This window comes from Sphingobacterium sp. UBA7038 (assembly GCF_002494055.1).
Taxonomy (GTDB): Bacteria; Bacteroidota; Bacteroidia; order Sphingobacteriales; family Sphingobacteriaceae; genus Sphingobacterium; species Sphingobacterium multivorum.
The window spans coordinates 115,343-173,013 of sequence record NZ_DLAV01000015.1; the positions used below are offsets into that span (position 1 = coordinate 115,343).

The 57,671-nt window shown below is 40.0% G+C and carries 50 protein-coding genes (2 of these 50 running past the window's edge); 34 read left to right on the plus strand and 16 right to left on the minus strand.

The window, feature by feature from the left end; genetic code table 11:
- Positions 1-679, plus strand: partial view of a sugar-binding domain-containing protein gene (locus tag B3H30_RS09510; RefSeq protein ID WP_286766632.1) — the 3' end only. Its footprint begins 1,820 nt before the window's first position; 679 of the gene's 2,499 nt are visible here — the last part of the coding sequence; its start codon lies beyond the left edge, outside the window; it ends in the stop codon at positions 677-679.
- A 239-nt stretch (positions 680-918) separates the two neighbouring features.
- On the opposite strand, the gene B3H30_RS09515 is transcribed toward B3H30_RS09510, so the two are convergent.
- On the minus strand, positions 919-1,617 hold the full coding sequence (locus tag B3H30_RS09515; RefSeq protein ID WP_286734725.1) for a type 1 glutamine amidotransferase domain-containing protein: 699 nt from the start codon (positions 1,615-1,617) through the stop codon (positions 919-921).
- A gap of 132 nt (positions 1,618-1,749) precedes the next feature.
- Positions 1,750-2,325 carry a Crp/Fnr family transcriptional regulator gene (locus B3H30_RS09520; RefSeq protein WP_075993518.1) on the minus strand — a complete coding sequence of 192 codons (576 nt, stop codon included), beginning with the start codon at positions 2,323-2,325 and terminating at the stop codon, positions 1,750-1,752.
- A gap of 642 nt (positions 2,326-2,967) precedes the next feature.
- On the opposite strand from B3H30_RS09520, the gene B3H30_RS09525 reads away from it, so the two are divergent.
- The 3 genes from B3H30_RS09525 (at position 2,968) to B3H30_RS09535 (ending at position 7,420) form a co-directional block, all read left to right on the plus strand.
- On the plus strand, positions 2,968-4,320 hold the full coding sequence (locus tag B3H30_RS09525) for a MutS-related protein (RefSeq protein ID WP_159333122.1): 1,353 nt from the start codon (positions 2,968-2,970) through the stop codon (positions 4,318-4,320).
- A 256-nt stretch (positions 4,321-4,576) separates the two neighbouring features.
- A complete protein-coding gene (locus B3H30_RS09530; protein ID WP_139145042.1) occupies positions 4,577-4,927 on the plus strand; it encodes a hypothetical protein in 351 nt (116 codons plus the stop codon).
- Positions 4,928-4,981: 54 nt separating this feature from the next.
- Positions 4,982-7,420 carry a hypothetical protein gene (locus tag B3H30_RS09535; RefSeq protein WP_139145041.1) on the plus strand — a complete coding sequence of 813 codons (2,439 nt, stop codon included), beginning with the start codon at positions 4,982-4,984 and terminating at the stop codon, positions 7,418-7,420.
- A gap of 221 nt (positions 7,421-7,641) precedes the next feature.
- Here the strand turns inward: B3H30_RS09535 and B3H30_RS09540 are convergent, their stop codons facing one another.
- Positions 7,642-8,190 (minus strand): hypothetical protein, encoded by a 549-nt coding sequence (locus B3H30_RS09540; RefSeq protein WP_159333120.1) that lies wholly within the window; start codon positions 8,188-8,190, stop codon positions 7,642-7,644.
- Between the two features lie 709 nt (positions 8,191-8,899).
- Here B3H30_RS09540 and B3H30_RS09545 point away from each other — a divergent pair.
- The 5 genes from B3H30_RS09545 to B3H30_RS09565 all read left to right on the plus strand — a co-directional run bounded on the left by B3H30_RS09545 (position 8,900) and on the right by B3H30_RS09565 (position 12,901).
- The gene (locus tag B3H30_RS09545) at positions 8,900-9,667 is read left to right on the plus strand and encodes a pentapeptide repeat-containing protein (protein WP_046675345.1); all 768 of its coding nucleotides are present in this window, start codon (positions 8,900-8,902) and stop codon (positions 9,665-9,667) included.
- A 377-nt stretch (positions 9,668-10,044) separates the two neighbouring features.
- On the plus strand, positions 10,045-10,383 hold the full coding sequence (locus tag B3H30_RS09550; protein ID WP_112376037.1) for a PadR family transcriptional regulator: 339 nt from the start codon (positions 10,045-10,047) through the stop codon (positions 10,381-10,383).
- Positions 10,380-11,054: a hypothetical protein gene (locus B3H30_RS09555; RefSeq protein WP_112376038.1), complete on the plus strand. Its 675-nt coding sequence runs from the start codon at positions 10,380-10,382 to the stop codon at positions 11,052-11,054. The genes B3H30_RS09550 and B3H30_RS09555 overlap by 4 nt, the downstream gene beginning before the upstream one ends.
- A gap of 18 nt (positions 11,055-11,072) precedes the next feature.
- On the plus strand, positions 11,073-12,065 hold the full coding sequence (locus tag B3H30_RS09560) for a hypothetical protein (protein WP_115050448.1): 993 nt from the start codon (positions 11,073-11,075) through the stop codon (positions 12,063-12,065).
- 170 nt (positions 12,066-12,235) lie between these two features.
- Positions 12,236-12,901 (plus strand): hypothetical protein, encoded by a 666-nt coding sequence (locus B3H30_RS09565; RefSeq protein ID WP_112376040.1) that lies wholly within the window; start codon positions 12,236-12,238, stop codon positions 12,899-12,901.
- 81 nt (positions 12,902-12,982) lie between these two features.
- Here B3H30_RS09565 and B3H30_RS09570 read toward each other — a convergent pair whose 3' ends face one another.
- Positions 12,983-13,942: an alpha/beta hydrolase family protein gene (locus B3H30_RS09570; RefSeq protein WP_115050450.1), complete on the minus strand. Its 960-nt coding sequence runs from the start codon at positions 13,940-13,942 to the stop codon at positions 12,983-12,985.
- A 677-nt stretch (positions 13,943-14,619) separates the two neighbouring features.
- On the opposite strand from B3H30_RS09570, the gene B3H30_RS09575 reads away from it, so the two are divergent.
- On the plus strand, positions 14,620-16,020 hold the full coding sequence (locus B3H30_RS09575; RefSeq protein ID WP_236590863.1) for an inorganic phosphate transporter: 1,401 nt from the start codon (positions 14,620-14,622) through the stop codon (positions 16,018-16,020).
- Positions 16,021-16,100: 80 nt separating this feature from the next.
- Positions 16,101-16,934, plus strand: coding sequence for a universal stress protein (locus tag B3H30_RS09580; RefSeq protein ID WP_046675350.1), 834 nt, complete (start codon positions 16,101-16,103; stop codon positions 16,932-16,934).
- A gap of 181 nt (positions 16,935-17,115) precedes the next feature.
- On the opposite strand, the gene B3H30_RS09585 is transcribed toward B3H30_RS09580, so the two are convergent.
- The gene (locus B3H30_RS09585) at positions 17,116-17,487 is read right to left on the minus strand and encodes a nuclear transport factor 2 family protein (RefSeq protein ID WP_046675354.1); all 372 of its coding nucleotides are present in this window, start codon (positions 17,485-17,487) and stop codon (positions 17,116-17,118) included.
- A gap of 263 nt (positions 17,488-17,750) precedes the next feature.
- On the opposite strand from B3H30_RS09585, the gene B3H30_RS09590 reads away from it, so the two are divergent.
- Positions 17,751-19,337: a glycoside hydrolase family 16 protein gene (locus tag B3H30_RS09590; protein ID WP_201649498.1), complete on the plus strand. Its 1,587-nt coding sequence runs from the start codon at positions 17,751-17,753 to the stop codon at positions 19,335-19,337.
- 58 nt (positions 19,338-19,395) lie between these two features.
- Here B3H30_RS09590 and B3H30_RS09595 read toward each other — a convergent pair whose 3' ends face one another.
- Together B3H30_RS09595 and B3H30_RS09600 are read right to left on the minus strand one after the other, a co-directional pair.
- Positions 19,396-20,181, minus strand: coding sequence for a helix-turn-helix domain-containing protein (locus B3H30_RS09595; protein ID WP_286834028.1), 786 nt, complete (start codon positions 20,179-20,181; stop codon positions 19,396-19,398).
- A gap of 128 nt (positions 20,182-20,309) precedes the next feature.
- Entirely contained in the window at positions 20,310-21,566 is a 1,257-nt protein-coding gene (locus B3H30_RS09600) for a hypothetical protein (RefSeq protein WP_115050458.1), read from the minus strand.
- A 144-nt stretch (positions 21,567-21,710) separates the two neighbouring features.
- Here B3H30_RS09600 and B3H30_RS09605 point away from each other — a divergent pair, with 144 nt between their 5' ends.
- The 3 genes from B3H30_RS09605 to B3H30_RS09615 all read left to right on the plus strand — a co-directional run bounded on the left by B3H30_RS09605 (position 21,711) and on the right by B3H30_RS09615 (position 23,589).
- Complete coding sequence (locus B3H30_RS09605; RefSeq protein WP_115050460.1) at positions 21,711-22,244, plus strand: Crp/Fnr family transcriptional regulator; 534 nt, start codon at positions 21,711-21,713, stop codon at positions 22,242-22,244.
- Between the two features lie 85 nt (positions 22,245-22,329).
- The gene (locus tag B3H30_RS09610; RefSeq protein WP_070567990.1) at positions 22,330-22,779 is read left to right on the plus strand and encodes a DoxX family protein; all 450 of its coding nucleotides are present in this window, start codon (positions 22,330-22,332) and stop codon (positions 22,777-22,779) included.
- Positions 22,780-22,878: 99 nt separating this feature from the next.
- Positions 22,879-23,589 (plus strand): HAD family hydrolase, encoded by a 711-nt coding sequence (locus B3H30_RS09615; RefSeq protein WP_115050463.1) that lies wholly within the window; start codon positions 22,879-22,881, stop codon positions 23,587-23,589.
- Between the two features lie 78 nt (positions 23,590-23,667).
- Here the strand turns inward: B3H30_RS09615 and B3H30_RS09620 are convergent, their stop codons facing one another.
- From B3H30_RS09620 to B3H30_RS09630, 3 genes are all read right to left on the minus strand, one after another.
- Positions 23,668-26,196, minus strand: a complete 2,529-nt coding sequence (locus tag B3H30_RS09620) for an outer membrane beta-barrel family protein (protein ID WP_115050465.1) — start codon at positions 26,194-26,196, stop codon at positions 23,668-23,670.
- A 154-nt stretch (positions 26,197-26,350) separates the two neighbouring features.
- On the minus strand, positions 26,351-27,040 hold the full coding sequence (locus B3H30_RS09625) for a LytR/AlgR family response regulator transcription factor (RefSeq protein WP_046675364.1): 690 nt from the start codon (positions 27,038-27,040) through the stop codon (positions 26,351-26,353).
- Complete coding sequence (locus tag B3H30_RS09630) at positions 27,030-28,070, minus strand: sensor histidine kinase (protein ID WP_112376049.1); 1,041 nt, start codon at positions 28,068-28,070, stop codon at positions 27,030-27,032. Before B3H30_RS09630 ends, B3H30_RS09625 begins: the two co-directional genes overlap by 11 nt.
- 308 nt (positions 28,071-28,378) lie before the next feature.
- Here B3H30_RS09630 and B3H30_RS09635 point away from each other — a divergent pair, with 308 nt between their 5' ends.
- The 3 genes from B3H30_RS09635 to B3H30_RS09645 all read left to right on the plus strand — a co-directional run bounded on the left by B3H30_RS09635 (position 28,379) and on the right by B3H30_RS09645 (position 30,865).
- Positions 28,379-29,335: an aldo/keto reductase gene (locus B3H30_RS09635; RefSeq protein WP_115050466.1), complete on the plus strand. Its 957-nt coding sequence runs from the start codon at positions 28,379-28,381 to the stop codon at positions 29,333-29,335.
- Positions 29,336-29,354: 19 nt separating this feature from the next.
- Entirely contained in the window at positions 29,355-29,837 is a 483-nt protein-coding gene (locus tag B3H30_RS09640) for a YdeI/OmpD-associated family protein (protein WP_115050467.1), read from the plus strand.
- 92 nt (positions 29,838-29,929) lie between these two features.
- Positions 29,930-30,865, plus strand: a complete 936-nt coding sequence (locus B3H30_RS09645; protein WP_115050469.1) for a Gfo/Idh/MocA family protein — start codon at positions 29,930-29,932, stop codon at positions 30,863-30,865.
- Between the two features lie 335 nt (positions 30,866-31,200).
- On the opposite strand, the gene B3H30_RS09650 is transcribed toward B3H30_RS09645, so the two are convergent.
- Both B3H30_RS09650 and B3H30_RS09655 read right to left on the minus strand, forming a co-directional pair.
- Positions 31,201-32,178 (minus strand): cyclase family protein, encoded by a 978-nt coding sequence (locus tag B3H30_RS09650; RefSeq protein ID WP_115050471.1) that lies wholly within the window; start codon positions 32,176-32,178, stop codon positions 31,201-31,203.
- A gap of 9 nt (positions 32,179-32,187) precedes the next feature.
- Positions 32,188-33,171 carry an aldo/keto reductase gene (locus tag B3H30_RS09655; RefSeq protein WP_115050473.1) on the minus strand — a complete coding sequence of 328 codons (984 nt, stop codon included), beginning with the start codon at positions 33,169-33,171 and terminating at the stop codon, positions 32,188-32,190.
- Between the two features lie 331 nt (positions 33,172-33,502).
- Between B3H30_RS09655 and B3H30_RS09660 the strand changes: the two genes are divergently transcribed.
- Positions 33,503-35,185 carry an FAD-binding dehydrogenase gene (locus B3H30_RS09660; protein WP_115050475.1) on the plus strand — a complete coding sequence of 561 codons (1,683 nt, stop codon included), beginning with the start codon at positions 33,503-33,505 and terminating at the stop codon, positions 35,183-35,185.
- A gap of 91 nt (positions 35,186-35,276) precedes the next feature.
- Here B3H30_RS09660 and B3H30_RS09665 read toward each other — a convergent pair whose 3' ends face one another.
- Positions 35,277-36,146, minus strand: coding sequence for a DMT family transporter (locus B3H30_RS09665; protein WP_115050477.1), 870 nt, complete (start codon positions 36,144-36,146; stop codon positions 35,277-35,279).
- A gap of 348 nt (positions 36,147-36,494) precedes the next feature.
- On the opposite strand from B3H30_RS09665, the gene B3H30_RS09670 reads away from it, so the two are divergent.
- Positions 36,495-37,778 (plus strand): Gfo/Idh/MocA family protein, encoded by a 1,284-nt coding sequence (locus tag B3H30_RS09670; RefSeq protein ID WP_115050479.1) that lies wholly within the window; start codon positions 36,495-36,497, stop codon positions 37,776-37,778.
- Position 37,779: 1 nt separating this feature from the next.
- Positions 37,780-39,555, plus strand: coding sequence for an alpha-L-fucosidase (locus B3H30_RS09675; RefSeq protein ID WP_201649496.1), 1,776 nt, complete (start codon positions 37,780-37,782; stop codon positions 39,553-39,555).
- Between the two features lie 11 nt (positions 39,556-39,566).
- Here B3H30_RS09675 and B3H30_RS09680 read toward each other — a convergent pair whose 3' ends face one another.
- Positions 39,567-39,908, minus strand: a complete 342-nt coding sequence (locus B3H30_RS09680) for a winged helix-turn-helix transcriptional regulator (protein ID WP_115050482.1) — start codon at positions 39,906-39,908, stop codon at positions 39,567-39,569.
- Between the two features lie 78 nt (positions 39,909-39,986).
- Between B3H30_RS09680 and B3H30_RS09685 the strand changes: the two genes are divergently transcribed.
- The gene (locus B3H30_RS09685) at positions 39,987-40,736 is read left to right on the plus strand and encodes an SDR family oxidoreductase (RefSeq protein ID WP_115050484.1); all 750 of its coding nucleotides are present in this window, start codon (positions 39,987-39,989) and stop codon (positions 40,734-40,736) included.
- A gap of 167 nt (positions 40,737-40,903) precedes the next feature.
- Here the strand turns inward: B3H30_RS09685 and B3H30_RS09690 are convergent, their stop codons facing one another.
- Entirely contained in the window at positions 40,904-41,743 is an 840-nt protein-coding gene (locus tag B3H30_RS09690) for a cold-shock protein (protein ID WP_145327869.1), read from the minus strand.
- Between the two features lie 21 nt (positions 41,744-41,764).
- Here B3H30_RS09690 and B3H30_RS09695 point away from each other — a divergent pair, with 21 nt between their 5' ends.
- The 4 genes from B3H30_RS09695 to B3H30_RS09710 all read left to right on the plus strand — a co-directional run bounded on the left by B3H30_RS09695 (position 41,765) and on the right by B3H30_RS09710 (position 45,492).
- Entirely contained in the window at positions 41,765-42,121 is a 357-nt protein-coding gene (locus B3H30_RS09695; protein ID WP_115050486.1) for a hypothetical protein, read from the plus strand.
- A gap of 458 nt (positions 42,122-42,579) precedes the next feature.
- Positions 42,580-43,821: a quaternary amine ABC transporter ATP-binding protein gene (locus B3H30_RS09700; RefSeq protein ID WP_075993480.1), complete on the plus strand. Its 1,242-nt coding sequence runs from the start codon at positions 42,580-42,582 to the stop codon at positions 43,819-43,821.
- 2 nt (positions 43,822-43,823) lie between these two features.
- Positions 43,824-44,651, plus strand: coding sequence for an ABC transporter permease (locus B3H30_RS09705; protein ID WP_075993479.1), 828 nt, complete (start codon positions 43,824-43,826; stop codon positions 44,649-44,651).
- Between the two features lies 1 nt (position 44,652).
- Complete coding sequence (locus B3H30_RS09710; protein ID WP_115050488.1) at positions 44,653-45,492, plus strand: glycine betaine ABC transporter substrate-binding protein; 840 nt, start codon at positions 44,653-44,655, stop codon at positions 45,490-45,492.
- A 68-nt stretch (positions 45,493-45,560) separates the two neighbouring features.
- On the opposite strand, the gene B3H30_RS09715 is transcribed toward B3H30_RS09710, so the two are convergent.
- On the minus strand, positions 45,561-45,821 hold the full coding sequence (locus B3H30_RS09715) for a hypothetical protein (RefSeq protein WP_046675378.1): 261 nt from the start codon (positions 45,819-45,821) through the stop codon (positions 45,561-45,563).
- Between the two features lie 185 nt (positions 45,822-46,006).
- Between B3H30_RS09715 and B3H30_RS09720 the strand changes: the two genes are divergently transcribed.
- The 8 genes from B3H30_RS09720 to B3H30_RS09755 all read left to right on the plus strand — a co-directional run.
- Positions 46,007-46,993 (plus strand): helix-turn-helix transcriptional regulator, encoded by a 987-nt coding sequence (locus B3H30_RS09720; RefSeq protein WP_115050491.1) that lies wholly within the window; start codon positions 46,007-46,009, stop codon positions 46,991-46,993.
- 160 nt (positions 46,994-47,153) lie between these two features.
- Positions 47,154-47,978 carry a siderophore-interacting protein gene (locus B3H30_RS09725; RefSeq protein WP_070567954.1) on the plus strand — a complete coding sequence of 275 codons (825 nt, stop codon included), beginning with the start codon at positions 47,154-47,156 and terminating at the stop codon, positions 47,976-47,978.
- Between the two features lie 15 nt (positions 47,979-47,993).
- A complete protein-coding gene (locus B3H30_RS09730; protein WP_115050493.1) occupies positions 47,994-49,343 on the plus strand; it encodes an MATE family efflux transporter in 1,350 nt (449 codons plus the stop codon).
- Between the two features lie 118 nt (positions 49,344-49,461).
- The gene (locus B3H30_RS09735) at positions 49,462-52,683 is read left to right on the plus strand and encodes a SusC/RagA family TonB-linked outer membrane protein (RefSeq protein WP_115050494.1); all 3,222 of its coding nucleotides are present in this window, start codon (positions 49,462-49,464) and stop codon (positions 52,681-52,683) included.
- Between the two features lie 12 nt (positions 52,684-52,695).
- On the plus strand, positions 52,696-54,189 hold the full coding sequence (locus tag B3H30_RS09740) for a SusD/RagB family nutrient-binding outer membrane lipoprotein (RefSeq protein ID WP_115050901.1): 1,494 nt from the start codon (positions 52,696-52,698) through the stop codon (positions 54,187-54,189).
- Positions 54,189-56,651, plus strand: a complete 2,463-nt coding sequence (locus B3H30_RS09745; RefSeq protein ID WP_201649494.1) for a phosphocholine-specific phospholipase C — start codon at positions 54,189-54,191, stop codon at positions 56,649-56,651. Before B3H30_RS09740 ends, B3H30_RS09745 begins: the two co-directional genes overlap by 1 nt.
- A gap of 146 nt (positions 56,652-56,797) precedes the next feature.
- Positions 56,798-57,562, plus strand: a complete 765-nt coding sequence (locus tag B3H30_RS09750; protein WP_236590862.1) for a response regulator transcription factor — start codon at positions 56,798-56,800, stop codon at positions 57,560-57,562.
- A 10-nt stretch (positions 57,563-57,572) separates the two neighbouring features.
- A protein-coding gene (locus B3H30_RS09755) for a HAMP domain-containing sensor histidine kinase (protein ID WP_115050496.1) crosses the window boundary here: on the plus strand, positions 57,573-57,671 show its 5' portion. 1,260 nt of this gene lie beyond the right edge of the window; 99 of the gene's 1,359 nt are visible here — the first part of the coding sequence; the start codon lies at positions 57,573-57,575; the stop codon falls past the right edge of the window.

The following is a 57,671-nucleotide window of genomic DNA, read 5'->3' on the forward strand; positions in this document are numbered from 1 at the left end:
GGCTTATTTGGGAACCTATCCATTGAAGGGCGGAGCAACGACTACCGATGTCTGGTCTGCATTGGAATCCGAACAGGGGCAACGGAAAAATGAAGCGCCCTCCATGGATGCCTGGCCAATTTGGAACTATCAGGAGGGGCAGCAAATCAGGGTGGTCTGTTACACCAATAGCCCTCAGGCGCGATTGGAGCTTAATGGTAAGGTTGTTGGCGAAGAGAAAAATTACGATGAGAAGACAGGTATCATCTTTTGGGATATTCCCTATGCAGCTGGTAAACTAGAGGTTGTTGGTCTGGACACGAATAAAAAAGAAGTAGTTCGGCACACTATCGAATCCAGTGAACGTCCGGCGGCGATTCAGGCGACGGTGATAGGAGGGAAAGCGATTGAGAGCGGTGGCATTTTGCAGGTTGCCTTGCAAGTGGTGGATAACAAGGGACTTCCTGTGGTCCTTTCGGAAGATGAAATCACCTGTGATATTGCTGGACATGCGCGATTACTGGGTATGGAAGCGGGGAACAATGCAGATATGGGCGACTATACCGATAATAAACAGCGCGTTTATCATGGAAAAATGATCGTGTATGTTCAGGCTTTGGGCAAATCGGGCGATACAATTAATATACGATTTACCTCGTCTTGGTTGACAATGGCAAACGTAACCTATAGCATAAAATAATTAACTCACTTGTCTTTATTGAACTTCTGAACTAAAAAAGCACCGGAAAACTCCGGTGCTTTTTTTATGCCAAAATCTTATAGGATGTCCATTCCACTATTGGAAAAATTACGGTTTTATATATTGCTCACAAAAAATATAAATCGGCCAAAGCCAGTTTGTACTTTGCTGCTACCTATATAAAAATCAACAAGGTTATTTCCNNGGAAATAACCTTGTTGATTTTAGCTAATTGTTTATTATATCTTGCTCAATAGAGCAAACAAAGCTTTAGCAGTTTCTTCCGAAGACCCAGGGTTTTGCCCGGTAATGAGATGACCATCTTTGACTACATAACTATGCCAATCTTCCCCTTTGCTGTACTGACCACCCAATTTTACGAGTTCATCTTCCACTAAAAAGGGAACAACATCCGTTAGTTGAACCGCTTCTTCCTCGCTATTTGAAAATCCGGTAACTTTTTTGCCTTTGATCAGTGGCTGACCATTACTATCCTTGACATAGCGAAATACAGCTGGGGCATGGCATACGGCAGCGACAGGTTTGTTGTGGGCCCAAAATGATTCGATCAATGCAATGGATGTCTTATCATTGGTTAAATCCCACAAAGGGCCATGGCCCCCAGGATAGAAAACAGCATCATAATCCTGCTCATTGATATGATCCAAAGGAATGCTATTTGCCAATTTTGTTTGAAGCTCCTTATCGGCATCAAAACGTTTGGTTGCTTCGGTTTGAAAATCCGGGAGTGCACTTTTAGGGTCTATCGGTGGCTGACCACCTTTAGGCGATGCGATTGTGACGTCCACTCCTGCATCTTGTAAAACATAGTAAGGTGCTGCAAATTCCTCAATCCAAAAACCTGTTTTTTCTCCCGTATCTCCCAATTGGTCATGTGATGTCAATACAACCAATACTTTTAATTTGTCTTTTTTCATATTAAATAACCAAGTCTGTTAAAAAATTATATGTTTAAAACGATAGTACAAAGTAGGGGATAAGTTGCCAGAGCCCTATGTGATATACATCACAATTTAGCGAATGGTTTTGCTTTTGTGATATAGATCACATTATTTGGCTTGGTATAGCCTGCTCAGTGTTTCGCGGGAAACACCCAGATATGCTGCAATCAAATGTTTGGGAATGAGATTATAGAGTTCAGGATATTGCTGCATGAGTTCCTCGTAGCGGCTTCGAGCATCGTTGTTCAGCAGTGACATTATTCTTTTTTGCAGCCCAATATATCCTTTATTGGAACGCCATCTAAAAAAGGTTTCAACTTCGTGAATTTCCTTACATACTTTTTCACGGTCTTCGTTCGATAAGCAAAGAGTGTCTGCATCGCTGACACAATCTAAATTGACCGTAGCTGGGCCTTGGTTATGCAATGCATTATAATCGGAAGCCCACCAGGTTTTTGTGGCGAACTGTAAGATATGCATCTTTTGTTCATCGTTGGTGAAATAGGTCTTTAAACAGCCATTTAGCACAAAATACTCTTGTTCCACAAGGTCTCCTTGACGGATAATCATTTGTTTCTTTTTAAAGGAGATCGGTTTAAAAAAAGAAAAGAAGTAGTCGAATTGTTCGTCGTTTAACTGGACGGTTTTGTCGATATGTTGTCTCAGAATTTCACGCTCGGTCATAGCTAACAGTTACTTGATCGATTTAAAATTAAACAAAATCTCACAATGATAGCGAAGGGCTGCATCAAGTTCTCCTCAGATTCAAAATTAAGAAGGGAATAACACTACTTTTACAGGGGGTAACAAGGGGTNNACCCCTTGTTACCCCCTGTAATATATTAAGATAATATTAATTTGATTTTAACTTGTTCCTAGACAAAAACGCAACTTGAAATCCTTTAGCCGCGCTGCTAAATTTCCATGTTTAACCGGTTTAGTGATTTATAAAAAATGATTTTTTTAAATTTTATTTTGTTTATACAAAGTTATTTTCTATTTTAGTGTTGCCCATTCAAGGGCACTTTTCATAAAATAGGTTAATAATATGGCTAAAACACCCGGAGTACCCCATGCTTTCGGGTGTTTTTTTGTTTTTTACCCTTGCGTTATTCCTTGGATATGTCCTATAAATTTAAATGCTTAAGAACCTATGTCTTGCCTGATTGGCTCATTAGTTAAATATTTCCGTTTTAATATTCTAGAATAATCGCTAGTAATCTCATGATTATGAAAACTTATTTCGCTGTATAACGATTCTGCTACAGTGTTGCTAATTATAATGACTTTGAGTAAGTTTAAGGAAAGAGCCACAATAAATAAATTATGTCGATCGTTGACAAGCAAACCTTAGCGGATTTAAATGTTACCAACAGTAGGTATAAGGATATGGTCGATTTTTTCGATTGTACAGTTACGCTAGGTGGGCGGGATATGTTGTATAGTTATTTTCTTAAACCTCTTTCCTCTAAATTGGAAATAGAAAGCAGACAGCATCTAATTCTTTTTATGCAAAAAGTTGAGATTTCGGATCTATTGGATAAGTATATGATGCAGGATCTGGAGCAATATTTGTCTCTGCCGCAAGAACCCTATTCATCTTCCAGGGCTACTTATTATCTCGAAATGGTGTCAACGAATTTTTTGTCTTTGGATTTTAAAAAACGCGAGATACTTATTAAGCGATCTATTCACGAGATCGCTAAGATTACAGATGGTCTTGCTATTTTTTTAGCATCTGCAAAATCAGAAGGTCATAGTTTAGCTATTCTCAAAGAATATCGTAAGCACGTAGATTGTGTTTTGGAAGATATCGATCGGGATGAGTTTAAGCAGTTGCTGAATAACAAATTTTCTAAGGAGCTGATGATCAAATACGATTATCTTTTTAGAAATATAAAACGAAATGCAATACGTGAGATTTTCGATGTTTTGTATCATTTGGATGCTTTGTTCAGTGTAGCAAAAAGTATCAAAGGAAAGAATCTTGTTTTTCCTCAAATTGAGGAAAAGACAGGGGGAGAGGATATGATCACCATACGTGGAGCTTATAATTTATTTATTGAAGATGCCATTAAAAATGATGTAGAAATAAAAAAAGAAAACAACCTTTGGTATCTGACCGGAGCAAATATGACGGGCAAATCTACCTTGTTGAAGACAATTGGAAGCTGCGTTTATCTGGCACATCTTGGTTTTCCGGTTTCAGCAGATGCGATGAAAACAGTACTTTTTGACGGAATATCGGCGACCATAAATTTAGGTGATAATATAAATGCAGGTGCAAGTCACTTTTTTAACGAAGTATTACGGGTTAAACATTTGGCGGAATTATTGGCATCCGGTAAACAAATGTTTATTCTCATGGATGAGCTATTCAAGGGGACAAACCATAGTGATGCCAGTGAAGCAACCCTGGAGTTAGTCAACTGTTTGAAAGGATACAAGAACAGTGTATTCTTATTGTCCTCACATATTACGGAAATTTGCCCCATACTGTATAAAGATGGTATTGCACTGAAATATTTGGGGGTTCAGTTGGATGAACAGAAGGGTATTATCTTTACATACCGACTTTTGGATGGTGTTGCCGAAGAAAAGTTAGGCATGTGGTTATTGCGCAAAGAACGGGTATTTGAGATTTTAAGGGAATTTGATTTGGGAATACAAAAAGAATGAGATTATTGTTATATTGATTATCTTGTTTCAGTTTTATAGTCTATGGTAAACTTTTGGTCAAATCGAATCAATTGTTTAAGCATTTTTTTAGGTGGTAAAATTGCAGATATCTTTGGATCCAGTAGACTTGACGAAGTAATGGGGAACGAACCAAATAAACAATGGGGCTCGGTAATACTGTTGAAAGCAAATAAAATCAAAGTTTTAAGCAAGTATCTGAAAGTCGCGTCAGTAAATGTATTGGCAAACTAAAAAGATGAATTACTTTAAAAAACAACTCTATATCCTGTGTCTACTAGGCGTGTTGGGCCAGGCAAAGCAGAGCTATAGTCAGCAGCTGCCGCTATTTAACAAAGAAAGCAACAGCCTGTCTGGAGACTGGCTAATAGGAACTCCCCATGCGAAAGCAGGGCTCTTCAAGACGAAAGAAGGTCATTTGGTATTTTCCAATGGCTTGGTCAGCCGTACATTTACGACTTTTCCAAATGTAGCCAGTATTGGTTTGGACGAATTGACTGGAAATACAGCATTTCTAAGGTCGATCCGATCTGAAGCCAGTGTAACAATCGATGGGTTTACCTTTGATGTCGGTGGATTGGAAGGATAAAAAGTACATAATTACTTACTAAAAGAATGGATACCGAGTTTAAAGGCTAATCCCATGGCTTTTAAGTTCCATGATTATAAAATTGAAGATACAAAACCCCGTTTTGGCTGGAAAAAGAGGCCAAACTGGATGCCTAAAGAGATGCCTTGGCCAGTGCCGGGCAAAGAGCTGACATTTAACTATACATTGGATCAACAGGCGATCGATGCTCTTGCCGCAAAGAGCAAAAGTGACCAAAACAGATCATTGCTGTTGGAAGATAAATTTCAGCGTTTAGCGTCCGACTGGAAGTTGATAGTGTCAAAATCACATGCACGTAATTCCTTTGTCAATGAAGAAAAAGTGGGCGAGATTATGGCACTGGAGAATGCGGCAGTATTTGCTGAAAGAGCGGTTCCTCAAGACGCAAAGGTACTCGTCGCCAAGATGAATAAAGGTACTGATCAATCCAACGATTGGGGATTGGGTTTTGGGCTAACACTAACGAATAGTAGCCCCAGACTTTATTGGCGAGCAAGCGAAGGCAAAGTAGTCTTTTTTGATGGCAAACGCGATAACGGAACCTTCGAAGTTGGTAAAGCAGATCAGCTATGGTTTAGATATGAAATAGCGGATAAAGAATTATTGGCACAAGCCTCTTTGGATGGACAACAATGGCATACTGTCGGTCATCTTTCGCTAAAGTCAGGTGACAAGATACAGTTGGTTCGTGTCGGAAAAATGGATCCAAACGGCGAGAACAAAGATGGAAAGGCTTCTACAAAGGAAGGTCGCTCCAAAATAGAAGGTTTTTGGGCATACGGTGATTTTTCATCCCAATTTGCAGGCGATCTGTCCAGTAAACTTGCTTATATGAAAAACGTTACGGTACAGGTTCATTATGATCTTTATGATGACATGCCGATCTTTAGTAAGTGGATTACTGTGAAGAATCAGTCGGACCGGGAAATTGTGGTTAATAGCTTTAAGAGTGAGCAATTGGCTGTATTTGAGCCCGAAAGTTCGGTAGATCATAGAAGCCGTTGGTTATACCCTAATATCACCGTGGAAACAGATTATACATTTGGCGGTATGAGCGAGGAAGTCGTTTATTCCTCGAGTCTGGAGTGGAAAAAAGACCCGCTATATACCACACAGGTCCACTACGACCGGGAGACACCCTGTCTGTTGGAAGTTGCACCTAAAATGGGACCCGAACAACAGGTTGCTGCCGGTGGAGAATTTGCAAGCTATCGGGTTTGGGAGCTGTTGAACGATAGCTGGGAACGCGAACGTAAGAGCCTTGGATATCGAAAAATGCTGCGCTCCATGGCGCCATGGGCAACTGAAAATCCAATATTGATGCATGTACGGAGTTCGGACAACGAGTCGGTAAAAAAGGCAATTGATCAAGCAGCGGAGGTTGGTTTTGAAATGGTGATTATGACCTTTTGGTCTGGATTCAATGCCGAAGATGATTCTCCCGAAAATCTCAAGCGTATGAAAGAGCTTGCTGACTATGCGCATAGCAAAGGAATTGAACTTGGAGGCTATTCGCTCCTGGCCAGTCGGCATATTGATGCTAAAAATGACGTTGTGCTACCTGAAGGCATGCATCCTCGCTTTGGAAGTTCACCCTGTATTGAGAGTGAATGGGGCCAGGCTTACTTCAAAAAGCTGTATAACCTGTACGAAAGTTCGGGACTGGGTGTATTTGAGCACGATGGCTCTTATCCTGGAGATTGGTGCTATTCCACCGATCACCCCGGGCATCATAATGAAAAAGACTCGCAATGGAATCAGTTTAAACGGATTACTGATTTTTACAAATGGTGCCGTGAAAAGGGAATCTACCTGAATATTCCGGATATGTATTTCTTGAACGGCGGCAACAAAGTAGGAATGGGCTACCGCGAAGCGAATTGGTCATTACCGAGGGCACAACAGGAAATTGTGGAAAGACAGAATATCTTCGATGGTACCTGGGCGAAGGCACCATCGATGGGGTGGATGTTTGTTCCATTGGTAGAATATCAAGGTGGCGGCAAAGAGGCAACGATAGAGCCTTTGAAGGATCACCTGCCTCATTATGAACAACGCTTGGCCAATCTATTTGGCGCAGGTGTACAGGCTTGTTATCGTGGACCACAGCTTTATGACTCCCCAGAGACGAAAAATGTAGTAACCAAATGGGTGAATTTTTACAAGAAACACCGTGAAGTTTTGGACAGTGATATCATCCATGTGAGACGTCCTGACGGGATGGATTATGATGCTATTTTTCACGTAAATCCAGCGGGAAAAGAAAAGGGATTACTAATGATCTATAATCCATTGGACGAAGCGATAACACGAAAAATTAAGGTCAACTTATACTATACCGGACTGAAAGGAAATGTGCAAGTGGTTGAGCAAGATCAGAACAGTAGGACAATGCCATTAAATGCAGCCTCGGAAGGGATCTTTGAGGTCAATATACCAGCAAAAAGTCAAACTTGGTTTGTGATTAAGTAAAGAGTCTTCTCATCATTGTGATGAGAAGACTCTTTTTTTACCCGATGGGATAGGGCATTCTATACGTTATTCAATATGGAGCAATTTTTTGCTCTGTTTCGAACGACCATTTTCATTAAAATCCTCCACCTAAAAATAGTAATCCTAATCGCTGTTGAAACTGCGGGCATCAAAGTTGTCGTCGTAGACGATGATCGCATTTTATCATAATTCATTGCCGGCTATTTGCCGTCCTCTTTCTTGGGGGGGCATTTTACAGACACGCCCGTTTCGAGTGTCAGTTCACCGGTCGTAGGGTTATAAATATCCTTGGATAGAATAGGAATTTCACCGGCAACTTTACTTTGTTCGGGGTTGTGTGTACGGTTATGGTAAGTCGGCACTTTTTCAAACTTGACCAATTTACCATTAATGCGTAGATTTTTTTGAACAATGGTTACTTTAGGTAATTTGTCGTATCGGATGACATTTAATCCTTCAAGATCCCTCGGCCTTTGTGCAAAATCGATGAAATACTTGTATTGCTCTAAGAACGATGTGATATGCCCTTTCATCTGAATCTTTTTACCCGGGAAGGCCAGTGAGCCTACATTGACCACTTTTTTTGTGCTTAAATCTTCGACATACATAGTGACCCAGGAATGTTCATAATCGCCCCAGCTGAAATAGGTTTCTTTAGGCTTAATAGGAATTGGTATAGTGTAAAGGGGATAAGATGAGGCTATCGGGAAAGACATATTCCGTAGCCATCTTCTTCTTGAGCTCTTCATCTATACTGCTGTTTTCATATTTTTTTTAAGCTCCTCTTTGCTTTGGGAAAAGGTTATGTCGCTGAATAAGGTAAGCGGTACAAGCACTACCAAGATATTTTTTATCAATTTCATAAACAGTTTTAATTGCGTCCACCAATATACTTTTTTTTCTTATAGCAGTAAAGGGCTAATTAACCAGCCGATTAAAATAATACAATAAACGAATCGTAAATCATTTTTGGCGAATTGTAAACGGAGGCTTGAATCGCTGACCGAGGACTTTATATTTGGATCCAAGAAATGCCGAAACATATCTTGGCGCTTTTTTGAAGTAAGAAATGAGCAGATCTTAATTTGTTAATTTATTGCGCTGCAGATTTATGTGCGACATTTTAATTTTAATTGTCATAGTAGATAGTGCCTTACACGTAAGGTAAATGTTTTTCATAGGTAGTAAGCCGTAAAGGACTCCCCGTCCTTGCGGCTTTTTTTGTGCTTATTGTTCAGTTGAAGAATGGCTGGCTAATATATTCCTATCGTTAGTTTGCAACGACATGTTTTATGTCTTGGCTGTTTTAGGCTGGGAAAAAAAAATAAAAAAGTCAAAATTCCTTCAGGACGTTTTGTTTTTCCCGTTGTCATCAATGTATAAATGGAGATTTTGGCCGTTAAATATCCATTTGAAATGCAACTACTATGAAATTTTAGCCTATTAATCATTTTTAGCATGGCACTGACTAATAAAATATTCCAGCAAAGTGAGATTGAAAGTTTTGAATTCAATCACAAAGTCTTAAAAAACTGTTCTTTTATCGATTGCAAGATAAAAGGGAAAAGCTTCATGAACTCCATGTTTCGTGATTGTAAGTTCATTCGCTGTACCTTTGTAGACTGTAACTTTCAGTCTGTTGTTTTTCAGGAATCTGGGCTTTGGATGGAAAGTACATTCGAAGCGAATGATTTTTCGAAAGCCATCATTGGAAATCTAAAAATTGAAAAGTCGTCCTTCCTTTACAATACATTTGACAAAACAACTTTCGACGGGACGAATTTGATTCATGTGGTATTTAAAGGAAAGATCAGTTCTTCATGGTTTTATGGAATTCCTTTTACAGAAGACTTATATTCCACCAATCTTTTTATTCTCAAAAAAGCCAAACCATTAAAGACTCCCTTGGTAAATTTTGGTCATGCAGAATTAAAGGACGTTATATTTTCTCGAGGGCTAGATCTCTCCAGTACAGTTTTTCCAAACCAAGAGCATCTTAAAATTATCAATAATCCCAGACGTTTTTTTGATAGTTTCCTCAAAAGGTCAAGAGAAGTGTTTACGGATAATGAATCGTTGGTTTTCTGTCGGGACTTGGTGGATAATGTCTTGTATAAGCCCGAAAATAGGGGGATGCCAATCATATTGGTTGATCTAAATCAGTTTTACCCCTCATTGAATGAAAATAGAGATCGTCTTATTGTTGATCTATTAAAAGCAGGATAATCATATCATTCTATATATAATTGTTAGTGCAAAGCCGTTTGGAGTTCCCAGCTCTAGCGGCTTTTTCGCTCCCGACCTGCTTATGCCTTTATCCGCTCCTGTCATTACCTTTGTTCGCTCTTGTTCCTAGTGAACACCTAGCTGAAACCTTGTGTTTACCTAGTGAACTAGGTTAAGACTGGGCGATTCATAGGGATTTGCTAGGTGAATTCCAAAAGCAAGGCAAAAGCAGGGTAGAAGCAGTGCAGTCAAAAGACCGTGCAAAGGCCAAATCTGATGATGGAAGTTAAAGTGCATCCTGCTGTATCATAGTTTTTTTATGTTTTTTTATATATAAGAAAATTAGGTATATTTAATTACTTTTTTAAGATGAACGAATGAAAGATACGAAGCTATTAAAAGGCACTTTACAAACGATTATTCTGAAGCTATTGTCTGGAACGGAAAGAATGTATGGCTATGAAATGACCCAACAGGTAAAACTCATAACAGATGGGGAGTTTATCCTCACTGAGGGAGCGCTCTATCCTGCACTACATAAGTTAGAAGCGGAAGGGCTTCTGGATACAGCAATAGAAGTTGTCGATGGAAGAGCAAGAAAGTATTACTCCCTGACAGTGAAGGGAAAAAAAGCGCAGATAATTAAAATGAAAGATGCGTTGACCTTTGTGGAGAAGTTGCAGGTTATTTTGAACACGAAACCAATTGTATCATGACAGAAAAGAAATTGACCAAAGCGGAGTTAGGTATTCTGATGGATTTTATCCGTTCTAAAGGATATCATTATGTTGATGTTCAACTTGAAATTTTGGATCACTTCGCCTGTAAGGTAGAGGAACTGATGTCTTCAGATGCCGGCATGTATTTCAATCGAGCCATTGATCTCGCTTATGCCAGTTTTGGAGAGTCAGGGTTTGGAAGCATTGCAGCTAGTTATGAATTGAATCTGCAAAGAAAACAAATCAATAAATTTCCTGCTGATTTTTTACAGTTCGTCAAGCATTGGCATAGTGCAATTTATATCGTGTACTTCACATTGTTCTATTATTTTGTGCCGCTCGATGCAGATGGTTTTTGGACGGGATTAAAATTAGGGATGATTGGTACATTAGTTTTTTATATTCCAGTATACCTATTACGGCATCGGCCTCGAGGGAACAAATACTGCGTTTATCGCAATTATCTTGGTTTAACAATACCGATTATGATTTTGATCATCGGGTTGGTTTCTTCGGAATGGATCGTTAATTATGTTCCTTTAGCTTTGTATCGTGTTGTTATTCTTATTTTTATGTATATTGGATTAGGAATTTTGTCTATCTTTGAGAAGAATCTAAAGGCCATTGTCCGACGGGTAGATGAGATCGAAGTGCTGCACCAGAGCTGACGATTAATTTTTTAAATTATGAAATATCTTTTCCTGTTGTTATTAAGCATTTGTTTTTTGTCCAGTTGTGACAAAGAAGATAGTGATTTTGACGCTAGGGAGATCGGTGATGGAACAATGGCTAAAAGGTATCAATTTGTAGGGCGTTCCGTCGGGTTTTCGGTTAGCCAGATCTACCTGGATGGCACTATAGATAAAAACTTCTATTTGGGGACAGTTTGGGGATTAAAAGATACTACGCCGCAACTAAAACTAACTTCCCTTCGCAATTATAAACCTTTCAAGAGCACAATTTCTTCTACACAGCCAACTTTAGCTCCAATCCGTATCATTCCTGGATTTGATGCTGTGCGAGCTTTCGCTAAGAAAAGCAAGGGGGAACCGGCTGTTTTGAAGCAGTCGTCTGTAGGGGCATTTTTCGATTATAGAGCGATACGCTACCATCTTAATAATAGCCCTGACGTAGATAGTGTACTCAAATTGGTCCGTCACCATGATTCTACCACGATAAAAAGAGCTAATAGCCTGTTATTGCGTCGAGAACATATTACATTTAGTCTCCATGCGGATCTGAAAGACTATGAACAGGCTTTTAGTAAGGATGCACTAGGGAAGTTAAAAAAATCAGGATATAATCCCTACTATGTTTCGTCAGTCAACTATGGTACCCACTCGATTATGATGGGAGAAAGTGATTTTCCACGTGGTGATCTTAAAAACGTATTGGAAAAATTGCTGTACAATCAATTTCTGACAAAAACCGACGAAACGGTGTTAAATCGTTCCGATGTGCTGGTTTATTTGCGTGGTGGACGTCAAACTAGTTTTATTAGACGCGCAACAGGTTTGGACGCTATTAAAAAACTTGTCATTGATTATAAAAATGAACTTGAACTGCAACAGAATAGCTTTGACTACCCCATTAGCTATAGTCTAGGAAACCTTAATTCCTATGGGGACCTGAAATTCTGGTACTCTTATGATTTTCTCGTCCGTGAGGAAAAAGAATGATTTTTATTTAAACATTTGGATAATTAAAAGGATATTTTTTACATTTGGGCTATTGTCGCAAACGGCATCATAGCGCAGTTTCCTGTCTATCTATTTTAAACATGGCATAACCATTAATTAGCCTTTTTGCTTCAATACCATTATTAGCTAAAAACAATTAAAGAAGAACTATGGAAGAAACAATTAAGACATTGATCTACATTCACGCATTTTTTGGTGGGATAGGATTGATTACCGGCCTGATCAGTGTGGCTGTAAAAAAGGGAGGAGCAGGGCATAAGAAGACGGGGATCATATTTTCCTATGCGATGGTGATTAGTTCTTTAATTTCACTTGTTATTGCGAGAATGCCGGGCCACGAAAACACATTTTTATTTTTGATCGGTATCTTTACCATCTATCTCATTCTGGCGGGTAATCGCGCGTTGACTTTACGCAGTAAGATTAAACAACAGACCGATTGGAAAGACAAACTTATTTCGGCTACGATGCTGCTTGCATCGGTTGGTATGTTATGTCTTGGTTTAATTGGATTAATACAGCAGGTGGCAAATTCTGTTTTATATGTCTTTTTTGGTGGTTTTGGTGCATTTATGAGTATTCGGGATTTTCAGCTGTTTAAAAGTTTCAAAGAAAAGAAAAATGGCTGGCTGGTCAGTCATTTGGGTCGTATGGTAGGCGCATTGATTGCGTCGGTGACTGCCTTTTTAGTTGCCGGGATTCAGCTTGGTTCAACGCTGGTTTGGATTACGCCAACCATCATCGGCACCTTGTATATCATCTATTCCAATAGAGCATTGAATAAAAATAAAGTGCTTCGTGCGGATTTGCATTAATCCAGCGAGTTAAACATTTGAATTGATTGAAGAAAGGCCTAAGTTTTTTATTTAGGCCTTTTTTAATGCTTGATCTTATGCTCATGAAACCTTGTCAAGAGGTTCTTTGTGCTTTTTTTTACTCCTACTTTTGATCCAGTTCAATGCAATAGTGCTAGGTTCGCTAGATGCCGAAAGGCTTGTATTGTGATCTAATAAAGGAAATAGGCAATATTCGAAAGGCTTTCCTTGTGCTTTAAGTGCATTGAGATGTTCAATGGATAAACCTACAGGTATTTGGATATCTTTGGATCCAAAAAGCCAGAGCCCTGGAGTTGTTATCGTTTTAAGTGGTGTCATGGGATCGGTATTTGTAAATTGATAGCGATCCGGATCATTCGCCACATGTTGTCGGGCATCGGCTTCCGTATGTTTATCCCAAAAATCTTTTTTTCCATTCGTAAAAAACTGGAAGCGGAGCTGCTCACGGGCAGGGATAACTGCTCCACTGTACAAAACAAAAAAGTCGATCAAAGGATTTTGGTTAGTCGCTAAGGGAATGATCCATCCCGCTTGGCTGAATCCAAGTAGTCCCATTGGAATGTTCGTCTTCCCGAGTTGCTGATGGAATGCTTTTACCGCTGCTTGTGCATCTTTGGCCAGCAGGTGGAGGTTGGCAGAGTCGATATTATTTGTACCGACCTCAGGGCCAGCGTAGGTTCCCTCAGATTTACCAACTCCGCGCTTGTCATAAGTAAATACAGCAATACCGTTTTGGGCTAAATATGAGGCAAACTCCATCATCCTTTTCTCTTGTCCAGAACCATGGATAAGGACAATGGCCGCATGGGCACGGCGAGGCTGAAGTATGGTTCCTGTTAACTTAATACCCTCACTTTTAAATACAATATCTTTTGTATACCAGTCTAAAGATTGGGCTTTTGCATGTTGCGCGAAGGGCAGGCAATACATGGCGGCGAGAAAAGGTAGCGTACGAAGTGTAATCCGCTGTAAGGGAGCATAGTTCGTCAGGGAACAGTTTAATGAGGAGGATTTAGGCATAATTAATTCGGTGTTAAATTTATTTTTGTCTAAAGTAACGAGTTTAAATTTAAAAAGTTTGTGCTTTTCGGTGGACTGTAGGTTTGAATCGGTAAATCGTCCTGTTTTTGCTGTAAATGGCGGATCAAAATTCCCTTGAATCGTCTGCTTGGTATTTTGCTGATAGCAATGTCCATTCTTGAAAAAGGTTTACAAAAGGTTTAACACGGCTTTTACTTTACGGTTGGTCTAATACTACTCTTACTTCACAGCTGGTCTTTTACGGGGTTTTGATTTGTCTATATTTATTTGGGTAAAAACTAGTGGTCAAATTTGATTTTATTCCGTTTTATAATCGTTATTTCTACGGAACTTATTCGGTCTTTATTCGCTTTCATTCGAATGAAGTCCGAATGAGGTCCCTATAAAGTCCGTATTAGCTCCCTGAAAGTGAAGAAATTTGTGAGAAATAAAATAGCGACGGAATAAGATTCGTTAACAGTGTTTTAAGTTTTTCTTTCTTGTTGTATAACGTAATATATCCTTTATCAAAAGTTAACATCTGAAAATTATTTTTGAGCTGAATGAAGCGATTGTTCCTGCGGTAGTTTTCCTTAAGGAAAACTCAGCAAGTAAGAAAAACTCAGCAAGGACAACCATAAATCTTATGAAAGAATACTATGCACATTTTCTGCAACATGATTCCTCTCTTAGGGGAAACCGATCTTAGTACTGGACTCCTTATTGTTTTTGCCCTTTGTTTATTTGCCGTTGTGGCCTTTGAATTTGTCAATGGCTTTCATGATACCGCGAATGCTGTTGCAACGGTCATTTATACCAAAGCACTTAAACCAATTGTAGCCATTCCTTGGTCTGGTTTTTGGAATTTTCTAGGTGTTTTTGCAGGCGGAATAGCCGTGGCTATGGGAATCCTTAAATTGGTGCCGCTGGATACCTTAATGGCACTCCCGGTTTCCGTAGGCGCTTGTCTGGTCCTTTCTGTATTATTGGCTGCTATTATCTGGAATTTGGGGACTTGGTATTTTGGTATTCCTTGTTCGAGTTCACATACCTTGATTGGTGCCCTTATCGGGGCTGGTATAGGCTTCACCTGGTATTACGGTGGCAGCGGTGTCAATTGGCATAAGGCTGAGGAAATTGGTCTTTCTTTAATTCTGTCACCTTTGATTGGCTTTGGTCTAGCGGTGATATTGATGCTCTTTTTGAAGCATGTCGTCCGTTATAAAGCACTTTTTCACATCCCACAAGGAGAAGATGACAGACCTCCATTTTTAGTACGGGGTATTCTTATACTGACCTGTACATTGGTCAGTTTTTTTCACGGTAGCAATGATGGACAAAAAGGAGTAGGGCTGTTTATGTTGATCTTAATTGCATTTCTTCCTGCCCGTTTTGCAATAAACCATTCCGTACCAGATGCGGCTGTCATTAAAACGCTCGATCAAACGGAAATCGTGTTGCAGACAATTGCTTCCAGTAATGTTGTTCAAGGAACGATGTTTGCACATGTCCATGAAGAGATTGAGCAAGTCAAGTTGCATTTGATGGATAAAAGTCTAACGGATAAAGCTGGGACGTTTAAATTCAGAAAAGAGGTTGAAGGTTTGGTCAAATCGATTGCTACATTGGAGAGCAATAAACGGATCAATATCAATGCTGAAAATCGTTTGGAGCTCAATCGTAAGTTGGGTGAATTGAAACATCTTACGGACTTTGCACCGATTTGGGTGATCTTAACGATTTCGGTAGCACTAGGTTTGGGAACAATGATCGGTTGGAAACGTATTGTAATAACAATAGGTGAAAAAATAGGAAATGAACATTTGAGTTATGCTCAGGGGGCCTCAAGCGAGATTGTCGCAGCTTCGACAATTGGTATCAGTACCGTATTGGGTTTGCCCGTTAGCACAACGCATGTGCTCTCAAGTGGTATTGCTGGTTCAATGGTAGCTTCTGGAGGAAAGAGCAATTTAAATAAAGGAACACTCAAAAGTATCGGTCTTGCTTGGGTACTTACTTTACCTGTGTCGATTGGCTTGGCTTTATTACTATTTATATTCTTCCATCTTTTTATTTAGTTGATTGTTACCTGAATGTTTTTGTCATCCAATGACTTTGTACACATGGCTATTGGCAGTTTAATATTAAAACTTAAAAAATGAAACAAATTCTCGTTGCCTCTGATTTTTCAATCAATGCAAGTCATGCTTTGCGTTATGCCTTGTCTTTGGCTTCTCGTTTGCATATGGAAATTGCTGTTGTACACGCCATACACCCGACAGAAGGGATCAACAACAGTACTTATAACGCGATCTTTATAGAAGATTATTACGCTAGAAAACGAGCTGCTTTGCAAGAATGGACTGATCAGGTGGTTCAGGAAAATAAATACAATGGCCTTAAAGTGAGATCTGTTGTCGAAGTAGGTTATCTGCGGAATGTAGTCACAAAGTATGTTGAATATACCGATGTTTCTTTTTTGGTGATGGGAATCACTGGGGCGACGGGCATTAAAGAAATTGTCGGTAGTAATGCAAGTATGGCTGTGACAAAATTGCGTATTCCGACCTTGATTGTACCTCCTGAAAGTAATCTGTCCGCTATTCCGGTCATTACATTGGCAACGGATTACAAAACCACAAAATTGTCTGTGCGTGATGTCAAAGCGCTCAATCGTATTTTAAAACTTTCGGACCCCAAGAAGTTGGAAATTCTACATGTTTCAGAAAGGGATTTGGACGAAAAGCTGGTGCGTAATGGGGAGAAAAAAATGCGTCAGTTGCTTCCTAACGTAACTATCAACTTTAACTATGTGGATGAGGATGATACACGCCCATCGTATGCGATCGTTGATTTTGTGGAAAACAATCAGACCGATATTCTATGTTTGGTCAAACGCAACCATAATATGATTTATCGTTTATTTGCAAGTAGTACGGTGAATGAAGTTCTGAACCGATCGGTTAAAGCGATTTTGGTGTTGCATGAATAGTCTATGTTGAAACTTTTTTACGCTATATATCAAGCCGTTTTGGATTTTCCAAGCGGCTTTTTTTCAATGACAAAAAGATGGATTGATAATTCAGAAACCAATTTTGAGCCAGTAGGCAATCAGTATCACCTTAAATTAACCTAAAAATCTCCACAAGTCGTCGTCCTGTGGAGATTTTTCACTATAGTCCCTTATAGTGCGCTGAAACTTTGCATATTTTTCCATGTACATCTAATTCCATATATTCCGCGGAAAGCGAATCGTTGACGCTTTTATAGAAAAGTACCATGGAGTTTACGCCCGTAAGTATGTGGTAAAGCTCAAAATGAAGTTCTGGATATTTTTCCAGTGCGCTTTTAAAATAAGCTTTTAATTCTTCTTTGTTGTTTATATTTCCCGCCGTATTCACACCCATTTTCTGAATAATGGGGGAGCGAAAGTCAATGTCTTCACTATAGTGTCGCATAATTGTATCCAGATCGTGTTGATTCCAGGCATCAACCCAATGTTGCGCAAGATCTGCAGGCTGATTAAAATTATCTAGTGTATTCATATTGTATTAAAAATTAATCGATGTATCTGACGGAATTGTCAAACCAAACCGCTTAAAGCAATATACATAATTTAACTGTCTTATCTGCCGTAAGGATGGATAAACCGTTATTGACCCACAATTTGTTGGAATCGCTAAATTGAACAAACGGTTGCGTTTTGATCAGAGTTGTCAATGCTGATAATTCTCGTTATTATCGTAAGGTTATAGTCTGTTCGTAAGCAGATTGACTATAGTTTGTTCGTTTATAAAATAAGAAAATTGTGAAAAAATATCTATTTCTTGCGGGTATTCAGGTAATGTCAGTGCTAGGGTTATCAGCCCAAACGACAAGGTCAACTGTGCCATTACAGCTATTGGGTACCCGGAGTTGGATCCGTGTAGACACGAAGGATAATCAACCGAGCATGTCCGGAGCGAAAGTCTTTTGGGCAAAAACGAATAAGAAACCGCAAACAGCCAATGCGATATTAGCAGAAGGTGCCAAACGTTATTATATTCAGCAGGTGGAGCCTGAAACGACCTATTATATCTGGATAGAATCTGCTACAGGAAAATCCTTGGCGAATGGAAAAGTGTATACGAGCAAGAAGTGGCAGCTGGATGATACTGAACTCGATGAGGAGCAAAAGAATCCAAGCTCAAGAGCTGTTCCTATTGGTATGGAAGTCTATTGGCAGGATGAATTTAACGATCAGTTACTTAATCGGAATAAATGGACGACCAACTATTTCTCGTCCCTGAACTATCTGAATGAAAAATCCAAGGATGAAATGTTGCATGATCGTTTGCCACAACCCGCTTATACTTTAAATGGATCAGCGATCAATCTGTATGTCAATGATACCATTCCCAAGCGGATTTTTACGGAGGGTGGCAACCAAAAGATTTCATCCATCCAAACCTACGATTGGAAGTCCAATGAAAATCTATTGGACAACAGCAAAGGTGGGTACTTTGAAGTTAAGGTGAGACGCAACCGCCAGGGTAATCCAAAGGGAACAAATACAGCTTTTTGGTTTGATTCACCAGGACCAGATATTCGTTATTATCTTCAAGAAGGATCTGAAGTGGACGGAATTAAAGGCATTCGTCCCAAGGGACAGCTTTTTGAAATAGACGTTTTCGAGTATATTACAGCTCAATTTGTGATACATGGACATGTCGATCAAAAAGGGGTATTTCAACGTAATCTTGCTACACATATTGCGGAGGGGTATGAACATGTGGGACAATGGGTAACACATGGGGTATTATGGACACCTACCAGTATTAAACATTATATCAATGGAGACCTGATCAAGGAGTATACGAATAAAAATCAGATTTATTCACCCAACCACTTTTTGAATGTATTTCTTGGAGCCTATGGTTCTGAAGGCGGAGTCAATATGGAGGTCGATTATATTCGGGCTTATAATTGGCCTTTAAAGGATGGTAATGAACTGCCGAATCCTGATTTTGAGGGCAAGGCTGGCCTTGCACCTTGGGAAGGAGCAGCGGTCATCGAAGAAGGGCGTGGAGAAAAAGGCAGTAAAGCGGTCGTACTTGCGCCGGGTCAAAAAATAGAGCAATATGTTTATTTGGATCCTCAACAAGACTTCAAGCTTGGCTATTGGAGTAAAGGAGGTAAAGTTCAGGCGGAAGTGGATGATGTTGCTGTCGTAACAGGAAAGTTATCGACTTTAAAGACTTTAATAGCTAATTCAGGAAAGAGAGGTGGAGAACAGGCGGTTAATTTTGTCACTGGCAAGGAGATCAATCCGAATAAAAAAATAGTTCGGATCGGATTTACCAATGTAGGAACGAAAAACGCATTTTTGGATAATATCACGTTGAAAAAAAGATAGTTATAATGCGGTTTTCTTAATAAATATTGGCTTCATGTATATCACGTTGGAGCCATTTTTATGTTTTTTTATGCGGTAAATGTTTCTTTTGATATGCTGAAGGTGACATATTTGTCTGTTTTTTGAAGAAATGAGAGAACGTAGCGGAGTCCTCAAAACCCAATTCAATTTGCGTAGTCTTGATTGGATTGGCCCCCAAACGCAGCAGGTGTATAGCTTCCTTTAACAAACGATTATGAATCAGTTTGAGGGGGGTAGTCTCCATGTATTGCTGTGTTTGTATCCAAAGAGTTGTTGCAGTTATATTCAATAAATTTGCGTAATAAGCGACATGGTGTTCTTGTTTATAATGAAGTTCTATCAATTCAAGAAAGCGATTCAGGATGGCTGGATAAGTATATGGTCCTAAATTATCGATGTGTTTGGTTAAGGAGCGGTTAATCTCTAGTAAGCTAGTTCCCAAACGTGATAAAATGAGTGATAATAGTGGCTGATAACGAGAGAGTTCCTCACGGATCTTATCGAATTCATAGCGAAGCCTCTCAAATTCATATGCTGCGATCTGAAGTATCGGATAATCTTTAAGAAGTTTTATGTTGATTGAAAGCGTATGACATAATTTTTGAAAATTTTGCCAGGGAATTCTAAAATGATAAACAGCGGTTTCTTTGAAAAAATAGAAAGAACTTGACTGACCAGGGAACATTAAATGAATTTGGTAACCCATTATATTATGTTGCCCATGATCAATCTGACGGATACCTCCTCCCGAGTGTATTAAGATAAGGGTCAGCACCTCTTTGCTTTTGAGCATATGGCAGGTGTGTACTCTGATATTCCGCATTCGATATAAAAAACCGAGATGCTCTACCTGTTCGTCGCATGTTGTTATGTTTGCAGAATTAAACATAGTTATTTTGGTCTGAGCGGCGTTAAATGCACGATTTGTTTATTCAATTTTGCGATTCTTATCTAACGATTATAGGGATATTCCTGTACCCAATGGAACTTGCGCTGCTTTAATTCGAAAGCTTGCACGTCTTGTTTAATTAGTTTAATTTGCGCTGTCTGGTCATCGAAGGCTTTTGTCAGAAGAATATTTCCATCTTTGTTGATTTGATAATCAAATTGATAATTGTTTAAGGTGATTTTCTTCCCCGCAGCATCAATTACAACGCTCTCTCTTTGCGGGCTATAGTCTGTGTTGCGTATTAAGACCTTATTGTTATCAATTTCGAAAACAATAAGCCGCCAATTTTCGGGGATTGTTTTGCGTGGTGTTCCAGCTTGATCAATACGGTAGATTCCATATAGTGGTGACTTCGTTAGGTACTCAGCGATCATTTTTTTTGTATTTAATATGCCCATGCCCTGTTGCACTATAAAGAGAAGTAACACGGCCAATTTGATGATAAACAAACTTTTTCTTTTCCAGCGTTTATTGAATAGGGGTTGTTGAATAGGAAGTAACTGTGCAGGTTTTCCTGAAATAAAAATTTCGCACAATGCTTTTAAGTAGGGAAGCAGTAGAAATATGGAAAATAGCAGGAGTGCTGTGGAGACCATTTTGACAGGAACATCATAAAAATAATTAACAGCCATAATATTGATACTGGTCGCAACCGTAATAAGTGCACCCAAAACCATCATTTTTCTGAAAAGCAATAGGCCCGATAATATTTCTATTGAACCAATGAGTATATTGTAGCCTTGAGAATAACCGATATAAGTCCATGCGAGGCCCATGGGGGAATATTCGCCCAATGGCTGCAGGAGTTGTGTTAACCTCGGCGGCTGCATTTGCATATAGAAGACTTTGATGAGACCATAGTTGATGAGCATAAAAGCAACATAATAACGTATTGCTGTGGTTAACCAGTAAAAAAGGATCCTATAGTTCGCTCTTTTTCGATCTAATATGGACCATAAAGCTGCCCCGACTAATGCTAGTAGGAATAAGATCAATAAGGATATCCAGGCATAGGAGGTATCCCCACTTCCGTTGATGAAGATGCTGTGGTCGTAAGAATAGGCCAATATATTTTCTGCAAACCAGGGAGTCAACTTTTGCATAAAATGGTTGAGGGGAGAGCTGATATAGCCATATAATGGATAAGTGCCGTTGTTGAAAACAAGAATAAACGACAAAATGAAAATAAAAGAAAATCGAAAACCTAATTTTCTAAAGGCAGGCCAACGTTCTGGACCGTTTTCGTTAAGAATAAGCATGATTAAAGTTTATAGTATTTAAGTTAATATTTTTTGGTAAAATAGACCGTATGTTTGTTGAAATAAATAATCGATTAAATAGTAAATAATCATTACGCTATATTTGGACAGAAGTTTTTATCTTGCTCCTAAAAAATAAGGATCATGGACAAGATCAGAGAATATTTCGAATCGCTCGTTGTCATGAATGATACGGACTGGGAAGTGTTTTCCGCTAAGCTTGTTAAGATGGAGTTTCCAAAAAAATCACTGATTTTGGAAATCGGAAAAACTGAACAGTATTTATCTTTTATTGAAAAAGGAATTGTACGTTTCAATATCCCAAAACTGGACTATGATTTTACTTTTGGATTCGCTTTTGAAAACTCTTTTGTAAGTGGGTACGATTCCTTCTTGACACAACAGCCTTCATCGTATCATCTCGAGGCAATAACGGATTGTATTTTATGGCGGATATCGTTTGAGGATCTCCATGCGGTATATCAAACAACAACGGTTGGGAATCTAATTGGTCGGAAAGCGGTTGAGGACATTTTTCTAAAAAAAATGAAACGGGAACTGACGCTACTCGAAGATTCGGCAAAAACCAGGTATATCAATTTGTTGCGTGAGCAGCCCGAGCTGATTCGCAATATTCCCTTAAAATATCTGGCTTCTTATATTGGTATTAGACCGTAATCATTGAGCCGAATCAGAAAAGGCATTTATTAACAAATGTTCATTGATAACAAAAAGAAGGGTACCTATTTTTGTTATAAAAAAGATGAAACCATTTTTTGTATTGATCGTTGTCTTTGTTGTCTCCAATTTAAGTACCCTGTTGTTGAAAGGCACGGTGGATTATTTTTTTTCTGGCAAAATAGCACTAGCCGTTATGTTGCTGTTTACATCATTGGGGCATTTATTATATACGGAGGGAATGACCTTGATGCTGCCCGAATTTATTCCATTTAAAAAGGAAATGATCTATGCAACCGGACTGTTGGAAGCCCTTGCTGCTATTGGGCTATTTGTCCCGCAGATGAGCCGCATAACGGGAATCCTTTTAATTGTCTTCTTTCTACTGGTATTACCCACAAATATCCGGGCAAACTTGAAGCATATAAATTATGAGACGGCTACTTTCGATGGACCTGGTCCAAACTATTTGTGGTTTCGTATTCCGTTTCAAATCTTGCTTATCGCTTGGACTTATTATTTTGCGATTCGTTAAATCAAGTTTCTTAACTAAAATATAGCATTAAATTAATACGGGGTTGTTTAGTTTTATTTAACAATTTTTTATTTTTGCTAAACTTTTAGGTTTAATCAAATGAAAGAAGCAATTAAGATGATCGTATTTGACATGGCAGGTACGACAGTGAACGAAAATAATGTTGTGTATAAGACGCTTAGAAATGCAATAAATACGGTAGGAGGCTATGAACTTACATTAACGGAAGTATTGGCGCATGGCGCAGGTAAGGAAAAGTTACAAGCGATCAAAACAGTACTTAAAAATAGCCTGAATCTTGTTGATGATGAATTGGCACAACGCATGTTTACGTTGTTTTTAGGGGAGCTGGAGCATGCTTATGAAGTAGAAGAAATTTATCCAAATACGAATGCTGAGGAGCTTTTTGCCATATTGAAAGACCGTGATATCTTACGTGTGTTGAATACGGGATATGACCGAAAAACTGCGGAGTCGCTTTTAGAAAAGCTTAACTGGAAAGTAGGAAAGGATGTAGATGCATTAATTACAGCGTCTGATGTGCCTCGAAACAGACCCTATCCAGATATGATTGAATTAGCGATGCAAAAATTTGAAATTGCTGATCCAGGTGTTGTCGTAAAGATTGGAGATTCTATTATCGATATACAGGAGGGGCAGCAAGCAGGCTGTGGTTTAAGTATCGGTATCACAACCGGCGCACATAATGTGGCTCAACTCAAATCCGCAAATCCCGATTATGTGATTGATGATCTACTGGAAATTGTTCCAATACTTGAAAAGAAGAATATCTCCAATACAGTTGTCTAGTTCTTTGACACTGTTGAATAAAAAAGCAGGTATTTCTTGTAGGAAATACCCGCTTTTGATTGTGATATGATCCACATGCTATTGCATTTGTATGCCTTCCATTGAATTCTGGTTTTTGTTTTTCTTAAACATGTTCATATCCATTTTTCCGAAACGGTAGGAAAGATTCAATTTGATCAACTGCGGATTGGAAAGTCGATAATAGGTTTGAGAGAATCCTTCACCCGATGAAACAATGGTATTGCCACGTGTTCTGAAGATATCATTGATGGCTAATGTTGCGGAGGCAGCCTGATTTTTCAAGAAGCTTTTCTTGATGGCAAAGTCGATACCATAGAATGGTTTGATATAGCCTTGGGAAGAGCTTTGTGCCTGGTTCATTGGTGGGCCGAATGTCTGGCCCTGTGTAACTGGCATATTTGTTTTACCTTGATATTCAAAAGCAAGCTGTAGGTTCCAGTTTTTCTGTAAGTTGAATGTATTGTTCAATTTTCCAAATACTGTCCACATACCTTCCGATGGTGTTTTCTCATCAACTTCAATTTTAGAATTGTAGAAGTTGAGGTCTGCTGTCAGATCCCACCATTTTTTGAGATTATTGGTATACGTGAATTCGGCCCCATAATTTTTGCTGGAATTGGCATTGATATAGGTATTAATGAAGTCCATTTTGTTCGTCACCGGATTGAGTTCCTGTGTCAGGTAACGTGTAATTAGGTTGTTTGTAGATTTATAGTATACCGTTGCCAAAAATGTACCTTTTCCATGTGTACGACTGTAAGAAAGTTCGCCCGAAGTGGTGAATTCTGGTACAAGATCGGGGTTACCACGTGTAATATTTAAGCTGTCGGTGTAGTCAACAAAAGGGATAAGCTGAAAGAAGTTCGGACGGTTGACACGACGGGTTACGCTCATCTGTATTTGGTCTTTCTCGGTTAGCTTTTTGCTTAAGAACAAAGAAGGAAATAAGCTAAGGGGATACTTGTTGTGAAACTTTCCATTTGTATTCAAAAGTTCGCCGTCGTACGTTGAGCTTTCTGCGCGCAACCCAACTTTATAGGATACCCAGTCTTTGAGATTTCCTCCAAGTGAGGCATAAGCTGCATAGACACTGTTTTTATTGTTATAGTTCGCTGAAGCTGCGGTGATATTTTCAAAATCCTCCTTATCCACTGCTTTTAAGGAATTCGTGTTGAGGTTTTTGAGTTTATTGATCTGGGCACGCACACCGGTCTCGAGTTTCATGCCATTTTTGAACGGTTTGACATAATCTGCCTGCACAGTCATAAATTTATTGTTGCCGGAGCCGTTGTTTTTTTGGATCTGCGTTCCGCTGACCTCATCGCTGGCATTGCGATAATTGGTCGTATATAGACCATTTGAGGTGTTATTACCGCCAAAGTAATTGAAATCGACAGACAATTCTTCGCCTTCAGTTTTGAATTTTTGGACGAGACCAGCTTGCAGGCCACGTGGTTTAAAGCTTCTTTCAGATTCGGAAATGCGATCGCTCATTGAAGTACTGCCCCCTGAAGTGGTGGAAATTGCTGAATTTTCATTAGGCTTAAATTTACCCTGAACCAACACTCCGGCGACAGATAGCGTTGTTTTGGGACTTAAGTCGTAATCTACGCCAAGCCGGCCAAAGGTAATCATACCTTTTGTTTTGCCCTCGATATCTTGATCTACTGTCGATTCTATGCCATTAATTGTACTGGTACGGTGGCTGTCGCCCTCGGTGTTGGTCCGCATGCGCATATTCATTCCCGTCAGTGAGATGTTGAATTTATTCTGACGCAGATTTAAACTACCCATAAAGTTGGTCCCGATAAAGCGGTCGCCACCTAAGGTGACCATACCATTGTATCCAGCTTTCTTATTTTTTTTCAGAATAATATTGAGGATACCGGCCATACTTCCAGAAGCGTCGTATTTGGCAGATGGATTTGTGATGATCTCGATTTTATCAATGACATCAGCCGGAATTTGATCCGGTGTAAGCGTGGTTGGTTTTCCGTCAACAAAAATCGTTGGCGCTGCATTTCTCAATTTTACATTACCGTCGATATCTACTTGTACAGAAGGCATATTGCGGAGTACATCGATTGCTGTACCGCCAGCCGCGACGATATTTTTCTCTACGTTGAAGACTTTTTTGTCGATGTCCATTTCGAGTAATGCCTTACGGCCAGTCACGGTGACTTCATCGAGCTTACGGTTGTCATTTTCCAGTTTGATCGCGCCGATATCTTTGGCTGTTTTTCCATCGGTATAGTCTACAGCTAGATCAATCGGTGCATAGCCTACAGAGCTAATTTTTAGCTTCCATTTTTCTTTTGGTGAAATGGCTGCGAAATTGAATTTTCCATTTTCTGAAGAACTGGTACTTTTTACGAGAATTTCCCTTTCTTTACCAGTAGCTTGATCCTTGATGACCTTCAATAAATTCACGGAAGCTTGCGCGATCGGTTTCCCGGTGTTGTCCACAATTTGGCCGGAGAGCTGGCCTTCGGACATGGCGAAAGCAGGACGACCGCCTGCAGGGGCTTGAGCGTGTACAGAAGCAACCGCAGTTGCCATTAGTGCTATTGCTATAAATCTTTTCATTTTTTCTTTGCTATGCTATCGGCTACGCGGATTAGGCTGTTCGATAGTACGCAAATTTGAAAAGGATTTTTTAGCTATGCAATCATCTGTAGACCGAAGCGGCGAATGTGTAGACGAACGGATAATTGTATCGATTCAATTTGTACCTGTAGCATTAGATAAACTGTTCGATATTTTTAATATATTTTTTACCGATAGGAAGGGCAGTTTCGGGTAAGGTGAGTTTGCTTTGACCGACCTGCTCAATACGATTTTTGTTGACAATAAAGGAATTATGTATGCGTAGAAAATCGACTGTAGGTAATATTTTTTCCATCCCTCGGAGGTTGCTGCGCGTAAGAAGTGGCGATTCACGGTCGACCAGGTATATTTTCACATAGTCTTTCAAGCCTTCGATGTAGCTGATTTCATGGAGAAAAATTTTCGTCTTTTTGTATTCTACATTGACGATAATATGATCCTGTTCGGGTAGCTGTTTTGCACGGAGCAGCATACTTTCTTCCACTTTTCGGACTGCGGCTGCGAGTCGTTCTTTTGAAATGGGTTTAAGCAGATAATCTACGGCATTTAGCTCGAAACCTTCAACAGCATATTGGTGATAGGCCGTGGTGAAGATAACTAAGGGGCGTGGAGTGAGTTCGCGAATAAACTGCGTACCCAATTGATCGGGCATTTCAATATCCAGAAAAATCAGATCGATAGCGTGATCTTTTAAATAGTCTTCAGCTTCGGCCGTCGCATTAAATTTACGGGCGACTTCGATTTGCTCAAAATTCAATAAGTCGTCTTCTAAAATGTTGAGCGCGAAGGGTTCATCATCGATTAGTATACATTTAATCTTCATCGGTCATCAGTTTTAAAGTCACTTCGAAATCTCCAGCATCGGTTTTTCCGATCCTGAGGTCATGTCGGTTGGGATACAATAATTGTAATCGTCTGCGTACATTGGTCAGTCCTATCCCTTCGTTTGGACGCGGTTCCGTATGTTGTAAAATGCTATTTCGGGATATAAAGATAATGCCACCTGGAGTATCCTGAAATTGAAACTGTATCTGTGGTTCAGTTTTGCTATCCACACCATACTTGAATGCATTTTCCACAAAATGGATGAAGAGTAATGGGGGGATCATTCTGTTTTTGACTCTGTCTTCGATATCCAGTGCTACATTTCCTTGAATAGGAAGACGAAGGGTCTGTAAGGCGATAAAATTGCGCATATGGTCGATCTCTTTAAAAAGTTCGACTTTGGGGCCGTCTACTTCGTAAAGTATGTAGCGTAGCATTTCGGACAACTTAACAATAGTGTCTTCGGAATCTGATGATTGTTTACGAATGAGCCAACGGATATTATTGAGCGTATTGAATAGGAAATGTGGGCTGATCTGAAGTTTTAACATCGTTAGTTCTGCCGTTGTTTTTTCAAGCGCAATCTGTTTGTTGAGCTCCTTTTGTCGGGCTTGCTCATCGTAGAGAAAGATCATCGAAGAGGTGATCATACAGAGTGAGTAAATAATGCCCGGGCCGATGACCAATCGTACGAAAAGAATATTTTCCTTGGTCAGATGAGCTAGCTCCCCATCTGGATTAAAATAGACTATACAGTAGTTCAGTGCTACATAGGTGGCGAATCCAAGTGCCATTAATAGTACAAAGATCTTTCTGCGACCAAAAAAATAGGTGGGTGCAACAACGTAGCAGTGCAAGTAAAAATGAGTAGCCAGGAATACAATATTTACTAAATGCGATAATGCCGAATAAGGCTTGAAATCCGCGATTTTATCCGGCTGGTAGAGGTACGTAATAAAGGGCAAAAGCAATAATATGGTCCAGATGACAATATGTAAATAGAATTTTCTGAAGAATCTGCCGATCATGTTATGTCTAATTAATCCCCTTACTTTTGGATAAGACCAAACTTAGATAAATTGCTTTTTATATGCAATATAAATACGTTTATAGGTAAAAACAATTATTCATCAAAGCTGTTCTCCGAAGGTTATCATGATCTGTTGTCAATCGATATGGTGTTACAAACATGAGCAGCTATTAAATGAAATGATGTTAAAAAGAGGTTCAGGAAAGAACACGAAAACGGGAAATAGGCTGGACTGTTGGAAATAGTTTTGTATTTTGCAGGTATAAACTTTGTAACGTGACGTTCAATCCAAACCGATATCAGCATATGCCCTACAGACGCTGTGGGAAGAGTGGCATTCTCTTGCCAGCCATTTCATTGGGGCTTTGGCAAAATTTTGGTGAAACCGATATTCAAGCGGTGTTCCGCAAAACTTTGGTGACCGCTTTTGATCACGGGATTACCCATTTTGACCTTGCCAATAATTATGGTCCGCCTCCGGGAAGTGCAGAAGAGAACTTTGGACATATATTGCGTAGCGATTTTATGGGCTATCGTGATGAACTTTTAATTTCCACTAAAGCGGGGTATACCATGTGGCCGGGGCCGTATGGTGACTGGGGAAGTCGTAAATATTTGATGGCCAGCTTACACCAGAGCTTAAAACGGATGAAGCTCGATTATGTGGATATATTTTACCATCATCGACCGGATCCGAATACACCGTTGGAAGAGACGATGGTCGCATTGCGAGATATTGTTCATCAAGGAAAGGCCTGCTATGTGGGTTTGTCCAATTATCCTCCTGATCTTGCTCAGAAAGCTGCTGCGTTATTGCGTGCAATGGGGACACCATGCCTTATTCATCAGCCTAAATATTCGATGTTGGTGCGGACACCTGAGGAGGGGCTTTTGGATGTGCTGCAGGCAGAAGGAATCGGAGCGATCGCTTTCTCTCCTTTGGCACAGGGACTGTTGACCAATAAATACCTAGGTGGCATTCCGGCAGATTCGCGCGCTTCGAAAGAGCATTTTTTGAAAAGTGACATGATCACTGCTGAATTGATGGAGAAGATAGACCGGTTGAATAATCTGGCGATACAAAGAGGCCAAACATTGGCTCAAATGGCAATTGCATGGTTGTTGAAAGATGAACGTGTAAGCTCCGTTTTGGTAGGGGCCAGAAATAGTGAGCAACTGGTTGATTCACTCCAGGCCCTGGATAGGCTAGACTTTACGGCGGATGAATTGGCACTTATTGATGCTATTCTGAAGTATAATTAATCACCTAATTGATCGTGTCATGTTTGCCTTTGAAGCACAATTGGAAATTATCGGTATCAATCCTTTTGTTTTTGTTCCTGCTGATATTCTGGAAAACCTATTTAAGGATGCGGGAATGAACAAAGGTTATATTCCTGTGAAGGGAAAAGTTAATGAAAAAGATTATGTTCAGACCTTGCTGCGATTTAAGGGGGAGTGGAGACTGTACATTAACACGGTTATATTGGCGAACTCGCCGAAACGAATCGGCGAGACGTTAACCATAACAATCGCTTTTGATCCGGAAGACCGGACTATTTTGCCTCATCCAGAACTCGAAGCAGCATTTGCGCTAAATAAGGATGCACTAAAGGTGTTTGATGGATTGTCTCCATCAAAGCAAAAGGAAATTATCCGTTATATTTCTAACTTAAAAACTGCGGATAGTCGAAGAAAAAACATCGAAAGGGCGATCGGTTTTCTATTGGGTAAAAATCGATTTGTGGGGCGCGAAAAGCCCTAAGAACTCAGACCAGTACTTCCATGTATGTCCTGTAATTACGGCCAGATATAGGGAGGATTGGTTAGAATTTTAGTGATAATTTGAATATACTTATGGACAATCCTAAAATAGTATGGGGTATCATCGGCTGTGGTGATGTCACAGAAAAAAAAAGTGGACCTGCGTTTAATCGGATAAATAATAGTCAGCTAATGGCTGTCATGCGAAGGGATGCGGCGAAAGCTGCTGATTATGCTAAGCGACATCAGGTACCCCTATGGTATTCAGACGCTGACGATTTACTTGATAATATCGATCTCAATGCGATTTATGTCGCAACGCCACCGTCCTCTCATCTCGCGTATGCACTATCTGCCCTGCGTAAAGGGAAATCTGTTTACGTTGAAAAGCCCGTTACGTTAAATGCGATAGAGGCTGAATCATTATTGGCGGAAGTAAAAAGCAGTAACGGGAAATTGGTTGTTGCGCATTACCGTAGACAATTGCCTTTGTTTCTAAAGGTTAAAGAGCTTGTTGAAAACGGTGAAATTGGCCAGCTAAGGACGGTGCAACTCCGTTTATGGCAAAGCAGAACGCTCGACCTGGTAACTAAAAGTGGCGGAGATTGGCGTACTGATCCTGCTGTTTCGGGCGGCGGCTACTTTTTTGATTTAGCCCCTCATCAATTGGATTTGATGCTTTACTTTTTTGGAATGCCGATTTCATACGATGGTTTTAGCTTAATTCAGGATAGGGACAGTGCTGTTGCCGATCAAACCACAGGGACCATTTTATTTAATAATCAGCTTGTTTTTCATGGAAGTTGGTGTTTTAATGTTGCCAAAGAAAATCAGGTAGACAGTTGTGAAATTGTTGGAAGCCTTGGTCGTATTTGTTTTTCCATTTTTGGAAATTCAGTTGTTATCAAAACAGGGGATGGAGAGCAGGAATTCAGATTTGACCATCCCGAAAATATTCAATTGCCGATGATTTCGCGTGCGGTAGAGTATTTCAGCGGCATCGGGCCAAATCCATCTCCGATTGAGTAAGCCTTGGTCCTGATGCAGATCATCGATAACTTTTCGACAATAAGGCAATAATATTTTGCTTTGCTGATAAGCTCTAGTCTTTAAGGATGAAGCAGGTATAATGGAAAGCCTATTTGGAAGATAGGTATGATTTTGGTCTTCCAAATAGGCTTAATTTTTCTGACAGTGTCTGATCTTATTGGCCACAAAGAACCTTCAGTTTGCTTTCATTACTGTTGGTGTCTGCGAAGTTATGAAGGTTTTATTAAGTATTCTTTCTTTTGAATGGACCCATTGGAGCAATGAGTTCTAAGTTGGTGCCATAAAGAGGTACACCGAACTGATCTTAAAAGCAATTAATAGATCGCTACTGGATTGACATTGACCTGTGTGGATCCTACATATAAGGGCTGTCCAAGGACAAATAGAAATTCCCAGACTTCTTCTTTTACCAAGGGGCGTGTGTCGATTAATTCAAGATTGTATATGCCACGTTTGGCCAATAAAAACTGATTGATTGGAAATTCCTCGTTGGTATTGGGGTTTGGATATACTTCAGATGCCCACGTGTCACCACCAAAAGCAACGATACCTTGATCTGCTAGCCATTTTGCTGCATCCATACCGATACCGGGTTCAGTTTCCAGGAACTGTTGGTTGTTGTTGCCGATCAATTCTAACCAACCTGTGTTGAATAAGACGATGTCACCTTTTTTGATCGTGATCCCTTGTTTTTTTAATACCGATTGAATGGCTTCAACGGTAAATTCTGTACCACCGGGAACGATATCTTTTCCATAATAGGCTGTCATATCCAAGACAATAGCACGGGTTACCAGTGGTGGGACTTTTTCTATTCCAAGTTTTTTAACGCCTTCTACCGTAACAAAATCCTGCGCTTTGTTGCCATTGTAGTAGATATTGTTGATTCCGATATGTCCAATACCGTTCAATTGGGTGCCGACACCCGTCCAGGCATTTACCAATTCGTCGTTGAAAGTGAATTTATTGGGACCAAGTGTTGCACCAGCCTGTTCTCCGGGTTGTATATTATACAAGTTAAAACTACGGTGGCGGAAAGCTGGAAGCTGTTTGTTTACAGGGACAGCAAGAGGGACAGTTTTTCCCTTTTTGACAAGTTTTAATGACTGTAGCACCAATTCTGGTGATATTAAATTGGCAGCTCCGATCTCGTCGTTCTTACCATAAGCAGCATGATGCCATGTACTATCTGTTGGGTCTACCAACAGTGTTTTATTTTGCGCATTGCTTTGCAATGCTGTGAGTGACAGTACTCCCATGAGGAGTACTGTCAACTGATTGAATTTTTTCATCGTTGAATATTAAATTTTTGCTAATGCAAGATTGATAAAGGATAGTTCTTCTGCGGTAAGCGTGATGTCGATGGCCTGCGCATTTGCGATGGCCTGCTCTGCATTTCGGGCACCTGCCAAGACCACAGTGATCGCCGGCTGCAAACTAGTCCAGCGTAATACCAATTGAGAAAGCGTGACACCTTTGTTTGCGGCAATTGGACTGATGGTATCCAAGAAGGTCTTTACCTTGGCCAGATCAAATTGTTGGAAATAACCATTGCGGTGATCGTTTTCTTTTAATTTACCCGTATTGAAATATTTACGGGTTAACAGACCACGCTCCATAGGGCTATATACAATGATACCTAGATCATTTTCCTTTGCATAAGGAACAAGGTCCTGTTCGATACCTCGGTTTAGCATACTGTAACCAACTTGATTACTCGCAATGTTGAGGTTCTTCCGTGCTTCTGAAACTTGATCGACACTATAATTGCTGACGCCGGCGGCACGGATCTTACCTTGTTGTAAAAGAAGATCCAAGGCTTCCATCGTTTCCGAAATCGGGGTCGTGCTATCTGGCCAGTGAATCTGAAGTAGATCGATGTAGTCCGTACGTAAGCGTTTTAGGCTATTCTCTACTTCATGAATTACACTGGTCTTTGACGAATATTTATAAACTGGAATAGTTTTACCAGCTTCTTCTGCATCAAAGAAAAATTCACCTTTTCCTTGGTTACTGCCGTCCCATACCAAACCAAATTTGGTCAATAGCTGTATTTTGGTCCGATCATAACCCTGTATTGCCGTACCGATCATTTCTTCACTTAAACCAAATCCATAAAAAGGGGCTGTATCCAATGTAGTGACACCATTGTCGATCGATGCTTTTACAGAATCAATAGAATCTTTCTTTTCATTTCCGCCCCACATGTTGCCGCCAATGGCGAAAGCTCCATAAGTAATTGCTGATAATTCTAAATCTGTTTTTCCTAATTTTCTGTATTCCATTTTTTTTATTTTTTATGTTTCTTGTTAAAATTATTTATTACGCTAATGCACTTTTTTATCAAATAAATCTGTTCGAAATGGCGCTTATTATTATTTGAATGATTGATAGCACAAAGTTATAATCCTGGTTTTTATTATTAAAATAATTTAAATTGTGTTATTCTATTATTTTTATGATATATTATTAAGTGTTTTTTTAAGGAAAGAACGAAGGGATTCCTGTTAAGTTTTTCTTGTGCAATCCTGCCCAAACTAGTAAATTTATATAAGGCAGTTGGTCTTGTGAGCAATCACATTTTTATTGGGATAGCTGTTCGGTAAAAGAATAACAATGCAAAAAGTAGAACAATTTAAACCTGATGTGATTATTATTGGATCGGGTTTAGCAGGACTTACGACAGCAATGGAAGTCACCAATGCTGGTAAGAAAGTGCTTCTTGTAGATCAGGAAACGGAAGAAAATCTAGGGGGACAGGCCTATTGGTCCTTCGGGGGACTTTTTCTTATCAATTCGCCGCAACAACGTCGCATGGGGATTAAGGATTCTTATGAACTAGCCCGACAGGATTGGATGGGGACTGCCGGATTTGACCGCGAGGAGGATTATTGGCCACGACAATGGGCTGAGGCCTACTTGAAATTTGCAACAGAAGAAAAGTCTGCCTACATCGCTAAGCTTGGTATAAAGCTGATGTTTATGGTCGGTTGGGCGGAGCGCGGTGATGGTTCGGCCTCGGGGCATGGTAATTCGGTTCCTAGATTTCATGTCAGTTGGGGGACCGGAACCGGAGTTGTGAAACCTTTTGTGGATAAAGCTTATGCTGCGCAGGAAAAAGGTCTTCTGCAGTTTCGCTTTCGACATCGCGTAACAAAATTGCTAACGCAAGATGGTGCGGTAATTGGAATTGGAGGTGATATATTGGCAGACGATCACCAGGCAAGGGGTGTTGCAACCAACAGAACTATTCTTGCAGCGTTTGAATATTATGCAGATCAGGTCGTTATTGCTTCTGGAGGGATCGGCGCAAATCATCAATTGGTACGCGAAAACTGGCCTGAACGATTAGGTAAAGCACCGGCACAAATGATTTCAGGTGTTCCCGCCTATGTCGATGGAAAAATGATCGGAATTGCGGAAGAGGTTGGGGCTCATATGATAAACCGGGATCGCATGTGGCATTATACGGAAGGGATTGAAAATTGGAATCCAATATGGCCTAACCACGGCATCCGTATCTTGCCTGGGCCCTCTTCGCTGTGGTTTGATGCCCGCGGTACCAGACTTCCTGCGCCTTATTTGCCTGGATTTGATACCTTGGGTACACTCAAGCATCTGCAAGAGACAGGCTTTTCTTATTCCTGGTTTATTCTGACGCAGAAGATAATCAAAAAAGAGTTTGCTCTTTCGGGTTCAGAACAGAATCCAGATATTACCAACAAGGATTATAGGTTATTTTTGAAACGCATTTTTGGGAAAAATGCTCCCGGGCCCGTTGAGGCCTTTAAGGAAAAAGGATCTGATTTTATTGTTTCGGACAATCTAAAGGATCTGGTAGCTCGTATGAATCGTTTGACAGGGGAGGATTTATTGGACTATGAAGCAATTAAATCGCAAATTGAAGCGCGTGACCGGGAAGTAGATAATAAGTTCTCAAAAGACACGCAAGTGAATTATATCCGGAATACACGGAATTACCGTGGTGATAAATTAGGCCGAGTGGCAGCCCTTCATAAAATCCTGGCGCAAGAAAATGGACCGCTCATTGCGGTACGTCTCCATGTACTGACCCGGAAAACCTTAGGCGGTCTTAAAACGAATCTCCAAGCACAAGTACTAACAAAGGATGACGAGGTGATAAAGGGCTTGTATGCTGTGGGTGAGGTGGCGGGATTTGGTGGTGGCGGGATGCACGGCTATCGGGCACTGGAAGGCACGTTTTTGGGAGGATGTATTTTCTCCGGCATGAAAGCCGGACAACATATTGCGAGTCTGACAAAGACACCATCTGTCTAAGAAATGTGATGAAAATTAATTTTTTTCTTCATGTTAAAATAGAGGTTCCATAGGCAATCAATACGATGTTTGCCTATGGAATAAGGAACTATTAAGCTTTTTTTCTGATAGAGCGCATCGTTTGGAGAAGAACAGAAACGAGTACAAGAGCGAGTCCAACATAGAAGGAAGCATTGACTTGTTTGCCTTCGTTGAAGAATAAAAAAGCAATGATAATTGAATAGATGGGCTCGAGATTGAAACTCAAATTGACCGTAAATGCAGATAACTTCTTGAGTGATTCAGCAAAAAGAACATAAAGGCCAACTGTACAAAATAAAGCCAGCAAGATTAAATAGACCCCATCAGAAAAGCTCGGTATAAAACGTTCGGTAGGAAATAGATAATAGAAAATGGGCAGCCCAAATCCCAATACAATGGTGCCACTGAGCATCTGATAAAAATTGAGCAATTTACTATCATATTGTTTGACTAATCGCTCGTTGTAAATGGTATATAGAGCCGCAAAAATAGTTGAAATTACACCCAAAATAATCCCAAGTTGATAAGAGCTATCAAAATGAAAGATTAAACTGATTCCGATCAATGTCAGCATACTTAACATGAGCTGCGCTGCGCTAAATCTTTTCTTGTTGATGATTGGCTCTAATACAGCGGTAAAGAAACTGGTCAGACAATAGCAAACAACGCCAATGGAAATGTTGGAAAACTTGATGCTACCATAAAAAAATATCCAGTGGATAGTGATTAGTACGCCGACTTTCGCAATTTTAAACGCATCTTTAGTGGATTTTAAACGCTCAATTTTGAATAATTTGAGAACGAGGAATAAGATGATTGTTGAAAGTAAGACCCGAAACCAGACGAGTGGTATTTGATTGAGCGTAATGAGCTTGCCGAAAACACCGGTGAAGCCTGCGAGCAGTACTGCGGTATGAAGTACTAAATATGATTTTTTCATAAGAGAAATGTCTTTCCCATAAAGGGAAATTTAAAAGCTAAATAAATAGTTAATCCTTATATCATCCGAATTTGCTCCTAAAGGAAGCCATTATTCGTTTGACATTGCGCTATATTATTTTGCTGGAGGAGAAAGACAAGTTCTTCGGCCCATGGTTTTATGCTTGTTTTTAACAAATATAGAAATTATCTACGGTATTCAAAGTCCTTTATTTCAGCCATTTTGTTTGGATTAATATTCTTCATCCTAAAGACTAAATGTTATATTAGTAATCTCACTAGGGGGGATCCCAAGATAATCGTCTTCCTAGTAATGAATACACAATATCAATATAAACCAAACTAAAGAATGAAGAGAAAAGAATTTATACGAAATACGAGTCTATTGGCTGCATCGGCGCTTTTTGCACAGACGAAAGTATTCGGTTTTCAAGCTGATACGGTTCGTGTAGGGCTGATCGGTACAAACGGAATGGGTTGGTCCAATCTGAACGCCATCTTGAAAGTACCAGGAGTGCAGTGTACGGCATTATGTGATGTCGATGAAAATGTTTTGGGAAATCGAGCTGAGGAATTAAAGAAACGCAATATCAATGTGAAGACTTACATCGATTATAAAGACCTCCTAAAAGCAAATGACGTTGATGTTGTTATTGTCGCTACCCCCGATCATTGGCATTGTATGCAAATGGTTGATGCTGTTGCGGCCGGAAAAGATGTGTATGTCAAAAAACCGATTGGAAACTCCATTCGGGAATGTGAAATTATGGTTGCAGCTGCTAAAAAGCATAAGCGCGTTGTACAGGTTGGGCAGTGGCAACGAAGCCAACAACATTTCAGAGATGCGATGGATTTTGTTCATAGCGGAAAATTGGGGAAAATACGTCTTGTTAAGGCTTGGGCTTACCAAGGTTGGATGAAGAGTATCCCGGTTCAGGCAGACGCTCCTGTTCCTGCGGGAGTACATTATGATAAATGGTTGGGGCCAGCACCAAAACGTGCATTTAATCCCAATCGTTTTCACTTCAATTTTAGATGGTATTGGGATTATGCGGGTGGCTTGATGACCGATTGGGGGGTACATATGTTGGATTATGCGCTAATTGGAATGAAAGTATCAGATCCTGTTTCGGTTATGGCTGCTGGAGGTAAATTTGCTTATCCTGACGATGCCGCTGAAACACCAGATAGTTTAACAACGGTATACGAGTTTGATGGATTTAATGTTCAATGGGAGCAGGCAACAGGTATAGATTTGGGGCCCTACCAAAAGACTCACGGAGTTGCTTTCATTGGCAATAATGGTACTTTGGTGGTCAATCGTGAGGGTTGGGAGGTTATCCCGGAGAAAGGGCGAATGGATGCTGTCTCTTTTCAACGTTCACAAGATAATGGGTTGGACAAGCATATGGTTAATTTTGTTGAAGCAGTTAGAAAGAAATCCGTGGAGGGTTTACATGCTCCGATAGAAGCCGGCGCACATATCGCGATATTCTCACAAATGGGAAATATTGCTTATCGGGCCAAAAAGAAATTGTTTTGGGACAAACAAAAGCGCAGTTTCAATGATAAGGATGCAGACCAGTATCTGGCGAAAGTTTATCATAATGGTTATAACCTGCCCAAAGTCTAAGATGTTAAAAATAGGTATTAAAAAGATATTGTTTTGTCTAGCACTGGCGGGGTTGGTTGTGAACCAGGTTTCAGCGCAACAGATGGAACACATGTGGAATGGTGAAGGGGGAAATAAACCGATCGCCCAAAATAGAGGGAAACTGTTTCGTGAAGGCAAATATGCGATGTTTATCCATTGGGGAATCTATTCGCAGCTGGCAAATACCTGGAAGGGAAAAACGTTTTATGGCATAGGGGAGTGGCTCATGAACAAGAGCATGGCCAATATACCTGTTGCGGACTATATGGCTGCTGCGGGTTCTTTCCGTCCAGATCATTTTGATGCTAAAGCTATTGTGCGGCTTGCAAAAGATGCGGGAATGCGTTACATCGTGATTACAAGTAAACATCATGATGGATTTTCAATGTTTCATTCTAAGGTGAATTCTTTTAATATTGTTGAGGCGACTGACTTTAAGCGCGATCCAATGATTGAGCTCGCAAAAGCATGTAAGGAAGGTGGGATCGGTTTTGGCTTCTATTATTCGCAAAATCAGGATTGGACTTATCCTGGCGGAAATGGAGGGCCTAAGGTGAATGCAGCTGGTCAACCGAAAACATTTGATGATTATTTTTGGGAAAAATGTTATCCTGAGGTGAATCAGATTACAACTGAGTATGGACCGATAGAATTGGTCTGGTTCGATACTCCAGGTGGGATGGATAAGAAATACGCACAAAAACTTGTCGAATTGGTTCATAAAAATCAACCCGGAGCATTTGTGTCGGGGCGAGTTGGGCATGGGCTCGGGGATTATTCTACTTTAGGAGATATGGAAGTACCGCGGCAGAATGTTCCGGGTCTTTGGGAAGCAGTAGATGTAACTAACGATTCTTGGGGTTATGCTTGGTACGACAATAATTGGAAGAGTGCTCGTGAGATCTTGTCACGTACATTGTCGACTATTGGTCGAGGTGGGACCTATATGTTAAATGTTGGACCTAAACCCGACGGGACTATTCCAGAGCCAGCGAGCTTAGCTTTGCGCGGTGCGGGTGCCTGGATCCGAAAATATCCAGAGACCGTTTATGGCGCACAGGCGTCACCTTGGGGGCATGCCTTACCCTGGGGAGATGCTACTGTACAGGGAGGTAAAATTTCATTGTTGGTCTATCATTGGCCGGCCAATGGAAAGTTATTTGTTCCGGGCCTAACAAAAGGGATAAAGTCGATTAACCTTTTAACTTCCAACGGCAAAAAGTCCTTGAATTACACGTTCGATGGAAAATGGCTAAAAATCAATACGCCAGGTGTAGCTCCCGATTCATTGGTTTCTGTCATTGAGGTAGTTATGCGGGAAATGCCCGTTATTGATAAAATGTTTGGAGTTGATCCGGCCATGGAGACAATTGTGCCTGTTGATTTTGCTGAAGTTGAAGGATGTAATAAAACTGGAAAATCCTGGATGGAAAAATTCGGTGAATGGAAGCATGTGGTTCAAGTAGGGCAGTGGACTGATGAAAGTAAATTAACGTATGCTATAGACATTATTAAGCCAGGCTATTATCAAATTGATCTAAATTATGCGGGGCAGGGGAGAATGGTGTGGAAGATCGAAAACTCGGATGGGGAGATCGTGCAGAATCAGCAAGCGGCCTCTTCTGTGTATAATTGGTACCCTTGGGGATGGATGAAATTTAAGGCTCCGGGGCGCTACAAAATTACTGTTTCTTTAGTGGAGGGGGATGCTGATAAACTCAGTCTTACTGCACTTCGATTTAAATCTGTAGAATAGAGCTCAAAAGTCTATTCTACAGATTCTTCAATAATCACCTTTCTGTGCTCTCGGCCCCAGTTAATCATTTCTTGGATGATATTACCAAATGTCCGGCAATAGGCAGTCGGTAGGTATTCAATCAGCACAGGGCTGTCCGGATAGACTTTTCTGTTAACAAGCTTGTTGAGTTCCATATCTTTCAATTCTTTGGACAGCATACGTGTCGTGATACCAGGGATACTTCGTTCAATTTCTCGAAACCGTTTATTACCGTTGCATAGTGAATTGATAATAGGAATACGCCATTTTCCGCCTATAAAATACAGGGTGTCTTGTAATGCTCTTAGTTCTTCTACTTGATTTCTTTCCATGGTAATTTTGGTATACTCTATTATACTGGTATCAAATGTATATCAAATACCTGATATATTTGTCAAAAAAAAAGAACAATGGAAAATTTAGAAAACAAAGTCGTCTTAGTTACAGGAGGGAATAGTGGAATTGGTTTCGCAACAGCAAAGGAGTTTAGTGAAAATGGAGCACAAGTTATTATTACAGGAAGAAGAAAGCAAGCTATTGATCAAGCTGCTGAGCGGATAGGAGCAACAGCCTACGTGGCGGATCAGGCTATACTGCAAGATATTGAAAAACTTGCTCAGGAAATAAAAGATCGGTTTGGATATATTGATGTTCTATTTATAAACGCCGGTATTACAGGTGAAGGAGGTTTTATTGATGAAGCATCAGAAGCAAATTTTGATGCAGTAATGGATATCAATTTAAAAGGCTCATATTTTACATTGAGCAGATTTATCCCATTACTTCGCGATGGTGCGTCTGTCGTTATTCTTTCTTCTAATGTAGCGACCTTAAATATGCCAGCGAGTTCGATTTATCAAGCGAGTAAAGCGGCCGTTAATTCCTTCGCCAAAACAGCGGCAATGGAGCTTGCAAACCGTAAAATTCGTGTAAACACGGTGAGTCCGGGTTCGACTAGGACAGATGTGCTTAACAAGAATTATGACCAGCAGACTGTCGAAAATATTTGGAATAAGTTGGCTACTGAATCTCCACTCAAAAAGATAGGTACAGCCGAAGACGTCGCTAAAATGGTTGTTTATCTGAGTGGTGATCATGCATCTTACATTACTGGTGCTGATTTTGTTTTAGACGGTGGAATGGGTATCAATCATTCTTAACCACCTGCATAGCGCACTAAGAGGACTTTAGGTGAAGAACTTATCCTTCGTAGATATTCAATTATTATCATACGAAGGATAATCAATAGTTCAGATTCTTTGCCTGATCTCGCTTATTTATATTGGGGCGGATTGCATGCTAATTTTACAGTATTAAATAGTTTCAGCTATTCTTGCAGCAGCGTCTGTATTTTTTCAATAGAATCCTCATTCTCCAAAAACTCAATATAAGGTAACAATGGTTCAATATCCTTTTTGTCCATTGTTTCTATGTCTTCAAATAAAGCATTTACAAAATCAGTGCAAAAAGATTTGCCAAAGCTGTAAGTGTTTATTCTCGCCAGATCCTCACAATTGATTTCGGTGGCATTCAGATTAAATACAAGCTCAGGAATTTCGTAGTCGCCTTCCGCTGGATAGCCGATGTACCTAAACATGCTTTCTTTCCACACGCGAAATAGGATTTGATGCGAGACATGTTTCCCAAAGTATTCGAACACTTTGGAAAGTATATCGTAAGCGGTTTCTTTCTCAAAAACACCAGTAATGCTTTTGTCGATCAATTCGGCATAGGAAATAAAAATTGAGCTATCAAAATGAACATCAAAATTAGCGGTCAGCATGGCCACAATATGTTCTCTGGGTTGAGTTCTTAAAAGTTGTCTTGCTGTTAATGAGGTTAAGTTATGCTTTTGTTCTCGACCGTGGCTGTCGGGGAGGAGTACGGTGTGTTCTTTGTCGAGGAGCGAGATGACGAATTTCCAATCTTCGGGCCTTTTGAGAATCCTGCAGTTCTGGGCGAGATAACCGCTCCTTTTAGGGTCGGGTTTCTTATCGCCAACAATAACTTCTCCAGGTTGAATAATATGTTCTGGAGGAACTTTAAACCTGCGTATATGCACAAAGAGTTCTTCTCCAGAAGGTAGCGCAAGAGTACCAAATCCTTTGTTATTGTCGAACCATTTGACTGCGCCGATAAACATGGCTGGGGTTGAGTTTTGTTTCAATAGTATAAAGGTAATGAATAAATGCCTTTATTAGGTATTGAAAATGAAATATTTGCAATTATTTGTGCTATATCACTGATTTTTCTCGTATTTACCTACTTATTTGGTTGGGGAAAAGATTTTCGGAAGGCCAAAGGCGACATATTTGTCTTCGCTTTGAACAAAACGGAGAGATACCTTGGCATTAATGGTTCTGACCCTGCTGATAATCGGACTTTGGTTATGCGTGCGGTTGAAAAACACTATCCACAGCTCGTGGAAAAATACCAACGATTGTTTGGTCCGGACGGTAAACTTTCGAGCTATTATCGACAGGCATTTGCGGAAAAGGTAAAGGGATTATGTGTACAATATGGGCTGCGAGACAGGCTGTTTTAGCTACTAAGTTTACTGATTTTATCTTCAAAAAATCAGATCTCATTTTTGTTTTTATAAGTTGTTGTAAAATAGGTTTATATGGTCCGAAAAAGACGTTAAATTTATTTTTCGTACCTTTGTACTGTCAAAAGACAGAATGGCGTGAGTTTATTCCGCTATGGCTTTGTGCCTCTGGCACAGCCTAGGTTGTTCGTTATACTTGTTGAAGTATATTTTGGAGATGCTTTTTGAATGGAGCATTTCGTCTTTAAAAGATTAGTTTCTTTTTCATCATTGCTCTTACCGAACCGAGAGTAAAGTATGTTAGTTAATAAGTTGATTGAACTGTACGAGTAAGATTTCGATCAAACGAACTCAACTGTAGGGATATTTTTATTTGTAAGAAAATAGCGTAGGCGTATGGCCTTAGTGGATTACTCATGCCCTTATGGTTTATTTATGTTTAAAAAAATTAAAGAATGGATAAAACTAGCAAGGTAAAAGTAAAAGTTGAAGACTTGGTACTTGTTTTCGGAAAACAGAAGAAGCAAGCTTTGAAATTACTAAATGAGGGTTTCTCCAAAAAAGAAATCTTGGCAAAGACAGATTGCACGATCGGAATCAACAAAGCTAATTTTGAAATCTTCGAGGGTGAATTCTTTGTTATAATGGGACTATCAGGGAGTGGGAAATCTACGCTGCTCCGTTGTCTTAATCGATTGAACGAACCTACATCGGGAAAGGTATTTGTCAATGGAGAGGATATTACAGGGAAAAATAATAAAGATCTTCTTGAAGTCCGTAGGACAGAAATGAGTATGGTCTTTCAAAAGTTTGGTCTGTTGCCACATCATACCGTATTAAGCAATGCCGCTTTTGGTTTAGAACTAAGAGGGGAAGAACGGGAAAAACGGGAATCTAAAGCTCAGAAAGCGCTGGATGTAGTAGGACTGAGTGGATTTGAGCAACAGTTACCGTCTCAGTTATCTGGTGGTATGCAACAGCGGGTTGGACTGGCTCGGGCACTTGCCAATGATCCCGAAGTATTGCTGATGGATGAGGCATTTTCAGCACTAGATCCCCTGATTAAAACCGAAATGCAAGATCAGCTATTGGAGTTGCAGGATAATTTACAAAAGACGATCGTTTTTATTACCCATGATCTCGATGAAGCAATCAAATTGGGCGATCGTATTGCTATTATGAAGGATGGTGTCATCGAACAGATCGGTACTGCGGAAGATATCTTGACAAATCCAGCAAGTGACTATGTTAAAGCCTTTGTTGAAAAAGTGGATCGCAAGTCTATCATTTCGGCAGGTTCACTGATGTTTGAGAAACCTACTGTTGTACGTTTCAAAAAAGATGGCCCTGAGGGGGCTCTACGGAAAATGCGGTCGACAGGAATTGAAATTCTCCCTGTAGTTGATGCTCATGAGACTTTTCTTGGTTTTGTTCACATGAATGAAGTCATTCAATCTGCAAAGCGTAGGGAACCTACCGTAGAATCCATTATACATACTACCGTTCCAACAGTATCAAAAGAGGTGACCGTTGAAGAAATGTTGCCCTTGATATCGGAGATCCGGTCGCCAATTGCTGTGGTGAATGAACATAATCGTTTGTTGGGGATCGTAACACAGACATCATTGATTATCGAAGCGACAAAGTATAATGAAGAAGAAATTATTGAATTAAAAGAGAAAGCAAATAATCAGTAGAAATGAATAAAGTAATCGATATAGGACAATACATTGCTGTAGCCGTCAATTGGCTGACAGATCATTTAGAACCATTTTTTAACTTGATAAAAAATACGGGGAATGCATCCATTATTGGACTGGAATGGGTGCTAACAACAATACCTTTTTTTATTATAATCGCATTATTTACAGGTTTAGCCTGGTGGAAATCTGGAAAAGGGGTTGCATTGACAACATTGGTGGGATTAACATTGATCTATCTGATGGGATTTTGGATTGCAACGATGGAGACTTTGGCCCTAGTGTTGGTAGCTACACTGACAGCATTGGTTATATCAGTTCCTTTGGGCGTGTGGGCCGCGAAGAATAAACTAGCAGCGAAAATCATTCGGCCCTTACTTGATTTAATGCAGACGATGCCTGCCTTTGTTTACTTGATTCCAGCGGTGTTATTTTTTAGTATCGGTAAAGTCCCGGGAGCTTTTGCTACCATTATTTTCGCTATGCCACCTGCCGTCCGTTTGACGACTTTAGGGATTGATGCGGTTCCAAAAGATATCGTGGAAGCTGCACGTTCATTTGGAGCAACCAATAGTCAGATCTTATTTAAAGTAGAGCTGCCCTTGGCCACAAAAACAATCTTAGCAGGGATCAATCAGACCATATTACTGTCTTTATCTATGGTTGTTATTGCCGGAATGATTGCTGCTGGTGGCTTGGGAGAAAAAGTGCTTGAGGGTATTAATAACTTGGATATTGGTCTTGGTTTTGAAAGTGGTTTGTCCGTTGTGATTCTCGCTATTATTTTGGATCGAATCACGCAGGGTTTTGTAAAAAAGAAAGCATAGTATGAGGAAAATAAAAAGTATGGTATTGTGTCTGATGGTGTTGTTGCTTGCGTCATGCAGCACAGGTCGGAATAAAAATATTATTCATATCGGTATGGTCGATGGCTGGGCCGAAGGGGTCGCAATGACAGAGGTCGCAAAAGTTATTCTGGAAGAAAAGGGATATCATGTTGTTGTCCAGCGGGCTACGCCAGATATGATCTTAGCCTCCATGAACAATGGCGATACAGATCTATATATGGATGTCTGGCTGCCATTGACCCATGGAAGTAAAGTGGCTAAATTCCCCAATATTGAAGAGCTTGGAACGAGTTATAACCATGCGCGAAATGGACTTGTTGTACCGGATTACGTAACAATTGATGGAATTGAAGAGTTGAAAAAACATGAAAAAGAGTTTGATAAACGGATCATTGGAATAGAAAAAGGGGCTGGAATAACACGTGCCGTGGATCAGGTGATCAAAGATTATAGCCTCGATTATAAGCATGTGAACTCATCTACCGTAGCTATGATCACGGAATTGCAAAATGCAATCAAAGCAAAACGTTGGATTGTGGTAGCTGGCTGGCAGCCGCATTGGATGTTTGCTAAAATGAAATTGAAGTTTTTGGATGACCCCAAAAAGACATTGGGTGATGCCGAGCAAATTAAAATTTTTGCACGGGGAAACTTTAACATTGAGCAGCCTGAGCTAGCCCGATTTTTCTCCAAAGTCTACTTCGATGAATCAACAATGGCTGATTTGTTGTCAAAAATGCAGGGAAGCCAGGACAAAGCATTTACGGCAAAAGAATGGGTCAAGAAACATAACGATCTCGTAAAGGGCTGGTTATTGTAAACTGAGGTGATTAAATAGTTATGCTCCCCCAGTACGCTACCCGGCATAGCATAAGGAGGGCATTGTCATTACGACAATGCCCTTAAAAATTTACGGGCCAGTTGAATTTGTTGTTGTTGTATGCTGGATAAAGGATATCTGCTATCATCAATCCATGTGTCGAGCCCCTTTGGAAATTCCCAGGCGAAATCTAAGACTTTCGCTTTTTCTGCGGCTAAAATAATGTCATGTTTCGTTGCATTTGGATTGGCAATCTTGATGTTATTATAAATGCTATCCTGGATGAGTGGAAAGTTGTCTGCCATATCCTGATTTCTATTTGTATCCATAGTGAATTATTTTTCAAATAATTAAGAATGATTCTAAATAATTTTATACTTTAGTCAAAGATAGCAGGCATTCTATTGTTATGGGGTCTGCATAAAGGAGTAAAATGTCCGTCGAAGGGAATATTTCTGTTAAGGTATATTGCCTAATGTGCGTAAGACTATTTGAATCCTAAAAGGAATTAAAAATGGCACTAAGATTATATGATATTGATTCACCCAATTTATTATTGGAGCGGACTTACCCAAGTACCTACTTTTCTGTCGACACTGGAATTTATGAGTCTGTAACACATTTAGATACTACATTTGGAAAAGGTTTTTATAAGGAGGTTTTCTTCGATGGTATTCATATTGGTTACGGTCATGCACAGTTATTTAAACGGATGCGGTTTCGTTTTGAAAGTGATTTTGAAACAGTTGAAATGCACTTTGCCTTAAAAGGCAATAGTCAGGCGAGTGGCGAAATGATGCCCTTAGGTGTAAATTTTGAGACATACCAGCATAATATTATTTACGGAAATTCAATGTGTGGTCAAATGGAGTGGGGGAATCAGGAGTTTCAGTTATGTGAAATAAACTTATCGCCCGAATTTTTTAAAAGATTCCTGCCCGAAGATTATAAATTCTTTGCAGATTTTCGGAATGCTATTGACCGTGGTAAATCGGGATTGCTGACCAATATGCATAGACGGATTACCCACGATATGTATGAAATTATCGACGATATAATCAATTGTCAACGAAAGGGAATTTTTAAGAAAATTTTCCTGGAAGCAAAGATTATGGAGCTCTTGCTTCTTCAATTGGAACAGTTTCAGGAAGAGGATTTTGTAGCAGTTTCGTTAAAAAAAGCCGATATCGATAAGATATATGCCGTTCGTGAGTTTCTACTAAAAAATATGGATACCAATAGTACACTAGTCAATCTCGCGCATCTGGTGGGTACCAATGAATTCACATTGAAAAAAGGTTTTAAGGAGCTATTTGGTACGACTGTTTTTGGTTTTTGGCATGACGCAAAAATGGAACATGCCAAGAAACTGATTTTAGATGAAGATCGAACAATCGGTGAAGTTTCTGATTTGGTTGGTTACAAAAATCAACGCCATTTTTCGGACGCCTTTAAACGTAAATTTGGAATCCCACCGAGTAAGCTAAAAAATACCTTGTAATGTGGAATAGTTTTTTTTACACTTTACGGACCTTTTATTCCTTCTTACGGAAGTTTTAATAGCGCATGAATCGGGTTTGATAAAAGTCGAATAACTACCTTTGTTTAGAAAGATTCTTAATAATGGTCTTTTGATCAAATATGTACGTAATTAGAAAATCATGGGAAAAACTGAAATGAAAGTAATACAGCTCGCCCTGACTGTAAGTAGAAAAGAATACCTGACGCCACATTATATTCGTGTTTATTTGACTGGTGATGGTGTAGATCAAATCGCTAATACGACCGTCGGAGTCAATAACAAGATCTTGATTCCGCCAAAGCATGTAGATCGCATTTATTTTCCAGAATTTGATTATGAACGAGGGCAGTGGAAGCCGATGGATGAGGCGATTAGGCCAACAGTTCGAACTTATACACATCGCGGTATCAACCTTGATAGAAATGAGGTATGGATTGATTTTGTTGCCCATGGTGATGAGGGGCCAGCTTCAGCTTGGGCTATGGCTGCAAAACCTGGCGATGTGCTTGGGATTCTAATGAAAGCAGGTAAGACCTCTCTATATGAAGTTGCAGCTAACTATCTCCTTGTTGGGGATGCAACTGCAATTCCTGTTCTGGGGGCAATCTTAGAAGATTTGCCACCTTTGGCAAAGGGAATCTGTATGATTGAAGTACATGGTAGCGAAGATATACAGCAATTGAAGACTAAGGCTGCTATTGATTTTATTTGGTTACATAATGATACGCCACAGGAAGGTAGCCTTTTGGCGGATTTGGTGAAGATCAGATCCTTGCCTGTAGCGGATAAATTTGCTTATGTAGCTGCTGAATTTTCGACAGTTAAGGAGATTCGCAATTATTTGCGTAAGGATCTCGGTTGGGGAAGAGAGGAGCTTTATGCTTATTCGTATTGGAAAGCCGGAGTTGCTGAAGATAAATCTGCTACAGATCGCCGTAGTGAGAGTGAAGAAATCCAGGCCTAACGTTTACGATAGGTTATGGAGAAACAGAAACAACTGATCTTAAACGGTAAGTTAAGTAGAGTGATGTGGCAGATGTCGTGGCCTGCCGTGATTGCAATGGTCCTGTATGGTCTGAACAATTTTCTGGATGGTATTTTTGTTGGTCATCTGATTAACAATACAGCGTTGGCAGCTGTCGGTGTAACCTATCCTTTAGCCCAATTTGCACAAGGTTTTGGTACTCTGATCGGAACAGGTATGGGGGCGGCAATTAGTATTTGGATAGGTGGGGATCAACAGGAGAAATTACATAGGTCATTTGGTACGGTGCATTTTTTGACTATTATTTTCTCTCTTATAATTACGCTCCCTTGCTATGCATTTGCCGACAAATTGGTCTACATGATGGGTGGTAGAGGTGATATATTGGCTCTTGGGGTGGATTACTTTCGAACAACCATATTGGGTAGTTTTTTCTGGATTTATGGTTTGGCCCTCAACATGATTATTCGTGCAGAGGGTCTTATGAAAACTGCGGCCTGGATGATTGCAATTGGATTGCTTGTTGATGTCTTACTTAAACCGGTTTTTATAGAACACTTTGGTTGGGGTGTATCAGGGGCAGCTTGGGCAACCAATATATCGATGATCATCTACACATTTTTAGGTGTATGGTATTACGCCGGGGGAAAGGCTTCGTTCAAAACAAAGTTTTGGTCTTTATCTTGGGATTTATCGATTTTAAAAGAAACGCTTTCATTAGGAATGCCCGGGTTTATTATGATGGTCATGATTGTAATCCAGAATATTGTTGTCTTCAACGCATTGGCCAATTACGGAAATGATATGGATATTACGTTTTTTACGGCGGTCAATCGGCTTTATATTTTATTAAATACCCCACTATGGGGGCTTATGCGGGCTTTGCAGCCTGTAACGGGGATGAACTATGGTGCTGGGCAGTATACGAGAAGTATCAATTCGTACCGTTTATTTGCCATTACTGGACTGCTGATTCTGCTTCCGTTCTGGTTGCTGGTGATGCTGCATCCCGTTGCTGTGATATCTATCATGATACCAAGAACGATTTTTTCGATACAGCAGCTAATGGATTTCAGAATTTACATGAGTGTTTTATTGGTTCTTCCATTTATTTTTATGGCGATGGTGTGGTTTCCTTCCATTGATCATGCCAAGCCTGCGACTTTTATCAGTGTATTGCGGCAGGTTGTATTTTATATTCCTATCTTAATTATTGCGCCAAAATATTTTGGTGTACACAGCATTTACTTAGCGAGCGCGGCGATAGATTGGATTATTTTCATTATAGTCATCTATGCGGTTCGACGAAGCACGCGGAAGCTCAATATGCAAGTTGATGTATAAGACATTGCAGCGCGAACGATGTTAATGTTAAGTTAAGCAATCTTTAAGATTGCATTGTTAATATACTACTCATCTTCTAGTAATATAGGTTTCATTTTTTTGGGCAAAATTCAAAATAATGAAACCTATTAAACTACCTCAATTTAGGAAAACAGCTCAGGTGACCTTAGCTATTGCATTGCTGAATGCGGCACATGTCGATAGCGTATGGGCAAACTTTGCGAATGAAACTACCAAGCTCGAAATTGCCGATCAAGCTATTATTAAAGGGATTGTTAAGGATCAGGACGGCAAACCTATTGACGGCGGCACGATCATCAATGAAACCAGCAAACAGAGTACGCGTACAGAGTTTAATGGTAAATTCAATCTGAAAGGTCAGGTTGGCGACCAAATCCGTGTTTCTTCTTTAGGATATAAAACAGCTACAATAACTGCTACAGATGGGGATCTTGTGGTGGTTTTGGAAAAGGATGATTCAAAGTTGGATGAGGTTGTTGTCACGGCAATTGGTATCAAGCAACAAAAGAAGCAAATTGGTTACGCTACTCAAGAAGTTAAATTAGACGTACTTAAAGAGTCTAAAACAATGAATATTGGTACAGCGCTAACGGGACAAGTATCTGGTCTTATCGTTAATAATCCAACGGGGATTTTTCAGGCACCATCTTTTCAATTGCGTGGTAAGAGCCCACTTATTGTCGTAGATGGTATTCCTGTAGAATCTGATTTTTACGACATGTCCAGTCAAAACATAGAGAATATCAATGTACTGAAAGGAACAGCCGCTTCATCTTTATATGGATCACGCGGTAAAAATGGCGCGATCTTAATTACAACCAAAAGTGCAAAAAGCGATAGGCTGGAGTTTTCGGTTGGATCCAGTAATATGTTTTCTGCTGGATTTACAGTTTTTCCTGAATCGCAGAAGGAGTTCGGAAGTGGATCCAACGGTAAATATGAGTTTTGGGATGGTGCTGATGGGGGGATTTCAGATGGAGATATGACATGGGGACCCAAATTGAACTCCGGAATAAAGGTGGCACAATGGAACAGTCCGATTCGTGATAAGCAAACTGGTGAAGTGATTCCTTGGTGGGGTGATGTGAGTGGAACCAAGTATAATGATAAGTCACGTTATGAAAGAGTGCCGATTGATTGGGGCGCACATAACAATTTAGAGGATTTCCTTGGAACTGGACTGATTACCGAGAATAATGCGACATTATCGTATCGTTCGGAAAAGGTAAGCATATTTGGAACAGGAAAATATGCCTATCAAAAAGGTCAGGTGCCCAATACAAAGCTTTCTACAGGTGGATTAAATTTGAATACCTCTTACCGTTTTACTCCTGAGGTACAATTAGATCTTAACTTATCCTATAACAAAGTGAAATCTCCAAATTATCCAAGGTATGGATATGGACCTAAAAATCATATGTATACGATTTTGTTGTGGATGGGAAATGATGTAAATGGACAGGAATTAAAGGATCACCTCTATATTCCGGGACAGGAAGGCTATCGTCAAGCAAACTATAACTATGCTTGGTACAACAACCCTTATTTTGCAGCTAATGAGTTGAACCAAGTATACGATCAGGATATTTTGGCCGGGCAGACTGCTTTAACTTGGCGTATTTCACCTGAATTTACCATCAAAGGTCGTGCTGCAGCAAGACAAAAAAATCTATTCCAGGACATGCAGAGTCCTAAGTCTTATATGAATTATGGCGATTCACGGAATGGGGATTATAAAAACTGGGATAGCAAGCAGCTCAATTTTGATGCGGACGTCTTAGCAACCTATATTAAGCAGTTGTCTGATAATTTCGGTGTAACCGTTAATGCGGGATCTTCCACTTTCAAAAGAGATTATCGTGAGCTTTATCAAACTACTGATGGTTTAGTTGTACCATTTGTCTACAACTTAGGCAATACCCAAGGTCCAGTTAAGGCAACAAATACAACAACTGAGAAAATAATCCGAAGTGCTTATGCGTCGGTAAACTTAAATGTGTTTAAGTCGACCTATCTGAATTTTTCAGGAAGAAATGACTGGTCATCCACATTATCAAAGGCAAATCAGTCATTCTTTTATCCATCGGTTTCACTAAGTAGTGTTATCTCCGATTATTTTAAACTGCCAGCGCAAATTGACTTTGTTAAATTGTACAGTTCCTGGGCATCAGTATCTTCTGATCTGGATCCTTATAGCATTGCTGCGACTTATAAAAAAGATGTTACCTATGGTTCGACGCCATCAGTAACCTATCCTGTAGGTATTATTAATCCTGATATCCTTCCGCAGCAGTCCATTTCCTTAGAAATTGGTGCTTCTATGGCTTTCTTTAAAAATAGGCTTTCGGCTGATGTAACGTACTATAATGTTGTTGATAAAAATCAGATCATCGATTTGAGTATTTCCCAAGCATCCGCTTTTACTTCGCGTAAAGTAAATGGAAATAAATACCGTACAAAAGGATTGGAGATTTCTTTGACAGGGAATATAATTAAAAATGAACAATTTTCGTGGACGTCTACTGTTAACTGGTCTCGTGCAATTCAGCGTTTGGAAGAAATTTACAATAACCAAGCGAAATACGGTAATCTTAAAAAAGGCGATCGTGCAGACAGCTATTATGGTACTGTCTGGGAAAAATCGGCTGATGGTAAGGTTATCTTGAATCCGAATACGGGTATGCCGACCAAAAATCCATTTCCACAGTATTTAGGTTACTTTCAACCGGACTGGCAATTTGGTTTTGCAAACCAGTTCAAATTTAAGGGATTTCAGGTAAATCTTGATTTCGACGGATCTATTGGCGGCGTGATGAATTCGACAACCATAGAAAAAATGTGGTGGGGTGGAAAGCATCCTTCTTCGGTCTTATATCGTCAGGAACAATATGATGCTGGAAAACCAGTTTTTGTGCCAGATGGGGTGATCGTAACAGGAGGTGAGCTTACCCGCGACGTGAACGGTAATATTACTTCAGATACCCGAACGTATACAAGTAATACAAAAGCTGTTGATTGGCAGGCTTGGAGCCAAAATTATCCTTACCAGGCCAGAGTTACAGAGTCTGAAAGTAAACTGTTTGCCAATGTATTTGATCGATCATTTGTAAAACTACGTAGACTGTCGGTAGGTTATGATGTCAATAAGGTGTTTAAATTAAAACAGCTTACGGCCTTAAATGCATCACTATTTGGCTATAATTTGGCTATGTGGAAGAAAGTACCTTATATCGATCCTGATTTTGGTGTTGGAAACGATGGAAACTTACAAGATCCTTCCACACGATATATCGGTTTTTCTCTAGATTTTAAGTTTTAATAAAGTAGTACGATGAAGTTATTTAATAAACATATATTTCTTGGATTATTTTCTCTTTCAATCATGACTTCTTGTCAGAAATTGACTGAAGTAAATGTTAATCCAAATGAAGCGACAACAACCCACCCGCAAGCTTTATTGACGAAGGTAGAATGGGATGCTTTTCGGACCTGGCACGGTACCTCACCACTATATGCCTTGAAAATGATTGTGCAAACGGATGGTGAAAATGCGAATCAAATTTATAATTGGCAACGAGGAAGCTTTGAGCAATATGGTAATCTTCGCAATATTACCAAGATGACCGAAGAAGCTGAACGTATTGGCGCTGAAAGTTATTTGGCATTAGCAAAATTTTTCCGTGCGTATTATTTTTATAATCTTACCTTAACGTTTGGTGATGTCCCTTATTCAGAAGCAGCAAAGGGTGAAAATTCGGCAATTTTTGCGCCGAAATACGATACACAGAAAGACGTTTTGGTGGGTGTATTGAAGGAGCTCGAGGAAGCAAGTATTATTCTGAAGAAGAACAATAACACCATAAATGGGGATATTATTTATGGTGGAAATAGTAGCAATTGGAACAAGTTAGTCAATTCATTTCGCCTAAAAGTGCTATTGACACTCTCGAAGAAAACGACTGATCTTCCATTTAGTGCAGCAACAGAATTTTCAAAAATATTTACCAATGAGTCCAGAATCACTGATGTTAGTGGTGCTGAAGATGGGCAACTCATCTTTTTGAATCAAGAGGGTAATCGCTATCCTGAATTTAACTCAAGTGGTTATGGATCGGGAATGTATATGGATTCCACTTTTATCCAACGATTGCAGGACCTGAAAGATCCGCGGTTATTTGCCGTCGCTACACAAACAAGACTGGGTAAAGAAGCGGGTAAAGCGATTAATGACTTTACGGCTTATGAAGGCGGTGATCCGATTGTTCCTTATGCGCAGGTGAATGCAAAAGCTGTATTAGGTAAATTATCGAAAGTCCACGAACGATTTTATCAAGATCCCACAGCTGAGCCATTGGTCTTATTGGGCTGTTCGGAGATGCAGTTTATTTTGGCTGAAGCCATTTTGAAAGGTTGGATAACGGGCGATCTCAATGCAACGTATACCAAAGGGGTACAGGCATCGTTCAAATTTTATGAAAAGTATGCGAAAAATTTAGGAATTTATACAAATGAAGCACAAGCGGCCAAATATCTTGAACAAAATTCGGTAAGTCTTGACGGAGCTAGTTCCAATGAGCAAAAGCTCGAACGTATCTTGATGCAGAAATACCTGCGCTCATTTCACCAGGGGGGATACTCGGCTTATTTTGATCATTTGCGCACAGGATATCCGAGTTTCCGTAAATCTGCGAATGTGAAAACAGCCTATCGCTGGATGTATCCTCAAGATGAGTACAATAATAATACTGCGAATGTATCTGATGCGATCAAATCACAATTTGGCGGAAATGACAATATTAATTTACAGACTTGGTGGTTAAAATAATGGATTCAAGGAGGGTATTTTTAAAAAAAGCAGCCATGCTGGCTGGGAGTACAGTCGCTATAAACTGGCTGCCTGAATCAATACAAAAAGCCTTGGCGATTGAAGCTCCAAAAGGATCAACTTTTTTGGATGCCGAACATGTTGTCTTTTTGATGCAGGAAAACAGATCGTTTGACCATTGTTTTGGAACTTTGAAGGGCGTACGTGGCTTTAACGATCCCCGTGCGATGAAATTACCGAATGGTCTACCTGTATGGATACAAGGAAATAAGGAAGGTGCATATTTTGCACCTTTCCATTTAGATATCGTCAATAGTAAATCGACTTGGATGGGGTCGCTTCCGCATGGCTGGCGTGATATGGTTGCGGCTCGTCATGACGGGAAAATGGATAATTGGTTGGAAGCAAAGAGCTCTGGCAATGCAGAATATAAGGCCATGCCTTTAACAATGGGTTATTATAACCGTGCAGATATTCCTTTTTATTATGCTTTTGCAGATGCATTTACGGTTTGTGACCAGCATTTTTGTTCTTCACTGACGGGAACGAGCGCTAATCGATCGTATTTTTGGACTGGTACAGTGCGCGAAGAACCCCGTAACCCCGAATCTGTTGCGCATGTAGACAATGGTCAGATCAATTACAAGGATGTCAAATGGAAAACCTATCCTGAACGACTGCAAAAAGCAGGGGTCTCGTGGAAAGTTTATCAAAATGAACTAAGTTTACCAGTAGGCTTTAAAGGAGAAGAGGAAGATTGGTTGGCCAATTTTACAGATAACAACCTGGAGTTTCACCAACAGTATGGTGTAAGATATCATTTGGCACATTATCAGTGGATGAAAGAACGGGTAAAAGAGCTGCATAAATTTTTGGAAACAAATCCAAAAGAAGAATTGCTGCACAAAGCCAAAGCGGAATTGGAGGATTTGAAAAGAGATGTCATTCATTATACCCCTGAGAATTTTGAAAAGCTATCCCAGTTCGAAAAAGAGATCCATCACAATGCATTTGTGACTAATCTAGCTGATCCCAACTTTCACAAACTTGATAAATTAAGTTATAAAGAAGGTGGAAAGCGGCAGGAAGTTGAGGTGCCTGCCGGAGATGTTTTTTATCAGTTTAGAAAAGATGTTGAAGATCGCCAATTACCTACAGTGTCGTGGTTAGTGGCACCTTGTCGTTTCTCGGATCATCCGGGCTCACCTTGGTATGGGGCGTGGTACGTATCCGAAGTCCTCGATATATTGACCAAAGACCCTGAGGTTTGGAAAAAGACTATTTTCATCTTAACTTATGACGAAAATGATGGATATTTTGATCATATCGCTCCTTTTGTTCCGCCGTTGAGCACGAACAAAGATCAGGGTGCCGTGTCAGAAATCGACACTTCGAATGAATATGTTACGCTAGAACAGGAGCGAAAAAGGAGAAATAGTAATCATGTAAGTTTTGAAAGTCCTATTGGTTTGGGCTATCGAGTACCAATGGTGATAGCTTCACCCTGGTCTAAGGGTGGTTGGGTCAATTCCGAAGTTTTTGACCACACCTCCTGTCTTCAATTTTTAGAACATTTTTTGGAGAAGAAAACGGGTAAGGTGATACGAGAAGAAAACATCAGTCAATGGCGAAGAATGGTTTGTGGCGACTTAACAACGTCTTTTCGTCCTGTAGATAACATTTCCAAAACAAGGCTTAATCCGGTAGACAGAGACGGGTATGTTGAACGTATATTCTCCGCCAGGAATAAAAAGCTCCCAACAGATTTTGTGAAAATCGACAGCCAAAAACTGGAGGAAATCAAATCGACAGGTCAGTATCATGCAGCTATGCAGATGCAAGAGCAGGGATGGAAGGATGCTTGTGCTTTACCTTATGAATTGCAGCTAAAAGTACAGCATACACCAACGATGCTTTCCATCAGCTCAACCTTGGAAAGAAGGCTCAATACAGCTAAAGCGGGAGCGGGTCTGCCTTATTATGTTATTTCCTATGTGGCGTATGATGGCCATGCGGCGGGTAAAATTTGGAATTTTACGGTACGGGAAGGAGATCAATTAGCGTATGAATGGGAACTCGATAAAATTGTAGGAGAGTACATATCATTTGCATTGCATGGCCCTAATGGTTTCTATCGTACGATTGAAGGCGCAAAGTCACATATTCCAGCTATTGATGTGTATACGAAAGTAGTCGCTGGAAAGCCTATTCTTTGTGTACAATCAGAGTCGCTAAATTGGGATTTACTTCTTAAAGACTGTTCCTATGATCTTTTCCATGCGAAGGCAATGCGCAAGGATGATCCTGCTTTGGTTGAAATCGATTGCAGCAAGAGTGAAGGTTGGTATGATATCGAAATAACGTGTTCCGAAGATCATGCGGTCAAATTCCGTTATGCTGGACATATAGAGACTGGTAAATCAAGTAAGACGGATCCGTTAATGGGTAAAGTAAAATTATAGCTGAACCAATTAAATACTAGGACGAAAGCGCTGTTTCACGATCGATGAACACAGCGCTTTTGCTTTTGCAAAATAGAGCAAGATTCTTTTTGTGTGGATTCGGGCAAAAATGGGATTTGTGTCTCTTGAGTCAAAACGTTATTTTTATGGTTTGGATCGTAGTTCATTACAGAGAACTACACATCATGACGAATATGGAGGAGCAAAAAATTATTTTGGTTGAAGATGAACAGGATGTTGCTGATTTGATCGTACAAGGCTTAGGAGAGGATGGCTATAGGGTCATTCATCTGGGGCGTTCGGAAGGTCTGGAACAGCTTTTGGCGAAGCAAGATGTCTCTCTTGTGCTATTGGACATTCTTTTGCCGGGAACCAATGGCCTGGATATTTGTAAGCAGATCAGACAGTGGGGGTATACCGATTTACCTGTTATGATGCTGACTGCACTTGGTACTCCAGAAAATGTGGTGCTCGGACTCGATAATGGTGCCGATGACTATCTTTCCAAGCCCTTTAAGCTCATTGAATTGAAGGCTCGGATACGTTCATTGATCCGCAGGCAACAGTCTATCGTACAGGCAACACAACGTGAGTTACAGCCCTCGAAAGACACATTTAGTTATGGTTTTCTGAGTATCGATGATTATAAAAAAATAGCCTACTGTTCGGGGCAGGAACTCAATCTGACAAGTACAGAGTATCGTTTACTCTTGTTGTTTATTCAGAGCCCCAAAAAGGTATTTGAGAGAACGGAGCTTTTGGACAAAATATGGGGGATAAATTTCGATATTGGATCAAATGTCGTCGATGTTTATGTGAATTATTTGAGAAAAAAGATTGAAAAAATAACAAGCAAAAAAGCGATCCATACGGTTATTGGTATGGGATATGTTCTAAAAATAGAAGACTGAATATTTAAAAATGCACAATTATAATCGAAAGCTTATTTATCTCATTGCAATTCTGGTCATTTATGTGAGTTGTTTTGTTGGCTTTATTTTTTATTCCGTTACGAATTTT

What these genes read in the sequence shown, in the direction of transcription:
- B3H30_RS09740 (WP_115050901.1), top strand. Translation starts at nt 52,696, where the DNA reads ATGAAGTTATTTAATAAACATATATTTCTTGGATTATTTTCTCTTTCA.
- B3H30_RS09640 (WP_115050467.1), top strand. Translation starts at nt 29,355, where the DNA reads ATGTTTGCCTTTGAAGCACAATTGGAAATTATCGGTATCAATCCTTTT.
- B3H30_RS09595 (WP_286834028.1), bottom strand. Translation starts at nt 20,181, where the DNA reads ATGCGGAATATCAGAGTACACACCTGCCATATGCTCAAAAGCAAAGAG.
- B3H30_RS09745 (WP_201649494.1), top strand. Translation starts at nt 54,189, where the DNA reads ATGGATTCAAGGAGGGTATTTTTAAAAAAAGCAGCCATGCTGGCTGGG.
- B3H30_RS09685 (WP_115050484.1), top strand. Translation starts at nt 39,987, where the DNA reads ATGGAAAATTTAGAAAACAAAGTCGTCTTAGTTACAGGAGGGAATAGT.
- B3H30_RS09680 (WP_115050482.1), bottom strand. Translation starts at nt 39,908, where the DNA reads ATGGAAAGAAATCAAGTAGAAGAACTAAGAGCATTACAAGACACCCTG.
- B3H30_RS09620 (WP_115050465.1), bottom strand. Translation starts at nt 26,196, where the DNA reads ATGAAAAGATTTATAGCAATAGCACTAATGGCAACTGCGGTTGCTTCT.
- B3H30_RS09675 (WP_201649496.1), top strand. Translation starts at nt 37,780, where the DNA reads ATGTTAAAAATAGGTATTAAAAAGATATTGTTTTGTCTAGCACTGGCG.
- B3H30_RS09720 (WP_115050491.1), top strand. Translation starts at nt 46,007, where the DNA reads ATGGCACTAAGATTATATGATATTGATTCACCCAATTTATTATTGGAG.
- B3H30_RS09585 (WP_046675354.1), bottom strand. Translation starts at nt 17,487, where the DNA reads ATGAATACACTAGATAATTTTAATCAGCCTGCAGATCTTGCGCAACAT.
- B3H30_RS09700 (WP_075993480.1), top strand. Translation starts at nt 42,580, where the DNA reads ATGGATAAAACTAGCAAGGTAAAAGTAAAAGTTGAAGACTTGGTACTT.
- B3H30_RS09650 (WP_115050471.1), bottom strand. Translation starts at nt 32,178, where the DNA reads ATGAAAAAATTCAATCAGTTGACAGTACTCCTCATGGGAGTACTGTCA.
- B3H30_RS09625 (WP_046675364.1), bottom strand. Translation starts at nt 27,040, where the DNA reads ATGAAGATTAAATGTATACTAATCGATGATGAACCCTTCGCGCTCAAC.
- B3H30_RS09525 (WP_159333122.1), top strand. Translation starts at nt 2,968, where the DNA reads ATGTCGATCGTTGACAAGCAAACCTTAGCGGATTTAAATGTTACCAAC.
- B3H30_RS09530 (WP_139145042.1), top strand. Translation starts at nt 4,577, where the DNA reads ATGAATTACTTTAAAAAACAACTCTATATCCTGTGTCTACTAGGCGTG.
- B3H30_RS09515 (WP_286734725.1), bottom strand. Translation starts at nt 1,617, where the DNA reads ATGAAAAAAGACAAATTAAAAGTATTGGTTGTATTGACATCACATGAC.
- B3H30_RS09660 (WP_115050475.1), top strand. Translation starts at nt 33,503, where the DNA reads ATGCAAAAAGTAGAACAATTTAAACCTGATGTGATTATTATTGGATCG.
- B3H30_RS09580 (WP_046675350.1), top strand. Translation starts at nt 16,101, where the DNA reads ATGAAACAAATTCTCGTTGCCTCTGATTTTTCAATCAATGCAAGTCAT.
- B3H30_RS09520 (WP_075993518.1), bottom strand. Translation starts at nt 2,325, where the DNA reads ATGACCGAGCGTGAAATTCTGAGACAACATATCGACAAAACCGTCCAG.
- B3H30_RS09630 (WP_112376049.1), bottom strand. Translation starts at nt 28,070, where the DNA reads ATGATCGGCAGATTCTTCAGAAAATTCTATTTACATATTGTCATCTGG.
- B3H30_RS09540 (WP_159333120.1), bottom strand. Translation starts at nt 8,190, where the DNA reads ATGAAGAGCTCAAGAAGAAGATGGCTACGGAATATGTCTTTCCCGATA.
- B3H30_RS09615 (WP_115050463.1), top strand. Translation starts at nt 22,879, where the DNA reads ATGAAAGAAGCAATTAAGATGATCGTATTTGACATGGCAGGTACGACA.
- B3H30_RS09725 (WP_070567954.1), top strand. Translation starts at nt 47,154, where the DNA reads ATGGGAAAAACTGAAATGAAAGTAATACAGCTCGCCCTGACTGTAAGT.
- B3H30_RS09550 (WP_112376037.1), top strand. Translation starts at nt 10,045, where the DNA reads ATGAAAGATACGAAGCTATTAAAAGGCACTTTACAAACGATTATTCTG.
- B3H30_RS09575 (WP_236590863.1), top strand. Translation starts at nt 14,620, where the DNA reads ATGATTCCTCTCTTAGGGGAAACCGATCTTAGTACTGGACTCCTTATT.
- B3H30_RS09560 (WP_115050448.1), top strand. Translation starts at nt 11,073, where the DNA reads ATGAAATATCTTTTCCTGTTGTTATTAAGCATTTGTTTTTTGTCCAGT.
- B3H30_RS09735 (WP_115050494.1), top strand. Translation starts at nt 49,462, where the DNA reads ATGAAACCTATTAAACTACCTCAATTTAGGAAAACAGCTCAGGTGACC.
- B3H30_RS09715 (WP_046675378.1), bottom strand. Translation starts at nt 45,821, where the DNA reads ATGGATACAAATAGAAATCAGGATATGGCAGACAACTTTCCACTCATC.
- B3H30_RS09705 (WP_075993479.1), top strand. Translation starts at nt 43,824, where the DNA reads ATGAATAAAGTAATCGATATAGGACAATACATTGCTGTAGCCGTCAAT.
- B3H30_RS09695 (WP_115050486.1), top strand. Translation starts at nt 41,765, where the DNA reads ATGCCTTTATTAGGTATTGAAAATGAAATATTTGCAATTATTTGTGCT.
- B3H30_RS09750 (WP_236590862.1), top strand. Translation starts at nt 56,798, where the DNA reads ATGGTTTGGATCGTAGTTCATTACAGAGAACTACACATCATGACGAAT.
- B3H30_RS09655 (WP_115050473.1), bottom strand. Translation starts at nt 33,171, where the DNA reads ATGGAATACAGAAAATTAGGAAAAACAGATTTAGAATTATCAGCAATT.
- B3H30_RS09600 (WP_115050458.1), bottom strand. Translation starts at nt 21,566, where the DNA reads ATGCTTATTCTTAACGAAAACGGTCCAGAACGTTGGCCTGCCTTTAGA.
- B3H30_RS09570 (WP_115050450.1), bottom strand. Translation starts at nt 13,942, where the DNA reads ATGCCTAAATCCTCCTCATTAAACTGTTCCCTGACGAACTATGCTCCC.
- B3H30_RS09710 (WP_115050488.1), top strand. Translation starts at nt 44,653, where the DNA reads ATGAGGAAAATAAAAAGTATGGTATTGTGTCTGATGGTGTTGTTGCTT.
- B3H30_RS09555 (WP_112376038.1), top strand. Translation starts at nt 10,380, where the DNA reads ATGACAGAAAAGAAATTGACCAAAGCGGAGTTAGGTATTCTGATGGAT.
- B3H30_RS09670 (WP_115050479.1), top strand. Translation starts at nt 36,495, where the DNA reads ATGAAGAGAAAAGAATTTATACGAAATACGAGTCTATTGGCTGCATCG.
- B3H30_RS09730 (WP_115050493.1), top strand. Translation starts at nt 47,994, where the DNA reads ATGGAGAAACAGAAACAACTGATCTTAAACGGTAAGTTAAGTAGAGTG.
- B3H30_RS09605 (WP_115050460.1), top strand. Translation starts at nt 21,711, where the DNA reads ATGGACAAGATCAGAGAATATTTCGAATCGCTCGTTGTCATGAATGAT.
- B3H30_RS09545 (WP_046675345.1), top strand. Translation starts at nt 8,900, where the DNA reads ATGGCACTGACTAATAAAATATTCCAGCAAAGTGAGATTGAAAGTTTT.
- B3H30_RS09565 (WP_112376040.1), top strand. Translation starts at nt 12,236, where the DNA reads ATGGAAGAAACAATTAAGACATTGATCTACATTCACGCATTTTTTGGT.
- B3H30_RS09535 (WP_139145041.1), top strand. Translation starts at nt 4,982, where the DNA reads ATGGCTTTTAAGTTCCATGATTATAAAATTGAAGATACAAAACCCCGT.
- B3H30_RS09665 (WP_115050477.1), bottom strand. Translation starts at nt 36,146, where the DNA reads ATGAAAAAATCATATTTAGTACTTCATACCGCAGTACTGCTCGCAGGC.
- B3H30_RS09635 (WP_115050466.1), top strand. Translation starts at nt 28,379, where the DNA reads ATGCCCTACAGACGCTGTGGGAAGAGTGGCATTCTCTTGCCAGCCATT.
- B3H30_RS09645 (WP_115050469.1), top strand. Translation starts at nt 29,930, where the DNA reads ATGGACAATCCTAAAATAGTATGGGGTATCATCGGCTGTGGTGATGTC.
- B3H30_RS09610 (WP_070567990.1), top strand. Translation starts at nt 22,330, where the DNA reads ATGAAACCATTTTTTGTATTGATCGTTGTCTTTGTTGTCTCCAATTTA.